The organism is Streptomyces sp. NPDC014861 (assembly GCF_043081625.1).
GTDB lineage: Bacteria > Actinomycetota > Actinomycetes > Streptomycetales > Streptomycetaceae > Streptomyces.
Genome location: NZ_JBIBWV010000022.1, coordinates 1 through 57,671, shown reverse-complemented (window position 1 = coordinate 57,671; position 57,671 = coordinate 1). Strand labels below are relative to the sequence as shown.

The 57,671-nt window shown below is 72.1% G+C and carries 53 protein-coding genes (1 of these 53 running past the window's edge); 47 read left to right on the top strand and 6 right to left on the bottom strand.

What is annotated here, in order from left to right:
- Both ACF1BN_RS30315 and ACF1BN_RS30310 read right to left on the bottom strand, forming a co-directional pair.
- Window positions 1–1,266: the 5' portion of a hypothetical protein gene (locus ACF1BN_RS30315; RefSeq protein WP_392334791.1), read on the bottom strand. Its footprint begins 393 nt before the window's first position; 1,266 of the gene's 1,659 nt are visible here — the first part of the coding sequence; it begins with the start codon at window positions 1,264–1,266; its stop codon lies beyond the left edge, outside the window.
- Between the two features lie 197 nt (window positions 1,267–1,463).
- Window positions 1,464–3,671, bottom strand: coding sequence for an elongation factor G-like protein EF-G2 (locus tag ACF1BN_RS30310; protein WP_392334790.1), 2,208 nt, complete (start codon window positions 3,669–3,671; stop codon window positions 1,464–1,466).
- 265 nt (window positions 3,672–3,936) lie between these two features.
- Between ACF1BN_RS30310 and pgsA the strand changes: the two genes are divergently transcribed.
- The 15 genes from pgsA (at window position 3,937) to ACF1BN_RS30235 (ending at window position 19,332) form a co-directional block, all read left to right on the top strand.
- Complete coding sequence (pgsA, locus tag ACF1BN_RS30305; RefSeq protein ID WP_392334789.1) at window positions 3,937–4,602, top strand: phosphatidylinositol phosphate synthase; 666 nt, start codon at window positions 3,937–3,939, stop codon at window positions 4,600–4,602.
- Entirely contained in the window at window positions 4,599–5,504 is a 906-nt protein-coding gene (locus ACF1BN_RS30300; RefSeq protein WP_392334788.1) for a phosphatidylinositol mannoside acyltransferase, read from the top strand. The genes pgsA and ACF1BN_RS30300 overlap by 4 nt, the downstream gene beginning before the upstream one ends.
- Window positions 5,501–6,655: a glycosyltransferase family 4 protein gene (locus ACF1BN_RS30295; protein WP_392334787.1), complete on the top strand. Its 1,155-nt coding sequence runs from the start codon at window positions 5,501–5,503 to the stop codon at window positions 6,653–6,655. Before ACF1BN_RS30300 ends, ACF1BN_RS30295 begins: the two co-directional genes overlap by 4 nt.
- Window positions 6,656–6,951: 296 nt before the next feature.
- Entirely contained in the window at window positions 6,952–7,494 is a 543-nt protein-coding gene (locus tag ACF1BN_RS30290) for a hypothetical protein (RefSeq protein ID WP_392334786.1), read from the top strand.
- Between the two features lie 135 nt (window positions 7,495–7,629).
- Entirely contained in the window at window positions 7,630–8,538 is a 909-nt protein-coding gene (gene pdxS / locus ACF1BN_RS30285; protein WP_389169506.1) for a pyridoxal 5'-phosphate synthase lyase subunit PdxS, read from the top strand.
- Window positions 8,539–8,544: 6 nt separating this feature from the next.
- The gene (pdxT, locus tag ACF1BN_RS30280; protein WP_392334785.1) at window positions 8,545–9,135 is read left to right on the top strand and encodes a pyridoxal 5'-phosphate synthase glutaminase subunit PdxT; all 591 of its coding nucleotides are present in this window, start codon (window positions 8,545–8,547) and stop codon (window positions 9,133–9,135) included.
- Between the two features lie 63 nt (window positions 9,136–9,198).
- The gene (locus ACF1BN_RS30275; protein WP_200428255.1) at window positions 9,199–9,951 is read left to right on the top strand and encodes a YebC/PmpR family DNA-binding transcriptional regulator; all 753 of its coding nucleotides are present in this window, start codon (window positions 9,199–9,201) and stop codon (window positions 9,949–9,951) included.
- Window positions 9,952–10,130: 179 nt separating this feature from the next.
- On the top strand, window positions 10,131–10,661 hold the full coding sequence (gene ruvC, locus ACF1BN_RS30270; protein ID WP_392334784.1) for a crossover junction endodeoxyribonuclease RuvC: 531 nt from the start codon (window positions 10,131–10,133) through the stop codon (window positions 10,659–10,661).
- Complete coding sequence (ruvA, locus tag ACF1BN_RS30265) at window positions 10,658–11,290, top strand: Holliday junction branch migration protein RuvA (protein WP_392334783.1); 633 nt, start codon at window positions 10,658–10,660, stop codon at window positions 11,288–11,290. The genes ruvC and ruvA overlap by 4 nt, the downstream gene beginning before the upstream one ends.
- Before the next feature lie 38 nt (window positions 11,291–11,328).
- Window positions 11,329–12,420 (top strand): Holliday junction branch migration DNA helicase RuvB, encoded by a 1,092-nt coding sequence (gene ruvB, locus ACF1BN_RS30260; RefSeq protein WP_392334782.1) that lies wholly within the window; start codon window positions 11,329–11,331, stop codon window positions 12,418–12,420.
- A gap of 201 nt (window positions 12,421–12,621) precedes the next feature.
- On the top strand, window positions 12,622–13,071 hold the full coding sequence (yajC, locus tag ACF1BN_RS30255) for a preprotein translocase subunit YajC (protein WP_392334848.1): 450 nt from the start codon (window positions 12,622–12,624) through the stop codon (window positions 13,069–13,071).
- A 147-nt stretch (window positions 13,072–13,218) separates the two neighbouring features.
- Entirely contained in the window at window positions 13,219–15,000 is a 1,782-nt protein-coding gene (secD, locus tag ACF1BN_RS30250) for a protein translocase subunit SecD (RefSeq protein WP_392334781.1), read from the top strand.
- 1 nt (window position 15,001) lies between these two features.
- Window positions 15,002–16,081, top strand: a complete 1,080-nt coding sequence (gene secF / locus ACF1BN_RS30245) for a protein translocase subunit SecF (RefSeq protein WP_392334780.1) — start codon at window positions 15,002–15,004, stop codon at window positions 16,079–16,081.
- The gene (locus ACF1BN_RS30240; protein ID WP_392334779.1) at window positions 16,078–16,629 is read left to right on the top strand and encodes an adenine phosphoribosyltransferase; all 552 of its coding nucleotides are present in this window, start codon (window positions 16,078–16,080) and stop codon (window positions 16,627–16,629) included. The genes secF and ACF1BN_RS30240 overlap by 4 nt, the downstream gene beginning before the upstream one ends.
- A 252-nt stretch (window positions 16,630–16,881) precedes the next feature.
- Window positions 16,882–19,332, top strand: coding sequence for a RelA/SpoT family protein (locus ACF1BN_RS30235; protein ID WP_392334778.1), 2,451 nt, complete (start codon window positions 16,882–16,884; stop codon window positions 19,330–19,332).
- Window positions 19,333–19,429: 97 nt separating this feature from the next.
- Here the strand turns inward: ACF1BN_RS30235 and ACF1BN_RS30230 are convergent, their stop codons facing one another.
- Window positions 19,430–20,659: a DUF349 domain-containing protein gene (locus ACF1BN_RS30230; RefSeq protein ID WP_392334777.1), complete on the bottom strand. Its 1,230-nt coding sequence runs from the start codon at window positions 20,657–20,659 to the stop codon at window positions 19,430–19,432.
- Between the two features lie 227 nt (window positions 20,660–20,886).
- Window positions 20,887–21,648 carry a peptidylprolyl isomerase gene (locus tag ACF1BN_RS30225; RefSeq protein WP_392334776.1) on the bottom strand — a complete coding sequence of 254 codons (762 nt, stop codon included), beginning with the start codon at window positions 21,646–21,648 and terminating at the stop codon, window positions 20,887–20,889.
- 154 nt (window positions 21,649–21,802) lie between these two features.
- Between ACF1BN_RS30225 and ACF1BN_RS30220 the strand changes: the two genes are divergently transcribed.
- From ACF1BN_RS30220 to rpsD, 5 genes are all read left to right on the top strand, one after another.
- Complete coding sequence (locus ACF1BN_RS30220) at window positions 21,803–22,513, top strand: MBL fold metallo-hydrolase (protein ID WP_392334775.1); 711 nt, start codon at window positions 21,803–21,805, stop codon at window positions 22,511–22,513.
- 10 nt (window positions 22,514–22,523) lie between these two features.
- Window positions 22,524–23,786 carry a histidine--tRNA ligase gene (hisS, locus tag ACF1BN_RS30215; RefSeq protein ID WP_392334774.1) on the top strand — a complete coding sequence of 421 codons (1,263 nt, stop codon included), beginning with the start codon at window positions 22,524–22,526 and terminating at the stop codon, window positions 23,784–23,786.
- A 137-nt stretch (window positions 23,787–23,923) separates the two neighbouring features.
- Complete coding sequence (locus tag ACF1BN_RS30210) at window positions 23,924–24,538, top strand: vitamin K epoxide reductase family protein (RefSeq protein WP_392334773.1); 615 nt, start codon at window positions 23,924–23,926, stop codon at window positions 24,536–24,538.
- Between the two features lie 46 nt (window positions 24,539–24,584).
- Window positions 24,585–25,937, top strand: a complete 1,353-nt coding sequence (locus ACF1BN_RS30205) for a replication-associated recombination protein A (RefSeq protein WP_392334772.1) — start codon at window positions 24,585–24,587, stop codon at window positions 25,935–25,937.
- A 409-nt stretch (window positions 25,938–26,346) separates the two neighbouring features.
- Complete coding sequence (rpsD, locus tag ACF1BN_RS30200) at window positions 26,347–26,961, top strand: 30S ribosomal protein S4 (RefSeq protein ID WP_043228069.1); 615 nt, start codon at window positions 26,347–26,349, stop codon at window positions 26,959–26,961.
- A 63-nt stretch (window positions 26,962–27,024) separates the two neighbouring features.
- Here the strand turns inward: rpsD and ACF1BN_RS30195 are convergent, their stop codons facing one another.
- Window positions 27,025–29,184 (bottom strand): ATP-binding protein, encoded by a 2,160-nt coding sequence (locus ACF1BN_RS30195; protein ID WP_392334771.1) that lies wholly within the window; start codon window positions 29,182–29,184, stop codon window positions 27,025–27,027.
- Between the two features lie 166 nt (window positions 29,185–29,350).
- On the opposite strand from ACF1BN_RS30195, the gene ACF1BN_RS30190 reads away from it, so the two are divergent.
- The 14 genes from ACF1BN_RS30190 (at window position 29,351) to nusB (ending at window position 43,022) form a co-directional block, all read left to right on the top strand.
- Window positions 29,351–29,788, top strand: a complete 438-nt coding sequence (locus ACF1BN_RS30190) for a DUF948 domain-containing protein (protein WP_392334770.1) — start codon at window positions 29,351–29,353, stop codon at window positions 29,786–29,788.
- An 8-nt stretch (window positions 29,789–29,796) separates the two neighbouring features.
- Complete coding sequence (locus ACF1BN_RS30185; RefSeq protein ID WP_392334769.1) at window positions 29,797–30,147, top strand: DUF6167 family protein; 351 nt, start codon at window positions 29,797–29,799, stop codon at window positions 30,145–30,147.
- Window positions 30,147–32,816 (top strand): alanine--tRNA ligase, encoded by a 2,670-nt coding sequence (gene alaS / locus ACF1BN_RS30180; protein WP_392334768.1) that lies wholly within the window; start codon window positions 30,147–30,149, stop codon window positions 32,814–32,816. The genes ACF1BN_RS30185 and alaS overlap by 1 nt, the downstream gene beginning before the upstream one ends.
- A 2-nt stretch (window positions 32,817–32,818) precedes the next feature.
- Complete coding sequence (gene ruvX / locus ACF1BN_RS30175) at window positions 32,819–33,283, top strand: Holliday junction resolvase RuvX (protein ID WP_392334847.1); 465 nt, start codon at window positions 32,819–32,821, stop codon at window positions 33,281–33,283.
- 101 nt (window positions 33,284–33,384) lie between these two features.
- Entirely contained in the window at window positions 33,385–35,151 is a 1,767-nt protein-coding gene (gene mltG / locus ACF1BN_RS30170) for an endolytic transglycosylase MltG (protein ID WP_392334767.1), read from the top strand.
- Window positions 35,135–35,977, top strand: coding sequence for a shikimate dehydrogenase (locus ACF1BN_RS30165; protein WP_392334766.1), 843 nt, complete (start codon window positions 35,135–35,137; stop codon window positions 35,975–35,977). Before mltG ends, ACF1BN_RS30165 begins: the two co-directional genes overlap by 17 nt.
- 179 nt (window positions 35,978–36,156) lie before the next feature.
- The gene (gene aroC, locus ACF1BN_RS30160) at window positions 36,157–37,341 is read left to right on the top strand and encodes a chorismate synthase (protein ID WP_392334765.1); all 1,185 of its coding nucleotides are present in this window, start codon (window positions 36,157–36,159) and stop codon (window positions 37,339–37,341) included.
- Window positions 37,338–37,856, top strand: coding sequence for a shikimate kinase (locus tag ACF1BN_RS30155; protein WP_392334764.1), 519 nt, complete (start codon window positions 37,338–37,340; stop codon window positions 37,854–37,856). The genes aroC and ACF1BN_RS30155 overlap by 4 nt, the downstream gene beginning before the upstream one ends.
- Window positions 37,853–38,950, top strand: coding sequence for a 3-dehydroquinate synthase (gene aroB, locus ACF1BN_RS30150; protein WP_392334763.1), 1,098 nt, complete (start codon window positions 37,853–37,855; stop codon window positions 38,948–38,950). Before ACF1BN_RS30155 ends, aroB begins: the two co-directional genes overlap by 4 nt.
- On the top strand, window positions 38,947–39,399 hold the full coding sequence (aroQ, locus tag ACF1BN_RS30145; protein ID WP_392334762.1) for a type II 3-dehydroquinate dehydratase: 453 nt from the start codon (window positions 38,947–38,949) through the stop codon (window positions 39,397–39,399). Before aroB ends, aroQ begins: the two co-directional genes overlap by 4 nt.
- Window positions 39,400–39,870: 471 nt before the next feature.
- On the top strand, window positions 39,871–40,785 hold the full coding sequence (locus tag ACF1BN_RS30140; RefSeq protein ID WP_392334761.1) for an AAA family ATPase: 915 nt from the start codon (window positions 39,871–39,873) through the stop codon (window positions 40,783–40,785).
- Between the two features lie 69 nt (window positions 40,786–40,854).
- Entirely contained in the window at window positions 40,855–41,967 is a 1,113-nt protein-coding gene (locus ACF1BN_RS30135; protein WP_392334760.1) for a M24 family metallopeptidase, read from the top strand.
- Between the two features lie 48 nt (window positions 41,968–42,015).
- Window positions 42,016–42,582, top strand: coding sequence for an elongation factor P (gene efp, locus ACF1BN_RS30130; protein ID WP_189849825.1), 567 nt, complete (start codon window positions 42,016–42,018; stop codon window positions 42,580–42,582).
- Window positions 42,583–42,584: 2 nt separating this feature from the next.
- Window positions 42,585–43,022 carry a transcription antitermination factor NusB gene (nusB, locus tag ACF1BN_RS30125; protein WP_376597570.1) on the top strand — a complete coding sequence of 146 codons (438 nt, stop codon included), beginning with the start codon at window positions 42,585–42,587 and terminating at the stop codon, window positions 43,020–43,022.
- A 243-nt stretch (window positions 43,023–43,265) separates the two neighbouring features.
- Here the strand turns inward: nusB and bldD are convergent, their stop codons facing one another.
- Entirely contained in the window at window positions 43,266–43,766 is a 501-nt protein-coding gene (gene bldD, locus ACF1BN_RS30120) for a transcriptional regulator BldD (RefSeq protein WP_015032294.1), read from the bottom strand.
- A gap of 256 nt (window positions 43,767–44,022) precedes the next feature.
- Here bldD and pyrR point away from each other — a divergent pair, with 256 nt between their 5' ends.
- The 13 genes from pyrR to ACF1BN_RS30055 all read left to right on the top strand — a co-directional run.
- On the top strand, window positions 44,023–44,583 hold the full coding sequence (pyrR, locus tag ACF1BN_RS30115) for a bifunctional pyr operon transcriptional regulator/uracil phosphoribosyltransferase PyrR (protein ID WP_392334759.1): 561 nt from the start codon (window positions 44,023–44,025) through the stop codon (window positions 44,581–44,583).
- Window positions 44,584–44,667: 84 nt separating this feature from the next.
- On the top strand, window positions 44,668–45,657 hold the full coding sequence (locus tag ACF1BN_RS30110) for an aspartate carbamoyltransferase catalytic subunit (protein ID WP_376599886.1): 990 nt from the start codon (window positions 44,668–44,670) through the stop codon (window positions 45,655–45,657).
- A gap of 2 nt (window positions 45,658–45,659) precedes the next feature.
- A complete protein-coding gene (locus ACF1BN_RS30105) occupies window positions 45,660–46,946 on the top strand; it encodes a dihydroorotase (protein WP_392334758.1) in 1,287 nt (428 codons plus the stop codon).
- On the top strand, window positions 46,943–47,530 hold the full coding sequence (locus ACF1BN_RS30100) for a hypothetical protein (RefSeq protein ID WP_392334757.1): 588 nt from the start codon (window positions 46,943–46,945) through the stop codon (window positions 47,528–47,530). The genes ACF1BN_RS30105 and ACF1BN_RS30100 overlap by 4 nt, the downstream gene beginning before the upstream one ends.
- Window positions 47,527–48,666 carry a glutamine-hydrolyzing carbamoyl-phosphate synthase small subunit gene (gene carA / locus ACF1BN_RS30095; protein WP_392334756.1) on the top strand — a complete coding sequence of 380 codons (1,140 nt, stop codon included), beginning with the start codon at window positions 47,527–47,529 and terminating at the stop codon, window positions 48,664–48,666. The genes ACF1BN_RS30100 and carA overlap by 4 nt, the downstream gene beginning before the upstream one ends.
- Window positions 48,659–51,967: a carbamoyl-phosphate synthase large subunit gene (gene carB, locus ACF1BN_RS30090; protein WP_392334755.1), complete on the top strand. Its 3,309-nt coding sequence runs from the start codon at window positions 48,659–48,661 to the stop codon at window positions 51,965–51,967. The genes carA and carB overlap by 8 nt, the downstream gene beginning before the upstream one ends.
- A 57-nt stretch (window positions 51,968–52,024) precedes the next feature.
- Entirely contained in the window at window positions 52,025–53,137 is a 1,113-nt protein-coding gene (locus ACF1BN_RS30085) for a quinone-dependent dihydroorotate dehydrogenase (protein ID WP_392334754.1), read from the top strand.
- Window positions 53,134–53,970 carry an orotidine-5'-phosphate decarboxylase gene (gene pyrF, locus ACF1BN_RS30080; protein ID WP_392334753.1) on the top strand — a complete coding sequence of 279 codons (837 nt, stop codon included), beginning with the start codon at window positions 53,134–53,136 and terminating at the stop codon, window positions 53,968–53,970. Before ACF1BN_RS30085 ends, pyrF begins: the two co-directional genes overlap by 4 nt.
- A 308-nt stretch (window positions 53,971–54,278) precedes the next feature.
- Window positions 54,279–54,602, top strand: coding sequence for an integration host factor (locus tag ACF1BN_RS30075; protein ID WP_030493613.1), 324 nt, complete (start codon window positions 54,279–54,281; stop codon window positions 54,600–54,602).
- A gap of 84 nt (window positions 54,603–54,686) precedes the next feature.
- Complete coding sequence (gene gmk, locus ACF1BN_RS30070; RefSeq protein WP_392334752.1) at window positions 54,687–55,250, top strand: guanylate kinase; 564 nt, start codon at window positions 54,687–54,689, stop codon at window positions 55,248–55,250.
- A 28-nt stretch (window positions 55,251–55,278) separates the two neighbouring features.
- A complete protein-coding gene (rpoZ, locus tag ACF1BN_RS30065) occupies window positions 55,279–55,551 on the top strand; it encodes a DNA-directed RNA polymerase subunit omega (protein ID WP_030810584.1) in 273 nt (90 codons plus the stop codon).
- A 120-nt stretch (window positions 55,552–55,671) separates the two neighbouring features.
- Window positions 55,672–56,886, top strand: coding sequence for a bifunctional phosphopantothenoylcysteine decarboxylase/phosphopantothenate--cysteine ligase CoaBC (gene coaBC, locus ACF1BN_RS30060; protein ID WP_392334751.1), 1,215 nt, complete (start codon window positions 55,672–55,674; stop codon window positions 56,884–56,886).
- Window positions 56,887–57,206: 320 nt separating this feature from the next.
- Window positions 57,207–57,671 (top strand): S-adenosylmethionine synthetase N-terminal domain-containing protein (locus tag ACF1BN_RS30055; RefSeq protein ID WP_392334750.1); only part of this gene is annotated, 465 nt, incomplete at its 3' end.

Sequence of the window (57,671 nt, the reverse complement as noted above, 5' to 3'; positions counted from 1 at the left end):
CTTGGGCTTGGTGGTGAACAGGCCGTGGACGGGGCCGAGGGCGTGGCCGGTGACCTCGATGCGCAGGGTGTGGTGGAGCGAGGTGACGGTGACCATCATGGTGAGCACCACGTTCCCGTCCCAGAGGGTGAACTGGACGCCCAGGTAGTGGCGGTTGCCGGCGCCGAACTGCTGCTCGTTGCAGATGCGCTGTATCTCGTGCGGCTTGACCTGGTAGTGGACGATGTTGTCGCCCTCGGGGCGGGCGACCTCGTCGGCTCCCTCGCCGACCGGGGAGACGATCCAGTGCTTCACGGTCGGCTTGGGGAAGCCGGTCTTCAGGGAGCCCCGCTCCAGCAGGGTGAGCTGGTCGTGGATCTTGCGGACGAGGTCCCAGGCGCGGAAGTCGTGCATCTCGTGGCCGTCGAGGGGGATCAGCTCCTCGGCCAGGGTCCAGCTGCCCCAGCGGGTGCCGAGGCCGAGGACGCCCTTGCCGCCGGCGTAGAAGACCACGTTCGACTGCTGCTCGGCGGAGAGCTTCTCCAGATTGACGCGGAGCTCCTCCGCGGACTTCTCGCCGGGGTCCGTGGGAACCGATCCGGGGACGTGGGCGCCGACGCCGCCGCCGCTGAGCAGTCCGGTCCAGCGGTCGCGGAGGTCGACGGCCGTGCTGAGGCAGACCCGGCCGGCGAGGTACCAGCCGATGACAGGGGCGATGAGCATGGCCCGCAGGTAGTTGGGCAGCAGGCCGTCCCAGGGGAGCCGCAGGAGGATGAGGGCGGCGACGATGCCGAAGGCGACGAGCAGGACGGTGCCGACGACACTCGTGCGCTTGTTGTCGGAGCCCGCGGCGGCGCGGCGCAGGTGGATGACGACGAGCCAGAGCAGCAGACCGGGCAGGAAGAGGACCCCGCAGAAGAAGGTGATCAGGGTCAGCTTGATGTCGCGGCGGCGGCGGATGTGGGTGGCGGCGAGGCAGTGCTCGACGACCGGCTGCGGTTCGGCGCCGAAGGACTGGATGAGGGCCTTGCGGCCGCCGCCGAGCATGCGCACCTGCACGGCGCGGGAGAACGCCTCGCCGAGGTCGGGGCGGAAGAGCTTCTCCCACTTCCCCTTCTTGAGCGTGGTCTTGTAGTACTCGTTGTCGGCTTCCTGGATGGTCTCCAGGGGGCTGTCCCGGTACGCGGCCGAGGCCAGCGCGTTCGTCGCGCCGGTCAGGCCGCTGCCGCCCTGCAGCGGGATCTGTGCCCCCGGTCCGAAACCGTCGATCGCCACTTCCGCCCCCATCACCGCGAGTACCTGTGCGGGCTGTTCCCGACTGCCGTGCCCGGCACACCTTCCGGGCTGGGCACCACAGCGTAACCGGGCGCCGTGGTATGCGTCACGGGCTGTGGACAACCGCGACCGGAAGCTGTGGACGACGGCGACCGGAACCGGCCGCCCGGCGCGCACCCGGCCGGCCGGAGGCGTCGCTCCGGCCCCGACTAGGCCCGCTTTCCCGGCTGTTCGCGCAGACGTTCGGCGAGCTGAGGGGGCATCGGTTCGTGCCGGACGTAGCTGCGCTCGAAGCGGCCGGTGCCGTGCGAGACGGACCGCAGGTCGATGGCGTACCGCCCGATCTCGATCTCCGGCACCTCGGCCCGGACGACGGTGCGGCCCGGATCGGCCTGGTCGGTGCCGACGACCCGGCCGCGCCGGCCGGACAGGTCGCCCATCACGGCGCCGACGTACTCGTCGGGGACGAGCACCCGCACCTCGGCGACCGGCTCCAGGAGGCGCACCGGGACCTCGGCGGCCGCCTCCCGCAGGGCGAGCGCCCCTGCGGTCTGGAAGGCTGCGTCGGAGGAGTCCACCGAGTGGGCCTTGCCGTCCCTGAGGGTGATCCGGACGTCCACCAGCGGGTGGCCCGCGGCGACCCCGCGCGCGGCCTGGGCCCGTACGCCCTTCTCCACGGAGCCGATGAACGGCCGGGGGACGGCGCCGCCCACCACCTTGTCGACGAACTCGATGCCGCTGCCCGGCGGGAGCGGTTCGACGTCGATCTCGCAGATGGCGAACTGGCCGTGCCCGCCGGACTGTTTGACGTGCCGTCCGCGGCCGGAGGCGGGGGCGCCGAAGGTCTCCCGCAGCGGCACACGGTACGGGACGGCGTCGACGCGGACCCCGTAGCGGCCCCGCAGCCGCTCCAGGACGACGTCCTGATGGGCCTCGCCCAGGCACCAGAGGACGACCTGGCCGGTGTCCTGGTTCTGTTCGAGGCGGAGCGTCGGGTCCTCGGCGACCACCTTGGCCAGGCCCTGCGAGAGCCGGTCCTCGTCGGCCTTGCCGTGCGCCTCGACGGCGAGCGGCAGCAGGGGCTCGGGCATCGGCCACGGCTCGATCAGCAGCGGGTCGTCCTTGGCGGAGAGGGTGTCGCCGGTCTCGGCCCGGCCGAGCCGGGACACGCACGCGAGGTCCCCGGCCACGCAGTGCGCCATGGGCCGCTGCTGCTTGCCGAAGGGCGAGGTGAGGGCGCCGACCCGTTCGTCGACGTCGTGGTCCTCGTGGCCGCGGTCGGCCAGGCCGTGCCCGGAGACGTGCAGCGTCTCGTCGGGTCGGAGGGTCCCGGAGAAGACCCGGACGAGGGAGATCCGGCCCTGATAGGGGTCGGCGGCGGTCTTCACGACCTCGGCGACCAGCGGGCCCTCGGGATCGCAGGCGAGCGGCGGCCGCGGTTCGCCGGCCGGGGTGGTGACGGCGGGCGGCTCGTGCTCCAGGGGGGAAGGGAAGCCGCGGGTGATCAGCTCCAGGAGCTCGACGGTGCCGAGGCCCTGGCCGCCGCCGTCGGCGGCGGGCGCGGCGGCGAGCACGGGGTGGAAGCCGCCCCGTGCGACCGCCTTCTCCAGGTCGCCGACGAGCGTCCCGTGGTCGATCTCCTCACCGCCGAGGTAGCGGTCCATCAGGGACTCGTCCTCGCTCTCGGCGATGATCCCCTCGATGAGCCGGGCCCGCGCCCCGGCGATCAGGTCGCGGTCGGCCTCGCCGGGCGGGAGCTCGCGCCGCTCGCCCGTGGAGTAGTCGAAGACCCGCTCCGAGAGGAGCCCGATCAGTCCGGTCGCGGGCGCGTGGCCGTCCGGGCCCTCGGGGCCGAGCACCGGAAGGTACAGGGGGAGGACGGCGTCGGGGTCGTCGTGGCCGAAGAGTCCGGCGCAGACCCCGGTCAGCTCGTCGAAGCCGGTGCGGGCGGTGTCGAGGTGGGTGACGACGATCGCGCGGGGCATGCCGACGGCCGCGCACTCCTCCCAGACCATCCGGGTGGAGGCGGCGACCGCGTCGGCCTCCTGGGCGGCGGAGACGACGAAGAGGGCCGCGTCCGCCGCGCGCAGACCGGCCCTCAGCTCCCCGACGAAGTCGGCGTAGCCGGGAGTGTCGAGCAGATTGATCTTGAAGCCCTCCCAGCCGACCGGGACGAGGGAGAGCTGGACGGAGCGGTGCTGCCGGTGCTCGATCTCGTCGTGGTCGGAGACGGTCGCCCCGTCCTCGACCCGCCCGGGCCGCGCCAGCGCCCCCGCGGTCTGGGCGAGCGCCTCGACCAGGGTCGTCTTCCCCGATCCGCTGTGGCCGACCAGCACCACGTTCCGTACCTCCGAGGGCCGGTCGGCCGTCGGTGCCCTGCCGGCGGCTCCGGCGGGGGTGTGCGCCTTGTCGCCCATGGTGGTCCTCCCGGCTGCGAGGCGGTGAGGTGAGAGCGGGCGCGGGGGAGCGGCGCCGCGGCGCTGCTCCGGCGGACCCGCGGGGTGCTTCCTTCGAGCTTTGCACCGACACCGGGACGCGTCCATACGTCGTACACCGAGGGGTCCTCAGGGGGGTCCTGACGCGGCGGGGCGGGTGCGCTCCCGTGCGGCGTGGCGCGCGTGGCTACGATGGGTGAGCCGGTGGTCATAGGACCGCGCGGCCCGCCGAAACCTCGGGAAGGCCATGCTGAACAAGTACGCGCGTGCGTTTTTTACGCGTGTCCTCACACCGTTCGCCGCGTTTCTGCTCCGCCGGGGGGTCAGCCCCGACGCCGTCACGCTGATCGGCACGGCGGGAGTGGTCGCCGGGGCACTGGTCTTCTTCCCCAGGGGCGAGTTCTTCTGGGGCACGATCGTGATCACGCTCTTCGTCTTCTCCGACCTCGTCGACGGCAACATGGCGCGGCAGGCGGGGGTCTCCAGCCGATGGGGCGCCTTCCTCGACTCGACCCTCGACCGGGTCGCCGATGGGGCGATCTTCGGCGGCTTCGCGCTCTGGTACGCGGGTCAGGGCGACGACAACGTGCTGTGCGCGGTGTCGATCTTCTGCCTGGCGAGCGGCCAGGTCGTCTCGTACACCAAGGCGCGCGGGGAGTCGATCGGCCTGCCGGTCGCGGTGAACGGCCTGATCGAACGGGCCGAGCGCCTGGTGATCTCGCTGGTCGCCGCCGGACTCGCCGGCCTGCACGCCTTCGGCGTGCCCGGGGTGGACGTCCTGCTCCCGATCGCGCTCTGGATCGTGGCCGCGGGCTCGGCCGTGACCCTGGGACAGCGGGTCGTGACGGTACGCAGGGAGGCCGCGGAGGCGGACGCCGCCACGGCGGCCGGGGGAAGCGGGGCGGCATCGTGAGCACGTTGAAGGACAAGGTCGCCGACGGGCTGTACGGGCTCGGCTGGGCGACCGTGAAGAAGCTCCCCGAGCCGGTCGCCAGGTCCCTCGGCCGGAAGATCGCGGACACCGTGTGGAAGCGGCGCGGCAAGGGCGTCCTGCGCCTGGAGGCCAACCTCGCGCGCGTGGTCCCGGACGCCACGCCCGAGCGGCTCGCCGAGCTGTCGAAGGCCGGCATGCGCTCGTACATGCGCTACTGGATGGAGTCCTTCCGGCTGCCGACCTGGAGCCGAGAGCGGGCCGAGAACAGCTTCGAGATCAAGGGCGAGGACGTCCTGAAGGACGCCATAGCGTCCGACCGCGGCGTGATCCTCGCCCTGCCGCACATGGGCAACTGGGACCTGGCCGGCGTGTGGGTGACCCGCGCCCTCGGCACGCCCTTCACCACCGTCGCCGAGCGGCTCAGGCCCGAGTCGCTCTACGACCGCTTCGTCGCCTACCGCGAGTCCCTCGGCATGGAGGTGCTGCCGCACACCGGCGGCGCCGCCTTCGGCACCCTGGCCCGGCGGCTGCGCGCCGGCGGCCTGGTCTGTCTCGTCGCCGACCGCGACCTGTCCGCCTCCGGCGTCGAGGTCTCCTTCTTCGGCGAGGCCACCCGCATGCCCGCGGGACCGGCCATGCTCGCCCTCCAGACCGACGCGGTCCTGCTGCCGGTGACCCTCTGGTACGACGACACCGACGTCATGAAGGGCCGGGTGCACGCGCCCGTGGAGGTACCCGAGTCAGGTACCCGGGCCGAGAAGGCATCCCTCATGACACAGGCCCTCGCGGACGAGTTCGCCGGGGCCATCGCGGACCACCCGGAGGACTGGCACATGCTCCAGCGCCTCTGGCTGGCCGACCTGGAGGAGCGCACACCGTGAAGATCGGGATCGTCTGCCCGTACTCCTGGGACGTACCGGGCGGCGTCCAGTTCCACATCCGCGACCTCGCCGAGCACCTGATCCGGCTCGGCCACGAGGTCTCCGTCCTGGCCCCCGCCGACGACGACACCCCGCTGCCGCCGTACGTCGTCTCCGCGGGCCGGGCCGTCCCCGTGTCGTACAACGGCTCGGTGGCCCGGCTCAGCTTCGGCTTCCTCTCCGCCGCGCGGGTCCGCCGCTGGCTGCACGACGGCACCTTCGACGTCGTCCACATCCACGAGCCGACCTCGCCCTCGCTCGGGCTGCTCACCTGCTGGGCGGCGCAGGGCCCGATCGTGGCCACCTTCCACACCTCGAACCCGCGCTCCCGGGCGATGATCGCCGCCTACCCGATCCTCCAGCCGGCGCTGGAGAAGATCAGTGCCCGGATCGCGGTCAGCGAGTACGCCCGCCGGACGCTGGTGGAGCACCTCGGCGGCGACGCGGTCGTCATCCCGAACGGCGTCGACGTCGACTTCTTCGCCGGCGCGGAGCCGAAGGAGGCCTGGCAGGGCGAGACGCTGGGCTTCATCGGGCGGATCGACGAGCCCCGCAAGGGCTTGCCGGTCCTGATGAGGGCGCTGCCCCGGATCCTCACGGAGCGGCCGGGCGCCCGGCTCCTCGTCGCCGGGCGCGGCGACGAGGAGGAGGCGGTGGCCTCGCTTCCGCCCGAGATGCGCTTCCGGGTCGAGTTCCTCGGCATGGTCAGCGACGAGGACAAGGCGCGGCTGCTGCGCAGCGTCGACGTGTACGTGGCGCCCAACACCGGCGGCGAGTCCTTCGGCATCATCCTCGTCGAGGCGCTGTCGGCCGGTGCGCCGGTGCTCGCCGCCGACCTGGACGCCTTCGCGCAGGTCCTCGACCAGGGCGCGGCGGGCGAACTCTTCGCGAACGAGGACGCGGACGCGCTCGCCGATGCGGCGATCCGGCTGCTCGGCGACCCCGCGCGCCGCGCGGAGCTGAGCCGGCGCGGCTCGGCGCACGTCCGGCGCTTCGACTGGTCCACGGTCGGCGCGGACATCCTGGCCGTCTACGAGACGGTCGCGGACGGCGCGGCGGCGGTCGACACGGACGAGCGGACGGGCGGCCTGCGGGCGCGGCTGGGGTTGTAGGGCCGGGGCTGGGGCCAGGGACGGGGCCGGTGCTGGTGCGTCGTCGGGGTTGCGGGCCCCCAAGGCCCGTACGTCGGGGTCTCGGGGCCCAGGGCCCGTACGTCGGGGTCGCGGGCCCCAGGCCCCCTGCGCCGTCGGGGGCGTGGAAGCGAGGGGCCGTAGGCCGTCGCGGTCGTGGAATGCCGGTCCGGTGCGCGGCGGGAGCTCCTCGGAGGACGGCCGGTCCGTGTCCGGTCCGTCCCTGACCACGCCCTTCGGGAAGGCGGGCCGCAGCCGCCCGGGTAGCCTGTGCGCCCGTGACCGAAACCCTGATCTGGACCGTCGCCGCGCTGATCCTCGTCGGCGTCTACCTCAGCTGGACCGCCGGCCGGCTCGACCGGCTGCACACCCGCATCGACGCGGCCCGCGCGGCGCTCGACGCCCAGCTGCTGCGGCGGGCCTCGGTCGCCCAGGAACTGGCCACCTCCGGCGTCCTCGACCCGGCCGCCTCGATCGTCCTGTACGAGGCCGCGCACGCGGCCCGGCAGGCGGAGGAGGACCACCGGGAGGTCGCCGAGAGCGAGCTGAGCCAGGCGCTGCGGGCCGTCTTCGGCGAGCCGGAGCAGGTCGAGCTCGTCCAGGAGGCGCCCGGTGGGGTGGAGGCCGCCGGCGAGCTGGCCGCCGCCGTCCGCCGGGTGCCCATGGCCCGCCGCTTCCACAACGACGCCGTCCGGGCCGCCCGCGCCCTGCGCCGCCACCGCAAGGTCCGCTGGTTCCGGCTCGCGGGCCACGCGCCCTTCCCGATGGCCTTCGAAATGGACGACGAACCGCCGGTGGCCCTGGCCGATCGTCCGTCCTGAGCCCCTGCGGCCTCGGATTCCCGCCAAAAGGATCCACAGGCTGCACATTGGCCCTTGCTGTGGACCGCTCCTGGACTGTTTCCTCGCTCTAGTCGTCAACGCCCCGTTGAACCCGTTGTCACGAGTGAGGTTTCCGTGTCCAGCTCCACCACCCCCCAGACCCCCGAGACCGGCACCGCCCGCGTGAAGCGCGGCATGGCCGAGCAGCTCAAGGGCGGCGTGATCATGGACGTGGTCAACGCCGAGCAGGCCAAGATCGCCGAGGACGCCGGCGCCGTCGCCGTCATGGCCCTGGAGCGGGTCCCCGCGGACATCCGCAAGGACGGCGGCGTGGCCCGGATGTCCGACCCGAACATGATCGAGGAGATCATCGGCGCGGTCTCCATCCCGGTGATGGCCAAGTCCCGCATCGGCCACTTCGTCGAGGCCCAGGTCCTCCAGTCCCTCGGCGTCGACTACATCGACGAGTCCGAGGTCCTCACCCCGGCCGACGAGGTCAACCACTCCGACAAGTGGGCCTTCACGACCCCCTTCGTCTGTGGCGCCACCAACCTGGGCGAGGCCCTCCGCCGCATCGCCGAGGGCGCGGCCATGATCCGCTCCAAGGGCGAGGCCGGCACCGGCAACGTCGTCGAGGCCGTCCGCCACCTGCGCCAGATCAAGAACGAGATCGCCAAGCTGCGCGGCTACGACAACAACGAGCTGTTCGCCGCCGCCAAGGACCTGCGCGCGCCGTACGAGCTCGTCAAGGAGGTCGCCGAGCTCGGCAAGCTCCCCGTGGTCCTCTTCTCCGCCGGTGGCGTCGCCACCCCCGCCGACGCCGCGCTGATGCGCCAGCTCGGCGCCGAGGGCGTCTTCGTCGGCTCCGGCATCTTCAAGTCGGGCGACCCGGCCAAGCGCGCCGCCGCCATCGTGAAGGCCACCACCTTCTACGACGACCCGAAGATCATCGCGGACGCCTCCCGCAACCTCGGCGAGGCCATGGTCGGCATCAACTGCGACACCCTCCCCGAGTCCGAGCGCTACGCCAACCGGGGCTGGTAAGCACCGATGAGCACCACCCCGGTCATCGGAGTCCTGGCCCTCCAGGGCGACGTACGGGAGCACCTGATCGCCCTGGCCTCGGCTGACGCCGTGGCCAGGCCGGTCCGGCGCCCCGAAGAGCTCGCCGAGGTCGACGGCCTGGTCCTCCCCGGCGGCGAGTCCACCACCATCTCCAAGCTGGCCGTCCTCTTCGGCCTGATGGAGCCGATCCGCGAGCGGATCGCCGCGGGCATGCCGGTCTACGGCACCTGCGCCGGCCTGATCATGCTCGCCGACAAGATCCTCGACCCGCGCTCGGGCCAGGAGACCTTCGGCGGCATCGACATGATCGTCCGCCGGAACGCCTTCGGACGGCAGAACGAGTCCTTCGAGGCCGGAGTCACCGTCGAGGGCATAGACACCCCCGTCGAGGGCGTCTTCATCCGCGCCCCGTGGGTCGAGTCGGTCGGCGCCGAGGTCGAGGTGCTCGCGGAGCACGAGGGCCACATCGTCGCCGTCCGCCAGGGCGCCGTCCTCGCGACCTCCTTCCACCCCGAGCTCACCGGCGACCACCGCATCCACGAGTTGTTCGTCGACATGGTGCGCGCCGAACGGTGAGACGATCCCGGTAGGATCTCTGGGGTTCGTTCAAGAAGTGGGTTACGCGAAGGAGACAGGCAGATGTCCGGCCACTCTAAATGGGCTACGACGAAGCACAAGAAGGCCGTGATCGATGCCAAGCGCGGCAAGCTCTTCGCGAAGCTGATCAAGAACATCGAGGTCGCGGCCCGCACCGGCGGCGCCGACCTGGACGGCAACCCGACGCTGTTCGACGCCGTCCAGAAGGCGAAGAAGCAGTCGGTCCCGAACAAGAACATCGACTCCGCGCTCAAGCGCGGCGCCGGTCTCGAGGCCGGCGGCGCCGACTACGAGACGATCATGTACGAGGGCTACGGTCCGAACGGTGTCGCGGTGCTCATCGAGTGCCTCACCGACAACCGCAACCGCGCCGCCTCGGACGTCCGCGTCGCCATGACCCGCAACGGCGGCTCGATGGCCGACCCGGGCTCCGTCTCGTACCTGTTCAACCGCAAGGGCGTCGTCGTGCTCCCCAAGGGCGAGCGCTCCGAGGACGACGTCCTGGAGGTCGTGCTCGACGCGGGTGCCGAGGAGGTCAACGACCTCGGCGAGTCCTTCGAGGTCATCAGCGAGGCCACCGACCTGGTCGCGGTCCGCACCGCGCTCCAGGAGGCGGGCTTCGACTACGACTCCGCCGAGTCCAGCTTCGTCCCGACCATGCAGGTCGAGCTCGACGAGGAGGGCGCGCGCAAGATCTTCAAGCTGATCGACGCCCTGGAGGACAGCGACGACGTGCAGAACGTCTTCGCCAACTTCGACGTCAGCGACGAGGTCATGGAGAAGGTCGACGCCTGATCCGCGTCCGCCCCGACAGGGACGGATCCACGCCGCTCCACCGCAGCGGGCCGACGGGACACACCCCGTCGGCCCGCTGCGTTGTCGGTGGCACCGGATAGCCTGCACAAACAGACTTGCGACCGGCCGGCGTCAGGGGCCGGTCGGCGACAGGCCGGTCGACGACAGGGAGGGGCGGCGTGCGCGTACTGGGGGTGGACCCGGGACTCACCCGGTGCGGTGTCGGCGTCGTCGAGGGCGTCGCGGGGCGGCAGCTCACCATGCTCGGCGTCGGAGTGGTCCGCACCCCCGCAGACGCGGACATCGGCCCCCGGCTCGTCGGCATCGAGCGCGGCATCGAGGAGTGGATCGACCGCTTCCAGCCCGAACTCGTCGCGGTGGAGCGGGTGTTCAGCCAGCACAACGTACGCACCGTGATGGGCACCGCCCAGGCCAGCGCCGTCGCCATGCTCTGCGCCTCCCGGCGCGGCATCCCCGTCGCCCTGCACACCCCCAGCGAGGTCAAGGCCGCCGTCACCGGCTCGGGCCGCGCCGACAAGGCGCAGGTGGGCGCCATGGTCACCCGGCTGCTCCGGCTCGCCGCTCCGCCCAAGCCGGCCGACGCCGCCGACGCCCTCGCCCTCGCCATCTGCCACATCTGGCGGGCCCCCGCCCAGAACCGCCTCCAGCAGGCCGTCGCCCTGCACGCCTCGAAAGGCCGCACGTCATGATCGCCTTCGTCAGCGGCCCGGTGGCCGCCCTCGCCCCCACCACCGCCGTCGTCGAGGTCGGCGGCGTCGGCATGGCCGTCCAGTGCACCCCGAACACCCTCGCGGGGCTCCGCGTCGGCGAGCAGGCCCGGCTCGCCACCTCCCTCGTGGTGCGCGAGGACTCGCTCACGCTGTACGGCTTCGCCGACGACGACGAGCGCCAGGTCTTCGAGCTGCTCCAGACCGCCAGCGGCGTCGGACCCCGCCTCGCCCAGGCCATGCTCGGCGTGCACAGCCCCGACGCGCTCCGCCTCGCCGTCTCCACCGGCGACGAGAAGGCGCTCACCGCCGTCCCCGGCATCGGCAAGAAGGGCGCTCAGAAGCTCCTCCTGGAGCTGAAGGACAAGCTCGGCCAGCCCCTCGGCAGCAGCGGCCTCGTCGGCCAGCAGCGCGCCGTCGCCACCGGCCCCGCCCCCTGGACCGAGCAGCTGGCCGCCGCCCTCGTCGGCCTCGGCTACGCGAGCCGCGAGGCCGAGGAGGCCGTCGCCGCCGTCACCCCGCAGGCCGAGGCGGCGCTCGCCGAGACCGGCTCCGCGCCCGTGCCCCAGCTGCTGCGCGCCGCCCTGCAGACGCTCAACCGCGCCCGCTGACCGCCCGCAGCCCCTCCCGTACGAAGGAAGACACCACCGTGAACTGCGACGACGAGACGGCATCCGCCCCCGAGGAGCGGATCGTCGGCGCCGCCGCCGAAGGCGACGACCAGGCCGTCGAGGCCGCCCTGCGCCCCAAGGACCTCGGCGAGTTCATCGGCCAGGAGAAGGTCCGCCAGCAGCTCGACCTCGTCCTCAAGGCCGCCCGTCAGCGCGGAGCCACCGCCGACCACGTGCTGCTCTCCGGCGCCCCCGGCCTCGGCAAGACCACCCTGTCGATGATCATCGCCGCGGAGATGAACGCGCCGATCAGGATCACCTCCGGCCCCGCCATCCAGCACGCCGGAGACCTGGCCGCGATCCTCTCCTCCCTCCAGGAGGGCGAGATCCTCTTCCTCGACGAGATCCACCGCATGTCCCGGCCCGCCGAGGAGATGCTCTACATGGCGATGGAGGACTTCCGCGTCGACGTCATCGTCGGCAAGGGCCCCGGCGCCACCGCCATCCCGCTGGACCTCCCGCCCTTCACCCTGGTCGGCGCCACCACCCGGGCCGGACTCCTGCCGCCCCCGCTCCGCGACCGCTTCGGCTTCACCGCCCACATGGAGTTCTACGAGCCGCACGAGCTGGAGCGGGTCGTGACCCGCTCGGCCGGACTGCTCGACGTCACGATCGACCCGGCCGGAGCCGCCGAGATCGCCGGCCGCTCCCGAGGCACCCCCCGGATCGCCAACCGGCTGCTGCGCCGGGTCCGCGACTACGCCCAGGTGAGGGCCGACGGAGTGATCACCCGCGACATCGCCGGCGCCGCCCTCGGTGTCTACGAGGTGGACACCCGCGGCCTCGACCGCCTCGACCGGGCCGTCCTGGAGGCCCTGCTCAAGCTCTTCGGCGGCGGCCCCGTCGGCCTCTCCACCCTCGCGGTCGCCGTGGGGGAGGAGCGCGAGACGGTCGAGGAGGTCGCCGAGCCCTTCCTCGTACGGGAGGGGCTCCTGGCCCGCACTCCCCGTGGCCGCGTCGCCACGCCCGCCGCGTGGAACCACCTCGGACTCGTCCCGCCGCAGGCGACGGGGGCGCCCGGGGCCGGAAACGGAGGCGGACCGGGACAACAGGGGCTGTTCGGCACCTGAGGCCGCTGTGACGGGTGGGTGACGGCGCGGAGTCTCGCCCGAGCAGGAACCACGGTGCCATGCTGGGCGTTGTTCCATCGATGCGGACTCGCCTAGACTCCGCCGATGCCGCCCTTTCTGGTCGGCGTACCCACCCCGAAGATCAGGCCGCGGGTTCTCCGTGACCGTGCGAAGGATTTCCGTCCCGTGAATAACATCGGCATGCTCCTCCCGTTCATCGTGCTCATCGGGGCGATGTTCCTGATGACCCGTTCTGCCAAGAAGAAGCAGCAGCAGGCAGCGGAGATGCGCAACCAGATGCAGCCCGGCACCGGCGTACGCACGATCGGGGGAATGTACGCCACCGTCAAGGAGATCCAGGACGAGACCGTCCTGCTCGAGGTCGCGCCCGGCGTCCACGCCGTGTACGCGAAGAACTCGATCGGCGCCGTCCTCGACGACGCCGAGTACAACCGGATCGTCCACGGCGACACCGAGGAGGACGCCCCGGCCGACTCCGACACGGTCGTCCCGGACGACGCCTCCTCCCTGACCGACGAGGCCGACAAGGCCGACGAGGCCCCCAAGGCCGATCTGACGAAGAAGTCGGACGCGGCCGAGGCCGGCGTCGAGAAGGACGGCAAGGCCGACGGCGAGACCGGGGCGAAGTAGGTCGCACCCGGCACCGCGGCCCTCGCGAACCGGCGGGGCCGCGGCCGGGAACGGTTCGACGTCTGCGGGGGAAGGTCCCCACACACACTTGGTGGCCTCCGTGCGCCCACCCGGCGCCCGGACGGTTTGGACAGGGAGAAACGACAGGTGGCAGCACCGAAGAAGGGCCGTGGGCCGGCGGGGGGACAGAGCCGCCCCGGGCGCGCCCTGGCTTTCATTCTGATCGCCATGGTCGCGCTCACCGGCGGCATGTTCTGGTCGGGGCACACCACCCCGCGCCTCGGCATCGACCTCGCCGGCGGCACGTCGATCACGCTCAAGGCCAAGGCGGAGCCCGGCCAGGAGTCCGCGGTCAACGAGACCAACATGAACACGGCGGTCGGCATCATCGAGCGCCGTGTCAACGGTCTCGGCGTCTCCGAGGCCGAGGTCCAGACGCAGGGCCGCGAGAACATCATCGTGAACATCCCCAAGGGGACGAACGAGAAGCAGGCCCGCGAGCAGGTCGGCACCACCGCCCAGCTCTACTTCCGGCCCGTGATCACCGTCGCGCCCGCCGCCCCCGAGGCCGCGCCGTCCGCGAACCCCTCGGGCACGGCCACGCCGAAGCCCTCCGCGTCCTCCTCCGTCGGCGAGAAGAAGTCGGCCACGCCGAGCGCCTCCGCCTCGACCCAGGGCCGCGCGCTCTCCGAGGCCCTCAAGGCCCCCAACGCCACCGGGACGCCCACCCCCACCGGCAGCGCCTCCGGCACGCCGAAGGCCACCGGCACCCCGAAGCCGACGCCGACGCCCTCCGCCGACGCCGCCACCGCCGCGCTCCAGCAGAAGTTCACCACCCTGAACTGCCTGGACCCGAAGCAGCGCACCGCCGCCGCCGCGGGCACCAAGCCGGGCGACACCATCGTCGCCTGCGGCAAGAACGCGATCGGCCAGTGGGAGAAGTACCTCCTCGGCCCCGCCGAGGTCGAGGGCCGTGACGTCGACGACGCCAAGGCCGCCATCGACCAGCAGTCCGGCCAGTGGATCGTCGACATGGCGTTCACCGACGCCGGCTCCAAGAAGTTCCAGTCGATCACCAGCAAGCTCTCGCAGCAGACCGAGCCGCAGAACCAGTTCGCGATCGTGCTCGACGGCGAGGTCGTCTCGGCGCCCCGCGTCCAGACCACGCTGAGCGCCAACGCGCAGATCTCCGGCAGCTTCAACCAGCAGTCCGCCCAGGACCTCGGCAACATCCTCGCCTACGGTGCCCTGCCGCTCTCCTTCGACACCCAGAGCGTCGACACCGTCACCGCCGCCCTCGGCGGCGAGCAGCTGGAGGCCGGCCTCATCGCCGGCGCCATCGGCCTCGCGCTGGTCATCCTCTACCTGGTGGTCTACTACCGCGGCCTGTCGTTCATCGCGATCCTCAGCCTCGGCGTCTCCGCCCTGCTCACCTACGTGATCATGGCCCTGCTCGGCCCGGCCATCGGCTTCGCGCTGAACCTGCCGGCCGTCTGCGGCGCCATCGTCGCCATCGGCATCACCGCCGACTCCTTCATCGTCTACTTCGAGCGCATCCGCGACGAGCTCCGCGAGGGCCGCACCCTGCGCCCGGCCGTCGAGCGCGCCTGGCCGCGTGCCCGCCGCACCATCATGGTCTCCGACTTCGTGTCGTTCCTGGCCGCGGCCGTGCTCTTCATCGTCACCGTCGGCAAGGTCCAGGGCTTCGCGTTCACGCTCGGCCTGACCACCCTGCTCGACATCGTCGTGGTCTTCCTCTTCACCAAGCCGCTGATGACGCTGCTCGCCCGCACCAAGTTCTTCGGCGACGGCCACCCGCTCTCCGGCCTGGACCCGAAGCGCCTGGGCGCCAAGCCGCCGCTGCGCCGCGCCCGCCGTACCGCCACCGCTCCCGGCTCCGCCGGCACCGTCGAACCGAAGGAGGCGTGAGATGTCGAAGCTCGGCGATCTCGGCGCCCGGCTCCACCGCGGTGAGGTCGGCTACGACTTCATCAAGAACCGCAAGATCTGGTACGGCCTCTCCGTCCTGATCACCATCACCGCCATCGTCGCCCTGGCCGTCCGCGGCCTCAACATGGGCATCGAGTTCCAGGGCGGCGCCGTCTTCACCACCCCGAAGACGGACGTCACCGTCAGCCAGGCGCAGGAGTACGCCGAGGAGGCCTCCGGCCACGACGCGATCGTCCAGCAGCTCGGCAACGGCTCCCTGCGCATCCAGGTCGGCGGTCTCGACACCGAGCAGTCCGACCAGGTCCGCACCGAGCTGGCCAAGGACCTGAACGTCGCCGAGGACAAGATCGCCGCCGAGCTGGTCGGCCCCAGCTGGGGCGAGCAGATCGCCACCAAGGCGTGGACCGGTCTCGGGGTCTTCATGATCCTGGTGGTGATCTACCTGGCGATCGCCTTCGAATGGAGAATGGCCGTCGCGGCGCTGATCGCGCTGATCCACGACCTCACCATCACCGTCGGCATCTACTCGCTCGTCGGCTTCGAGGTCACGGTCGGCACGGTGATCGGTCTGCTGACCATCCTCGGATACTCCTTGTACGACACAGTCGTCGTCTTCGACTCCCTCAAGGAACAGACGAAGGACATCACGAAGCAGTCCCGCTTCACCTACAGCGAGATGGCCAACCGCTCGATCAACGGCACCCTGGTCCGCTCCATCAACACCACCGTCGTGGCGCTGCTGCCCGTCGCGGGCCTGCTCTTCATCGGCGGCGGCGTCCTCGGCGCCGGCATGCTCAACGACATCTCGCTGTCGCTCTTCGTGGGTCTGGCCGCCGGTGCCTACTCCTCGATCTTCATCGCCACCCCGCTCGTCGCCGACCTCAAGGAGCGCGAGCCGGCCATCAAGGCGCTGAAGAAGCGGATCCTGGCCAAGCGCGCCTCCGCCGCCGCCCGCGGCGAGGACGGCCCGGACGACGACGGCACCGATGCGGGCGAGGCCGCGGTCGTCGGCCCGCGCGCCGCGGCCCGCCGGGGCCGCGCCCAGGAGCGGCGCGGATGACCGCCGAGGCCCAGGGCGTGACCGACCTGCTGCTCAGCCGGATCCGCGACGTCCCCGACTACCCGAAGCCCGGGGTGCTGTTCAAGGACATCACCCCGCTGCTCGCGGACCCGGAGGCGTTCACGGCCCTCACCGACGAGCTCGCCGCCCTCTGCTCCGCGCAGGGCGCGACGAAGATCGTCGGCCTGGAGGCCCGCGGCTTCATCCTCGCCGCGCCGGTCGCCGTCCGCGCGGGCCTCGGCTTCGTCCCGGTCCGCAAGGCCGGCAAGCTGCCCGGCGCCACGCTCCGGCAGGCGTACGAGCTGGAGTACGGCACCGCCGAGATCGAGGTGCACGCCGAGGACCTCGCCGCGGGCGACCGCGTCATGGTCATCGACGACGTCCTCGCCACCGGCGGCACCGCCGAGGCCTCGCTGGAGCTGATCCGACGCGCGGGCGCCGAGGTCGCGGGCGTCGCGGTCCTCATGGAGCTCGGCTTCCTCCCGGGCCGCGCCCGGCTGGAGCCCGCCCTCGGCGACGCTCCGCTCACCGCGCTGATCACCGTCTGAGGCGGCCGGAGGGCATCCGGTGGATGCGGACCAGGGGCGCCCCGGGAATTCCCGGGGCGCCCCTGGCGTTTGCCCCGGTACGTCCCCACCGGGACCGCGTCGCCCCCTCGGCGGCGGCCCCTCGGTCCCCGTCCGTCCCCCGGGCGCGTGAGCACGTGGGGTCGTGGCTCGATACGATGGCCTTTCCGGGCCTGACCGGGGGACCCGGACCTCCCCCAGACTCCGTCCGGGGGGACCCCAGAGGAGCGCTCTTTGCCAGACGAGGCCCAGTCACTCTCCGCCGCGCAGCCCGACCCCAAGGCCGACAAGGCCGCGCAGGGAACCGGCACGCCCCAGAACAAGCCCGCGGAGAACAGGCCGAAGCCTGCTGCGCCCGCTCCCGCACCGGCCCCCGCGCCCTCCCGCTCGGGAGGCTCCTCCAACCGGGTGCGCGCCCGCCTGGCCCGGCTCGGTGTGCAGCGCTCGTCGCCGTACAACCCGGTCCTCGAACCCCTGCTCCGGATCGTCCGCTCCAACGACCCCAAGATCGAAACGGCCACTTTGCGCCAGATCGAGCGGGCCTACCAGGTCGCGGAGCGCTGGCACCGCGGCCAGAAGCGCAAGAGCGGCGACCCGTACATCACGCACCCGCTCGCCGTCACCACCATCCTCGCCGAGCTCGGCATGGACCCGGCGACCCTGATGGCCGGCCTCCTCCACGACACCGTCGAGGACACCGAGTACGGCCTGGAGGACCTGCGCCGCGACTTCGGCGACCAGGTCACCCTCCTCGTCGACGGCGTCACCAAGCTCGACAAGGTGCGGTTCGGCGAGGCCGCGCAGGCCGAGACCGTCCGCAAGATGGTCGTCGCGATGGCCAAGGACCCCCGGGTCCTCGTCATCAAGCTCGCCGACCGCCTGCACAACATGCGCACCATGCGCTACCTCAAGCGGGAGAAGCAGGAGAAGAAGGCCCGCGAGACGCTGGAGATCTACGCCCCGCTGGCGCACCGGCTGGGCATGAACACCATCAAGTGGGAGCTGGAGGACCTCGCCTTCGCGATCCTCTACCCCAAGATGTACGACGAGATCGTCCGGCTCGTCGCGGAGCGCGCCCCCAAGCGGGACGAGTACCTCGCCATAGTGACCGACGAGGTCCAGACCGACCTGCGAGCCGCCCGCATCAAGGCGACCGTCACCGGCCGCCCCAAGCACTACTACAGCGTCTACCAGAAGATGATCGTCCGCGGCCGTGACTTCGCGGAGATCTACGACCTGGTCGGCATCCGCGTCCTCGTGGACACCGTCCGCGACTGCTACGCGGCCCTCGGCACCGTCCACGCGCGATGGAACCCGGTCCCCGGCCGGTTCAAGGACTACATCGCGATGCCGAAGTTCAACATGTACCAGTCGCTCCACACGACGGTCATCGGCCCCAACGGCAAGCCGGTCGAGCTGCAGATCCGCACCTTCGACATGCACCGCCGCGCCGAGTACGGCATCGCCGCGCACTGGAAGTACAAGCAGGAGGCCGTCGCCGGCGCCTCCAAGGTGCGCACCGACGTGCCGAAGAACGCCGGCAAGGACGACCACCTCAACGACATGGCGTGGCTCCGCCAGCTGCTCGACTGGCAGAAGGAGACCGAGGACCCGGGCGAGTTCCTGGAATCCCTCCGCTTCGACCTCTCGCGCAACGAGGTCTTCGTCTTCACGCCCAAGGGCGACGTCATCGCGCTGCCCGCCGGCGCCACCCCGGTCGACTTCTCCTACGCCGTCCACACCGAGGTCGGCCACCGCACCATAGGAGCCAGGGTGAACGGGCGGCTCGTGCCGCTCGAATCCACCCTCGACAACGGCGACCTGGTGGAGGTCTTCACCTCCAAGGCGGCCGGCGCCGGGCCGTCCCGCGACTGGCTGGGCTTCGTCAAGTCCCCGCGCGCCCGTAACAAGATCCGCGCCTGGTTCTCCAAGGAGCGCCGCGACGAGGCCATCGAGCAGGGCAAGGACGCCATCGCGCGGGCCATGCGCAAGCAGAACCTGCCGATCCAGCGGATCCTCACCGGCGACTCCCTCGTCACCCTCGCCCACGAGATGCGGTACAACGACATCTCCTCGCTGTACGCGGCGATCGGCGAGGGCCATGTCACCGCCCAGTCCATCGTGCAGAAGCTGGTGCAGGCGCTCGGTGGCGAGGACGCGGCCACCGAGGACATCGAGGAGGTCGCCCCGCCGGCCCGCGGGCGCTCCAAGCGCCGCTCCAACGCCGACCCGGGTGTCGTCGTGAAGGGCGTCGAGGACGTCTGGGTCAAGCTCGCCCGCTGCTGCACCCCGGTGCCCGGCGACCCGATCATCGGCTTCGTCACCCGCGGCAGCGGCGTCTCCGTCCACCGCAGCGACTGCGTCAACGTCGACTCGCTGTCCCGGGAGCCGGAGCGGATCCTGGAGGTCGAGTGGGCCCCGACCCAGTCCTCGGTCTTCCTGGTCGCCATCCAGGTCGAGGCGCTGGACCGCTCCCGGCTCCTCTCCGACGTCACCCGGGTCCTCTCGGACCAGCACGTCAACATCCTCTCGGCGGCCGTCCAGACCTCCCGGGACCGGGTGGCCACGTCCCGCTTCACCTTCGAGATGGGCGACCCCAAGCACCTGGGCCACGTCCTGAAGGCGGTCCGGGGCGTCGAGGGCGTGTACGACGTCTACCGCGTGACCAGCGCGCGCCGGCCGTAGCCGTACGCACGAGGAAGGGCCCCCGGCACGCGCCGGGGGCCCTTCCTCGTGCCGCGGGTCCGGCGGAGGCCGTCCGCCGGACCCGCGGCGGCGGGGATCAGCCGCCGAACTCCTGGAGACCCTTCAGTGCCTGGTCGAGCAGGGCCTGGCGGCCCTCCAGCTCCCTGGCCAGCTTGTCGGCCTTGGCGTCGTTGCCCGCCGCCCGGGCCGCGTCGACCTGCTTGCGCAGCTTCTCGACGGCGTCCTGGAGCTGACCGGTCAGACCCGCGGCACGCGCGCGTGCCTCCGGGTTGGTCCGGCGCCACTCGGCCTCCTCGGCCTCCTGGATCGCCCGCTCCACCGTCTGCATCCGGCCCTCCACCTTCGGGCGGGCGTCGCGCGGCACGTGGCCGATGGCCTCCCAGCGCTCGTTGAGGGAGCGGAAGGCGGCACGGGCGGCCTTCAGGTCCGTCACCGGGAGCAGCTTCTCGGCCTCGCCGGCGAGCTCCTCCTTGAGCTTGAGGTTCTCGGTCTGCTCCGCGTCCCGCTCGGCGAAGACCTCGGAGCGGGCGGCGAAGAAGACGTCCTGGGCGCCGCGGAAGCGGTTCCACAGGTCGTCCTCGTGCTCGCGCTGCGCCCGGCCGGCGGCCTTCCAGTCGGCCATCAGCTCGCGGTAGCGGGCCGCGGTCGCGCCCCAGTCGCTGGAGTTCTGCAGCGCCTCGGCCTCGGCGACCAGACGCTCCTTCGCCTTGCGGGCGTCCTCGCGCTGCGCGTCGAGCTGGGCGAAGTGACCCTTGCGGCGCTTGGAGAAGGCCGAGCGGGCGTGCGAGAAGCGGTGCCACAGCTCGTCGTCGGACTTGCGGTCGAGCCGGGGCAGGCCCTTCCAGGTGTCCACCAGGGCCCGCAGCCGCTCGCCGGCCGCCCTCCACTGCTCGCTCTGCGCCAGCTCCTCGGCCTCGGTGACCAGCGCCTCCTTGGCGGAGCGCGCCTCGTCGGCCTGCTTCGCCTTCTGCGCCTTGCGCTCCTCGCGGCGCGACTCCACCGACTCCGCGAGCTTGTCCAGGCGGGCCGAGAGCGCGGCCAGGTCGCCGACGACGTGGTGCTCGTCGACCTGGTGCCGGATGTGCTCGATCGCCGTCTGGGCGTCCTTCGCCGAGAGGTCGGTGGTCTTCACCCGCTTCTCGAGGAGGCCGATCTCGACAACCAGGCCCTCGTACTTGCGCTCGAAGTAGGCCAGCGCCTCCTCGGGAGTGCCCGCCTGCCAGGATCCGACGACCTTCTCACCCTCGGCCGTCCGCACGTACACGGTGCCCGTCTCGTCGACGCGGCCCCACGGGTCGCTGCTCACAGCGCCTCCTCACCATGATGCCCATGTCGGGTGGTGACCCCCGGGCATCGTCCACAGTTCCTGGGCGGGCCTCGCCCGCCTTCCGCCGCGCGGCCGACGGATCGGACCGCGCTGCACAACGCCAATCTAGGCGAACGGCGGCCCGGCTGTCCGCACTCAGCGCGACCGAAATTCCACGGTCACGTGCGTGCGGACCTCCGGGCCGCCGTCCTGCGGAGCGCCCCGCCTCACTTCGCGGAGACGGTCGCCTTCTCGATGGTCACCGGCTTCTTCGGGGCGCCGTCGCCCTGGCCGCCGTCGACCCCGGCCGCCCCGACCTTCTGCACGGCCTTGAGGCCGGCCGCGTCGATCGTGCCGAACGGCGTGTACTGCGGCGGCAGCTTCGAGTCCTTGTAGACGAGGAAGAACTGCGAGCCGCCGGTGCCCGGCTGCCCGGTGTTGGCCATGGCGACCGTGCCCGCCTTGTAGACGACCTTGCCGTCGCTGCCCGGCTTGCCCAGGGCGTCGAGGTTCTCGTCCGGGATGTTGTAGCCCGGGCCGCCCATGCCGGTGCCCTCCGGGTCGCCGCACTGGAGCACGAAGATCCCGGCGGTGGTGAGCCGGTGGCACTTCGACCCGTCGAAGTACTTCTTGTCGGCGAGGTGCTTGAAGGAGTTCACCGTCCGCGGGGTCTTCGCCGCGTCCATCTCGAGGGTGATGTCGCCCTCGTTCGTCTTCAGGGCGAAGGCGTACGTGCCCTTCGCCTCGATGCCCATCTTCGGCTCGCCGCCCGCCTCCGTGTTCTCGGCGTTCTCGGTGTTCTTGGTGTCGTCCCCGAGGAACTGCACCGAGGCGTACACCGCCCCGCCGGCGGCGAGCACCACCGCGAGGGAGGCGGCGACCACGGTGTTGCGGCGCTTGGTCTTGCGCTGCGCCTCCGCCCGTCGCTGCTGCTGGCGCGCGTACTTGTCCCTGGCGAGCTGCCGCCGCCGCTGATCGCTGGTGACCACCGGGTCCGCTCCCTCTCGTTCGTGTGTTCCTGTCCTGGCCGGATGTGCCCGTACCGTATACGGGTTGGCTGTGGAATACGCACCGCCGGTAGGCTCTGATCTGCTGCATTCCGCAAGGCCGCAGCCCACTGCCGGACGACACAGAAGGACGATCGTGCTGATTGCCGGGTTCCCCGCCGGGGCCTGGGGCACCAACTGCTACGTGGTCGCCCCCGCCGCAGGCGAGGAGTGCGTCATCATCGACCCGGGCCACCAGGCCGCCCAGGGAGTCGAGGAGACGCTGAAGAAGCATCGGCTCAAGCCCGTCGCGGTGGTCCTCACCCATGGCCACATCGACCACGTCGCCTCCGTCGTCCCGGTCTGCGGCGCCCACGACGTACCCGCGTGGATCCACCCCGCCGACCGGTACATGATGAGCGACCCGGAGAAGGCCCTCGGCCGCTCCATCGGGATGCCGCTCATGGGCGAGCTGACCGTGGGCGAACCCGACGACGTGCACGAACTCACCGACGGCGCCGCGCTGAGCCTCGCCGGCATGGAGTTCTCCGTCGCGCACGCGCCCGGGCATACCAAGGGGTCGGTGACCTTCCGGACGCCGGAGACCTCGGAGATCCCCTCCGTGTTCTTCTCCGGCGACCTGCTCTTCGCCGGCTCCATCGGACGCACCGACCTGCCCGGCGGCGACATGGCCGAGATGCTCGATTCGCTGACCCGCGTGGTCCTGCCGCTCGACAACTCGACCGTCGTCCTGTCCGGCCACGGTCCCCAGACGACCATCGGCCAGGAGCGCGCCACCAACCCGTATCTGCGGCAGGTGGCCTCCGGCTTCGGGAGCGATCCACAGGCTCCCCGACGAGGAATGTGACGAGACTCTCGTGAGCACCTTTCAGGCCCCCAAGGGCACGTACGACCTGATCCCGCCCCGCTCCGCCGTCTTCCTGGCGGTCCGGGACGCCATCTCCACCCAGGCGAGGAACGCCGGCTACGGCTACGTCGAGACCCCCGGCTTCGAGGACGTGAACCTCTTCGCCCGCGGCGTCGGCGAGTCCACCGACATCGTCACCAAGGAGATGTACACCCTCACCACGAAGGGCGGCGACCAGCTCGCCCTCCGCCCCGAGGGCACCGCCTCCGTGCTCCGCGCGGCCCTCCAGGCCAACCTGCACAAGCAGGGCAACCTGCCGGTCAAGCTCTGGTACTCCGGCTCGTACTACCGCTACGAGCGCGCCCAGGCGGGCCGCTACCGCCACTTCTCCCAGGTCGGTGCCGAGGCGATCGGCGCCGAGGACCCGGCGCTCGACGCCGAGCTGATCATCCTGGCCGACCAGGCGTACCGCTCCCTGGGCCTGCGCCAGTACCGCATCCTGCTGAACTCGCTCGGCGACAAGGAGTGCCGTCCCGTCTACCGCGAGGCGCTGCAGTCCTTCCTGCGGGGCCTCGACCTCGACGAGGAGACCCAGCGCCGCGCCGAGATCAACCCGCTGCGGGTCCTCGACGACAAGCGCGCCGACGTGCAGAAGCAGCTCGTCGACGCGCCACTGCTCCGCGACCACCTGTGCGACGCCTGCAAGGCCTACCACGAGCAGGTCCGCGAGCTGATCACCGCCGCCGGCGTGGTCTTCGAGGACGACCTCAAGCTGGTCCGCGGGCTCGACTACTACACCCGGACCACCTTCGAGTTCGTCCACGACGGCCTCGGCTCCCAGTCCGCGGTGGGCGGCGGCGGCCGCTACGACGGCCTCTCCGAGATGATCGGCGGCCCCGCGCTGCCGTCCGTCGGCTGGGCCCTCGGCGTCGACCGCACCGTCCTGGCCCTGGAGGCCGAGGGCGTGACCCTCGACCTGCCCGCCCCCACCAGCGTCTTCGCCGTGGCCATCGGCGAGGAGGCGCGCCGCCTCCTCTTCGGCAAGGTCACCGAGCTGCGCCGGGCCGGGATCGCCGCCGACTTCTCCTTCGGCGGCAAGGGCCTCAAGGGGGCCATGAAGGACGCCAACCGCTCCGGCGCCCGCCTCGCCCTGGTCGCGGGGGAGCGGGACCTCGCCGAGGGCGTCGTCCAGCTCAAGGACATGCGGTCCGGCGAGCAGCGCGCGGTCGCCCTGGACGAGGTCCTGGACGCCGTCCGCGGTCTGCTCGGCTGACACCCGGCCCCGTAAGGGCCCGGTCCGCACCGCGGCCGGGCCCTTCCTTATGCCCCGCGAACGGCCGATGGCGTACGCCTTGTTGCAGAATGGCGGAGGCCACCGGGCCCGCGGGCGAGGGAAGAGGACAGGCAGGCATGACGAACGCCGGTACGCAGACGACGGAGCGGACGGAGACCGTCGGCGCCAGCAAGGGCCTCGCCTGGCTCCTGGTGATCACCGGAGCGGCCGGGCTGCTCGCCGCCTGGGTCATCACCCTCGACAAGTTCAAGCTCCTGGAGGACCCGGACTTCGTCCCCGGGTGCAGCCTCAACCCGATCGTCTCCTGCGGCAACATCATGAAGAGCGACCAGGCGTCGGTCTTCGGCTTCCCCAACCCCATGCTCGGCCTGGTCACCTACGGCATGGTGATCGCCATCGGCGTCGGCCTCCTCGCAGGCGCCCGCCACCGCCGCTGGTACTGGCTCGGCCTCAACGCCGGCACGCTCTTCGGCGTCGGCTTCTGCACCTGGCTCATGCAGCAGTCCCTGTACGAGATCAACTCGCTCTGCCTGTGGTGCTGCCTCGCCTGGGCCGCCACCATCGTCATGTTCTGGTACGTGACCTCGCACAACGTCCGCTCCGGAGCGATCCCCGCCCCGGCCGGCCTGCGGACCTTCTTCGCCGAGTTCACCTGGGTCCTGCCCGTCCTGCACCTCGGGATCATCGGCATGCTGATCCTCACCCGCTGGTGGGACTTCTGGACGAGCTGACCGCTCCCGCCCGGCTTGTCGGTGGCGTGACCTAGGCTTCATGGACGTGGAGCCCGATCTTTTCACCGCAGCCGCCGAAGAACGCCAGGAGAAGGACCCGTCCAGCAGCCCGCTGGCGGTCCGGATGCGCCCCCGCACCCTCGACGAGGTGGTGGGCCAGAGCCATCTGCTCAAGCCCGGCTCGCCCCTGCGCCGGCTCGTCGGCGAGGGCAGCGGCCCGGCCGGCGCCTCCTCGGTGATCCTCTGGGGCCCGCCCGGCATCGGCAAGACCACCCTCGCGTACGTGGTCTCCAAGGCCACCGACAAGCGCTTCGTCGAACTGTCCGCGATCACCGCCGGCGTCAAGGAGGTCCGCGCCGTCATCGAGGGCGCCCGCCGCGCCTCCGGCGGCTACGGCAAGGAGACCGTCCTCTTCCTCGACGAGATCCACCGCTTCTCCAAGGCCCAGCAGGACTCCCTGCTGCCCGCCGTCGAGAACCGCTGGGTCACCCTCATCGCCGCCACCACCGAGAACCCCTACTTCTCGGTGATCTCCCCGCTCCTCTCCCGGTCCCTGCTCCTCACCCTGGAACCGCTCACCGACGAGGACCTCAGCGGCCTCATGGACCGGGCCGTCACCGAGGAGCGCGGCCTCGGCGGCGCCGTCGAGCTCACCGACGACGCCCGCGCCCATCTGCTCCGGATCGCCGGCGGCGACGCCCGGCGCGCCCTGACCGCCCTGGAGGCCGCCGCGGGCGGCGCCCTCGCCAAGAGCGAGCGGGAGATCACCCTCCAGACCGTCGAGGAGGCCGTCGACCGCGCCGCCGTGAAGTACGACCGGGACGGCGACCAGCACTACGACGTCGCCAGCGCGCTCATCAAGTCCATCCGCGGCTCCGACGTCGACGCGGCCCTGCACTACCTCGCCCGCATGATCGAGGCGGGCGAGGACCCCCGCTTCATCGCCCGCCGGCTGATGATCTCCGCCAGCGAGGACATCGGCCTCGCCGACCCGCAGGCCCTGCCGCTCGCCGTCGCCGCCGCCCAGGCCGTCGCCATGATCGGCTTCCCCGAGGCCGCCCTCACCCTCAGCCACGCCACCATCGCGCTCGCCCTGGCCCCCAAGTCCAACACGGCGACCCTCGCCATCTCCGCCGCCCGCGAGGACGTGCGCAACGGCCTCGCGGGCCCCGTCCCGGCCCACCTCCGCGACGGCCACTACAAGGGCGCCGCCAAACTGGGCCACGCCCAGGGGTACGTCTACCCGCACGACGTGCCCGGCGGGATCGCCGCCCAGCAGTACGCCCCCGACGCCCTCCACGGCCGGCGCTACTACGAGCCCACCCGCTACGGCGCCGAGGCCCGCTACGCGGACGTGGTGGAGCGGGTCCGCGAGCGGCTGAGGGGCGACGGCGGCTGAGGACGGGCACGGGCTCGGGCGCACCCCCGCGCCCGAGCGCCGTACGCCGGGAGACACCCTCCGGGCCCCCGGACAGCGACGCTCCGGGGAGCCGGTACACTGGTCAGGATCGCTGCGTCCCGTGTCCGGCCCAGGCCGGCGCCACCAGAGCGGGACAGTCAGCAGGAGACCCGGCCCCCGGGCAGGGTTTCCAGGAGCGTCGCGCACCTCGAAGGTGTCGCGTGCCACCCACCACCCCCCGGGTTCCCGGGATCGGCGGTGGGTCGTTCGCGTGCTGCACGTACGTGCCCAGAGCGGGAAGCGGCTGCCCGACAGGTCCCTCGCGGACCCGGAGGGTTTTCCCGGCTGCGGATGGCGACCTCCCTAACCACTGGTGAAGCCGTATTCGTTCAGACAGAGAGGTTGGTTCATGCCGAACCAGGCCCGCCCCAAGGTCAAGAAGTCCCGTGCGCTCGGTATCGCGCTGACGCCGAAGGCCGTCAAGTACTTCGAGGCCCGTCCCTACCCGCCGGGCGAGCACGGCCGCGGTCGCAAGCAGAACTCGGACTACAAGGTCCGTCTGCTCGAGAAGCAGCGTCTGCGTGCCCAGTACGACATCAGCGAGCGCCAGATGGCGCGCGCCTACGACCGCGCCAAGAAGGCCGAGGGCAAGACGGGCGAGGCGCTGGTCGTCGAGCTCGAGCGCCGTCTCGACGCCCTGGTCCTGCGTTCGGGCATCGCCCGCACCATCTACCAGGCCCGTCAGATGGTCGTCCACGGCCACATCCAGGTCAACGGTGGCAAGGTCGACAAGCCGTCCTTCCGCGTCCGTCCCGACGACGTCGTGATGGTCCGCGAGAAGTCCCGCGCGAAGACCCTGTTCCAGGTCGCCCGCGAGGGTGGCTTCGCCCCCGACGGCGAGACCCCGCGCTACCTCCAGGTCAACCTGAAGGCCCTGGCCTTCCGCCTGGACCGCGAGCCGAACCGCAAGGAGATCCCGGTCATCTGCGACGAGCAGCTGGTCGTCGAGTACTACGCCCGCTGATCCGGCGGCCGCCGGGGGCACATCCCGGCGGCAGCGCCGGGGGCGCGACTCCCCCCGCGGTGTTCAGCCCGCCGCTTCCCCGCCCGTTCCGGTGGGGGAGCCGGCGGGCTTCCGCGTTCCCGGCACCACCGGCGGACGCGCGGTACGGAACGGCCGCGGCGCCACCCCACCCGGCCACCCGGCCGGGACCGCCCCCGACCGGTCGGCCACCGCCCGCTCCACCGCCTCGTCCAGCGACAGGCCCTGCCCCAGCCGGAACGACTCCTCGTACCGCTCGGCGCCCAGCTCCTCCACGGCCCGCCCCGCGCACAGCGCCCGCGGCCCGTCGAAGGAGCCCGACCCGAAGAGCTGCACCCCCACCGTGTCCCAGACCGGCAGCGCCGCGCCCTGGAGCACCGCCGCCTCCACCGGGTCGCCCTCGCTCACCGTCACCAGCGCCAGCAGCTCCACCGCCAGCACCACCCCCACCTGGTCACGGAAGAGGTGGTTGATCGTCAGGCACTCCACCAGCAGCTCCCGCGCCTCCGGCAGCGCGCCCCGCGTCCACGCCGAGAACGCCAGCACGTACAGCGCGTACGCCCGCGACCAGCGCTCCCCGCGCTCCTCGCAGACCTCCCGCACCTCCCGACAGATCACCGCCGCGCCCTCCAGATCGCCCCGGAAGGCCCGCGCCATCGCCAGCTCCACCCGGCCCATCAGCACGTTGCTGTTCAGCTCGCCCAGCTCCGCGTACGCGTCGAGCGCACGGCCCAGCAGCACCTCGGCGCGCGGGAAGTCGTCGGAGAGCAGTGCCAGACAGCCCAGCCGGTGCGTCGCGTACGCCTCCGCCAGCCGATTCCGCGAGGCCCGCGCCCGCTCCCGGCAGGAGTGCAGCGCGGCGACCGCGGCGGTCGGATCGCCCTGGAGGACCGCCACGTAGCCGAGCACCCACAGCGCCTTCAGCCGGGCGTCCTCGTGCTCCGACTCCAGGGACAGTGCCCGGTCCAGCCAGTGCCGCCCCTCCGAGAGCCGCCCGCACCCCACCCACGCGAACCAGAGCGTGCCCGCCAGGTGCTGGGCGAGGTGGGCGTCCTCCGGCAGCTCCAGGCACACGTCGAGCGCGGCCCGCAGGTTCGGCAGCGCCGCGGCCGTCCGGGCCGCCACCTCCTCCTGCCGGGGGCTGAACCACTCCAGCTCGCACCAGGTCGCCAGGCCCATGTACCAGTCCCGGTGGCGCCGCCGCATCCGATCGGTGTCGCCCAGCGCCGCCAGCCACTCCGCCCCGTACGCCGCCACCGTGTCCAGCATCCGGTAGCCCGGGCCCGCCGCCGTGTCCTCCCGGGCCAGCAGGGACTGGGCGAGCAGACCGCCCAGCACGTCGAGGATCCCGTCCTGCGGCAGGTCCGGGCCGCCGCACACGTACTCCACGGCCTCCAGGTCGAACGGACCGGCGAAGACCGAGAGCCGCGCCCAGAGCAGCCGCTCCTCCGGCGTGCACAGCTCGTGGCTCCAGCCGATCGCGGTGCGCAGCGTCCGGTGGCGGGGGAGGACCCCGCGCCCGCCGTCGCCGAGCAGCCGGAAGCGGTCGTCCAGCCGGACGAGCAGCTGCTCCACGGAGAGCAGCGGCAGCCGGCCCGCCGCGAGTTCGAGGGCGAGCGGGATCCCGTCGAGGCGCCGGCACAGCTCGCGGGCCGCGGCCTCGTCCGGGACGGCGGGTGCGCCGGCCCGGGCCGCCCGCTCGGCGAGCAGCGCCACCGCGTCGGGCTCGTCCATCGGCGCCAGGATCAGCACCGCCTCGCCCGGCACCCGCAGCGGGCGGCGGCCGGTGGCGAGCACGGTCAGCCCGGGCGCCGCCGCGAGCAGGTCGCGGACGAGCGGGGCGCAGACCTCCACCAGGTGCTCGAAGCCGTCCACCAGGAGGAGCAGGCGGCGGTCGGCGAGGTGTTCGAGCAGCACCTCGCGCGGCCCGCGGAGGGTGTGGTCGGTCAGGCCGAGGGCCTCCACGAGGGCGTGCTCGACGAGCTCCGGGTCACGGAGCGGTGCGAGCTCGGCGAGCCGCACCTCCTCGCCGTAGCGTTTCTGCGCGGTCGCCGCGGCCCTCAGGGCCAGCCGGGTCTTGCCGACCCCGCCCACACCGAGGATCGTGACGAGGCGTGACTCGGACAGGAGCGCGGCCAGTTCGGCCTGCTCGTCGGTCCGTCCGACGAACCGGTTGAGCTCCGCCGGGAGAGTGCTGCGTCGCATGGGACACGGAGCGTACTCATCCGCGCGCACTCCGTACAATCCGATCGCGTAACTCCCGGCGCACAGGCGGTAATGCGGTACGGCGTGACAGCCACGGCGCGATAGGGTCGGGGGACGACTTTCGCATGACCGAACGACCGACGACGACAGCAGAGAGCGGTGCGCAGTGACCGGTGGAGAGGTTGCCGGGATCCTGGTGGCCGTGTTCTGGGCGATTCTCGTCTCCTTCCTCGCCGTGGTGCTGGCGAGACTGGCGCAGACGCTCCGGGCGACCACCAAACTCGTGGCGGACGTGACCGAGCAGGCCGTTCCCCTGCTCGCGGACGCGTCGGCGACCGTCCGCTCGGCGCAGACCCAGCTCGACCGGGTCGACGCCATCGCCTCCGACGTCCAGGAGGTCACCTCCAACGCCTCCGCGCTCTCGACGACCGTCGCCTCCACCTTCGGCGGCCCGCTCGTCAAGGTCGCCGCGTTCGGCTACGGGGTCCGCAGGGCGCTCGGCCGGGGCCGGGAGCGGGAGGAGGCGCCGCCCGCCACCGGGCGACGCACTGTGATCGTCGGCCGCACCGTGCCGCTCGCACGGCGCCGGAAGCAGAAGGGCTGAGTGCCGCGATGTTCCGTCGCACGTTCTGGTTCACGGCCGGCGCAGCCGCCGGCGTCTGGGCCACCACGAAGGTCAACCGAAAGATCCAGCAGCTGACCCCCGAGAGCCTCGCGGCACAGGCCGCGAACAAGGCGGTCGAGGCGGGGCACCGGCTCAAGGACTTCGCCCTCGACGTGAGGGCGGGCATGGTCCAGCGGGAGGCCGAACTGGGCGAGGTGCTCGGCCTCGACGCCCCGCCTCCCGCGGACCCGGGGCTTCCCGAGCCGCGCAGTCGCGCCGCGCTCGGCCCCACCCCGCACAAGACCACGACCACGCATTCGTCGCGCACGATCTCGTACAACCGGAATGAGGACCACTGATGGAGTCGGCTGAAATCCGCCGCCGCTGGCTGAGCTTCTTCGAGGAGCGCGGGCACACCGTCGTCCCTTCGGCGTCGCTCATCGCGGACGACCCGACTCTGCTGCTCGTCCCCGCCGGCATGGTGCCCTTCAAGCCCTACTTCCTGGGTGAGGTGAAGCCGCCCTTCACGCGCGCCTCCAGCGTGCAGAAGTGCGTGCGCACGCCGGACATCGAGGAGGTCGGCAAGACCACCCGCCACGGCACGTTCTTCCAGATGTGCGGCAACTTCTCCTTCGGCGACTACTTCAAGGAAGGCGCCATCAAGCTCGCCTGGGAGCTGCTGACCTCCCCGGTGGAGCACGGCGGCTACGGGCTGGAGCCGGAGAAGCTCTGGATCACCGTCTACCTGGAGGACGACGAGGCCGAGCGCATCTGGCGCGACGTCGTCGGCGTCCCCGCCGAGCGGATCCAGCGCCTCGGGAAGAAGGACAACTACTGGTCGATGGGCGTCCCCGGTCCGTGCGGCCCGTGCTCCGAGATCAACTACGACCGCGGCCCCGAGTTCGGCGTCGAGGGCGGCCCGGCCGTCAACGACGAGCGGTACGTGGAGATCTGGAACCTGGTCTTCATGCAGTACGAGCGCGGTGAGGGCTCCGGCAAGGAGGACTTCCCGATCCTCGGCGAGCTGCCGTCGAAGAACATCGACACGGGCCTCGGCCTGGAGCGCCTGGCGATGATCCTCCAGGGCGTCCAGAACATGTACGAGACGGACACCCTCAAGGTCGTCATCGACAAGGCCACCGAGCTCACCGGCGTCGCCTACGGCAAGGCCCACGACAGCGACGTCTCGCTGCGCGTGGTCGCCGACCACATGCGCACCTCGGTCATGCTCATCGGCGACGGCGTCACCCCGGGCAACGAGGGCCGCGGCTACGTGCTCCGCCGCATCATGCGCCGTGCCGTCCGCAACATGCGCCTGCTCGGCGCCACCGGCCCGGTCGTCGGTGCCCTCGTCGACACGGTCATCACGACCATGGGCGAGCAGTACCCGGAGCTGGAGACCGACCGCAAGCGGATCGAGACGGTCGCCCTCGCCGAGGAGGCCGCGTTCCTCAAGGCCCTCAAGGGCGGCACCAACATCCTCGACACCGCCGTCACCGAGACCAAGGCCGCCGGCGGCAAGGTCCTCGCCGGCGAGAAGGCCTTCCTGCTCCACGACACCTGGGGCTTCCCGATCGACCTCACCCTGGAGATGGCCGCCGAGCAGGGCCTCTCCGTGGACGAGGACGGCTTCCGCCGCCTGATGAAGGAGCAGCGGGACCGCGCCAAGGCCGACGCCAAGGCCAAGAAGACCGGTCACGCCGACGTCTCCGCCTACCGCGAGATCGCCGACACCTCCGGCGCCACCCAGTTCACCGGCTACACCAACACCGAGGGCGAGTCCACCGTCGTCGGCCTGCTGGTGAACGGCGTCCCGTCGCCGGCCGCCTCGGAGGGCGACCAGATCGAGGTCGTCCTCGACCGCACCCCCTTCTACGCCGAGGGCGGCGGCCAGATCGCCGACCAGGGACGCATTCGGCTGCACTCCGGTGCCGTCATCGAGGTCCGCGACGTGCAGCAGCCCGTCCCGGGCGTCACGGTGCACAAGGGCGCCGTGCAGGTCGGCGAGGTGACGGTGGGCTCCACGGCCTACTCCACCATCGACGTCCGGCGCCGCCAGGCCATCGCCCGCGCCCACTCGGCCACCCACCTGACCCACCAGGCGCTGCGGGACGCCCTCGGCCCCACGGCCGCCCAGGCCGGTTCGGAGAACCAGCCGGGCCGCTTCCGCTTCGACTTCGGTTCGCCGAACGCCGTCCCCGGCACGGTGCTCATGGACGTCGAGCAGAAGATCAACGAGGTCCTCTCGCGCGAGCTGGAGGTCCACGCCGAGGTCATGCCGATCGACGAGGCCAAGCGCCAGGGCGCCATCGCCGAGTTCGGCGAGAAGTACGGCGAGCAGGTCCGCGTCGTCACCATCGGCGACTTCTCCAAGGAGCTGTGCGGCGGCACGCACGTCAAGAACACCGCCGCCCTGGGCCTGGTGAAGCTCCTCGGCGAGTCCTCCATCGGCTCCGGCGTGCGCCGCATCGAGGCCCTGGTCGGCGTCGACGCGTACAACTTCCTCGCCAAGGAGCACACGGTCGTCGCCCAGCTCCAGGAGCTGGTCAAGGGCCGCTCGGAGGAGCTGCCGGAGAAGATCTCCGCCATGCTCGGCAAGCTGAAGGACGCCGAGAAGGAGATCGAGAAGTTCCGCGCGGAGAAGGTCCTCCAGGCCGCCGCCGGCCTGGTCGACTCCGCCCGGGACATCCGCGGCCTCGCCCTGGTCACCGGCCAGGTCCCGGACGGCACCGGCGCCGACGACCTGCGCAGGCTCGTCCTCGACGTGCGCGGCCGGATCCCCTCCGACCGTCCGGCCGTCGTGGCCCTGTTCACCACGGCCAACGGCAAGCCGCTGACGGTCATCGCCACCAACGAGGCCGCCCGCGAGCGCGGCCTCAAGGCCGGCGAGCTGGTCCGCACGGCCGCCAAGACCCTCGGCGGCGGTGGCGGCGGCAAGCCGGACGTCGCCCAGGGCGGCGGCCAGAACCCGGAGGCCGTCGGCGAGGCCATCGCCGCCGTCGAGCGGCTCGTGGTGGAGACCGCGTGACGATGCGCCGCGGCCGCCGTCTCGCGGTCGACGTCGGGGACGCCCGGATCGGGGTCGCCTCGTGCGACCCCGACGGGGTCCTCGCCACGCCGGTGGAGACCGTGCCGGGACGTGATGTCCCGGCCGCCCACCGGCGGCTCCGTCTGATCGTCGAGGAGTACGAGCCGATCGAGGTCGTCGTGGGTCTGCCCCGCTCGCTCAGCGGGCGGGAGGGCCCGGCCGCGGCCAAGGTCCGCGCCTTCGCCCGGGAGATGGCGCGCGGGATCGCCCCCGTGCCGGTCCGCCTGGTCGACGAGCGGATGACGACGGTGACGGCGACCCAGGGTCTGCGGGCCTCCGGGGTGAAGGCCAAGAAGGGCCGCTCGGTCATCGACCAGGCCGCCGCCGTGATCATCCTTCAGAACGCTCTTGAGTCCGAACGGGTATCAGGTAATCCGCCCGGTGAGGGCGTCGAAGTGGTCATCTGATCGCGATACGGTAACGTTCCGCGCGATGCGGCGGTGTTCGAACAGCTGCCGCACTACGTAGAGGCGGATCGTCCGGAAGCCTCGCGGCTGTTTGGGGATCGATGACTGAGTATGGCCGGGGCCAGGGCCCCGAACCGTGGCACCCCGCGGACCCGCTCTACGGGGACCAGGGGTGGGAAGGTCAGCAGCAGTACCACCAGCAGCCGCAGCAGCCGCAGCAGGCGATGCCCTACGACCAGGGCGGTCAGCCCTACCAGGACCCGTACGCCCAGCAGGGCTACGGGGTCGACCCGTACCAGCAGCAGGCCGCGTACCAGCAGCAGTACCAGCAGCAGGGGTACGTCGACCCGCACGCGCAGATGTACGGCGACCAGGGCCAGGCCCCCGCACAGGCGTACGGTCAGACCGGCTGGGACCAGGGGTACGACACGCCCGGCCAGCCCGGACAGACGTACGACGGCCACTGGGAGACCGGCCAGGCCGCCATGGCCTACAACACGCCGCCCGCCGATCCGTACGGCGGCGGCCGGCCCGATCTCTACGGCACCCCCGAGGCGTACCCGCCGCCCCAGCCTCCCGGCCGCAGGCAGCAGCCGCCGGAGCCGGTCGTCGACTGGCAGCCGGAACCCGAGCCCGAGCCCGAGCCGGAGCGCGAATCCGCCGCCCGGCAGGAGCCGGAGGAGTCGCACCCCTTCTTCACCGGCGACGACGAGGACGACGAGCCGGCCCCGCGCCGCGGCCGGGGCCGGGGCGACGACCGCGACCGCGAGCGCCGCGGCAAGGAGAAGAAACGCAAGGGCAAGAACGGCATGGCCTGCCTGGTCGTCGCCGCGGTCCTCGTCGGCGGCGTCGGCGGCATCGGCTACTTCGGCTACCAGTTCTGGCAGGGCCAGTTCGGCGAGGCGCCCGACTTCGCGGGCAGCGGGGCCGGCGAGGTCCAGGTCGAGATCCCCAAGGGCGCGTACGGCAACGAGATCGGCAACATCCTCAAACAGGCCGGCGTCGTGAAGAGCGTCGACGCCTTCGTCGCGGCGCAGAACCAGAACGCCAAGGGCCGGTCGATCCAGGCCGGCGCCTACACCCTGAAGAAGGAGATGTCGGCGGAGAGCGCGGTCGCGCTCATGCTCGACCCGGCGAGCCAGGCCAACCTGATCATCCCCGAGGGCAAGCGCAACGCCTGGGTGTACGAGCAGATCGACACCCGCCTCGGCCTCGAAGCGGGCACCACGAAGGAGCTCGCCTTCGACAAGGCCGACTCCCTCGGGCTCCCCGACTGGGCCAAGGGCCACGACAAGCTCAAGGATCCGCTGGAAGGCTTCCTCTTCCCGGCGAGCTACCCGCTGGCGAAGGGCTCGAAACCGGAGGCCGCCCTCAAGAAGATGGTGAGCCGCGCCAACCAGGAGTACACCAAGCTGGACCTGGAGGCGCAGGCGAAGAAGCACGGCCTGAAGAGCCCCTGGGAACTCGTCACCGTCGCCAGCCTCGTCCAGGCCGAGGGCAAGACGCACGACGACTTCCGCAAGATGGCCGAGGTCATCTACAACCGGCTCCAGCCGGACAACGTCCAGACGAACCGGCTCCTCCAGTTCGACTCGGCCCTCAACTACCTCAAGGGCCAGTCCGAGATCCAGATCTCGGAGAAGGAGGCGAACAGCAACCGGGACCCGTACAACACGTACACGCAGCCGGGGCTCCCGCCCGGGCCGATCGGCAACCCGGGCAACGAGGCGCTGGCCGCCATGCTCAACCCCACCGACGACGGCTGGATGTTCTTCGTCGCCACGGACGGCATGAACAAGACGGAGTTCGCCAAGACGCTGGAAGACCACAACAAGCTGAGGGACAAGTTCAATGCCAACACGAACTGACGGCACGCCCCGCCGTGCCGCCGTCCTCGGCTCGCCGATCGCCCACTCGCTCTCCCCGGTCCTGCACCGCGCCGCCTACGCGGAGCTCGGCCTCGACCACTGGTCCTACGACCGCTTCGAGATCGACGAGGTCGCGCTGCCGGGCTTCGTCGAGGAGCTCGACGGCTCGTGGGCCGGTCTGTCGCTGACCATGCCGCTCAAGCGGGCGATCATCCCGCTGCTCGACGAGATCAGCGGCACGGCCGCGGCGGTCGAGGCCGTCAACACCGTGGTCCTCCGCGAGGACGGCCGCCGGTTCGGCGACAACACCGACATCCCCGGCATGGTCGCCGCCCTGCGCGAGCGCGGCATCGAGAAGGTCGAGTCCGCCGCGATCCTCGGCGCCGGCGCCACCGCCTCCTCCGCGCTCGCCGCGCTGGCCCAGGTCTGCGCGGGTCCGGTCACGGCGTACGTCCGCAGCGAGGCCCGGGCGGAGGAGATGCGCGGCTGGGGCGACCGCCTCGGCGTGGACGTCCGTACCGCCGGGTGGGACGACGCGGCGGAGGCGTTCGCCGCCCCGCTGGTGATCGCCACCACCCCCGCCGGCACGACCGACACCCTGGCCGCGGCCGTCCCCGACCGCCCCGGCACCCTCTTCGACGTCCTCTACGACCCCTGGCCCACCGCCCTCGCCGCCGCCTGGTCCGACCGCGGCGGCAAGGTGGTCGGCGGCCTGGACCTCCTGGTCCACCAGGCGGTGCTCCAGGTCGAGCAGATGACGGGCGTCCCGCGGGCCCCGCTGGCCGCGATGCGCGCCGCAGGTGAGGCGGCCCTCGCCGCGCACTGACCCCGCGCCGACCGTCCCCACCGCGCGCCCCGCCGTCCGTGACGGCGGGGCGCGCGTCCCGATAGCTGGACCGGAGGCCTGGCCCGCGGCCCGGACGTGGGAGGATCAGGGGTGGCGGGTCAGGGCCGCGCGCCCGGCCCTGCCGTCGCAGTGCCCAGGCGCGAGCAGGAGGAGCATCGTTGAGCAGGTTGCGTTGGCTGACCGCTGGGGAATCCCACGGACCCGCGCTGGTCGCGACGCTGGAGGGTCTTCCCGCCGGCGTCCCGGTCACCACTGAGCTGGTGGCGGACCACCTCGCGCGGCGGCGCCTCGGCTATGGGCGCGGCGCCCGGATGAAGTTCGAGCAGGACGAGATCACCTTCCTGGGCGGTGTCCGGCACGGGCTCTCCCTCGGGTCCCCGATCGCGGTGATGGTCGGCAACACCGAGTGGCCCAAGTGGGAGAAGGTCATGTCGGCCGACCCGGTCGACCCGGCCGAGCTCAAGGAGACCGGCCGCAACGCGCCGCTGACCCGGCCCCGGCCCGGTCACGCCGACCTGGCCGGCATGCAGAAGTACGGCTTCGACGAGGCCCGGCCGATCCTGGAGCGCGCCAGCGCCCGCGAGACCGCCGCCCGCGTCGCCCTCGGCGCCGTCGCCCGCTCCTTCCTCAAGGAGGCCGCGGGCATCGAGATCGTCAGCCACGTGGTCGAGCTGGCCGCCGCCAAGGCCCCGTACGGCGTCCACCCGACCCCGGCCGACGTCGAGAAGCTCGACGCCGACCCGGTCCGCTGCCTCGACGCCGACGCGTCGAAGGCGATGGTCGCCGAGATCGACCAGGCCCACAAGGACGGCGACACCCTCGGCGGCGTCGTCGAGGTCCTCGCGTACGGCGTGCCCGTCGGCCTCGGTTCGCACGTCCACTGGGACCGCCGGCTCGACGCGCGGCTCGCCGCCGCGCTCATGGGCATCCAGGCCATCAAGGGCGTCGAGGTCGGCGACGGCTTCGACCTCGCCCGGGTGCCCGGCTCCCAGGCCCACGACGAGATCGTGAAGACCGACGACGGCATCCGCCGCAGCTCCGGCCGCTCCGGCGGCACCGAGGGCGGGCTCACCACCGGCGAGCTGCTGCGCGTCCGCGCCGCGATGAAGCCGATCGCGACCGTCCCGCGCGCGCTCGCCACCGTCGACGTCGCCACCGGCGAGGTCGCCGCGGCCCACCACCAGCGCTCCGACGTCTGCGCCGTCCCGGCCGCCGGCATCGTCGCCGAGGCCATGGTGGCCCTCGTCCTCGCCGACGCCGTCGTCGAGAAGTTCGGCGGCGACTCGGTCCCCGAGACCCGCCGCAACGTGCGCTCCTACCTCGACAACCTGCGCATCCGGTGACCGGCGGCCCCCTGGTCGTCCTCGTCGGCCCGATGGGGTCCGGCAAGTCCACGGTGGGCGCGCTCCTGGCCGCACGGCTCGGCGCGCCCTACCGGGACACCGACTCCGACATCGTCGCCGCCGAGGGCCGCGAGATCTCCGACATCTTCGTCGAGGACGGCGAGGAGCGCTTCCGCGCCCTGGAGAAGGCCGCCGTCGCCCGGGCCGTCGCCGACCACCGGGGCGTCCTCGCCCTCGGCGGCGGCGCGATCCTCGACCCCGACACCCGCGCCCTGCTGGCCGGACAGCCCGTCGCGTACCTCTCGATGGACGTCGAGGAGGCCGTACGACGGGTCGGGCTCGGCGCGGCCCGGCCGCTGCTCGCGGTCAACCCGCGGCGCCAGTGGCGCGAGCTGATGGACGCCCGCCGCACCCTGTACGAAGAAGTCGCGAGCGTCGTGGTCGCCACCGACGCCCGCACCCCCGAAGAGGTCGCCGAGGCGGTCCTCGACGCACTGGAGCTGAAGGACGCATGACCACGGACCAGGAAGTGACCCGCATCCACGTCGGCGGCAGCGCGGGCACGGATCCGTACGAGGTGCTGGTCGGCCGGCAGCTGCTCGGTGAACTGCCCTCCCTCATCGGGAACAAGGCCAAGCGGGTCGCCGTCATCCACCCCGAGGCGCTCGCCGGGACCGGCGAGGCGCTCCGCGAGGACCTCGCCGAGCAGGGGTACGAGGCCGTCGCCATCCAGGTGCCGAACGCCGAGGAGGCGAAGACCGCCGAGGTCGCCGCCTACTGCTGGAAGGCGCTCGGCCAGACCGGCTTCACCCGCACCGACGTCATCGTCGGCGTCGGCGGCGGCGCCACCACGGACCTGGCCGGCTTCGTCGCCGCGAGCTGGCTGCGGGGCGTGCGCTGGATCGCGGTGCCGACCACCGTCCTCGGCATGGTCGACGCGGCCGTCGGCGGCAAGACCGGCATCAACACCGCCGAGGGCAAGAACCTCGTCGGCGCCTTCCACCCGCCGGCCGGCGTCCTGTGCGACCTCGCCGCGCTGGACTCGCTGCCCGTCCACGACTTCGTCAGCGGACTCGCCGAGATCATCAAGGCCGGATTCATCGCCGACCCGGTGATCCTCGACCTCGTCGAGGAGGACCCGCAGGCGGCCCGTACGCCCGCCGGGCCGCACACCGCCGAGCTGATCGTCCGGTCGATCCAGGTGAAGGCCGATGTCGTCTCCGGCGACCTCAAGGAGTCCGGCCGCCGCGAGATCCTCAACTACGGGCACACCCTCGCGCACGCCATCGAGAAGAACGAGCGGTACAAGTGGCGCCACGGCGCCGCCGTCTCCGTCGGCATGGTCTTCGCCGCCGAGCTGGGCCGCCTCGCGGGCCGTCTCGACGACGCCACCGCCGACCGGCACCGCGCGATCCTGGAGTCCGTCGGTCTGCCGCTCACCTACCGCGGCGACCAGTGGCCCAAGCTCCTGGAGACGATGAAGGTGGACAAGAAGTCCCGCGGCGACCTGCTGCGCTTCATCGTCCTCGACGGGCTCGCCAAGCCGTCCGTCCTGGAGGGCCCGGACCCGTCCCTCCTCGTCGCCGCCTACGGGGAGCTCTCCGCATGAGCGGGGCCCGCCGCGTCCTGGTGCTGAACGGGCCGAACCTCGGCCGGCTGGGCTCGCGCGAGCCCGACATCTACGGCGCCACCTCCTACAAGGGGCTCGTCGAGTCCTGCCGGGACCTGGGCGCCACGCTCGGCTTCGACGTCGAGGTCCGGGAGACCAACGACGAGGGCGAGATGATCCGCTGGCTGCACGAGGCCGCCGACGGGCGCGTGCCGGTCGTCCTCAACCCGGGCGCCTTCACGCACTACTCGTACGGGATGCGGGACGCGGCCGCGCAGCGCACCGCCCCGCTGATCGAGGTGCACATCTCGAACCCGTACACCCGCGAGGAGTTCCGGCACACCTCCGTGGTGGCCGCCGTGGCGACCGGCACGGTCGCCGGTTTCGGCATCGGCTCGTACCGGCTCGCCCTGCGCGCCCTCGCCGAGGAGCTCGACCTCCAGGCCTGAGCGGCACGCGGCATCCAGGGCCGGCCGTCGTGACGCCCGAGCGTACCCGGCCCACCCTGGGCCGGGGCCGCGGGGCCGACCGCCCTCCGCCTGGCCCGGAGGAGGGGGACGGCGCGCTCTGCGCCCGGCTCCGGAGACCGGGGCCGGCCCACCCCGCGCCCGGTTCCGGGCCTGACCTACCCTGAGCCCGGCTCCGGGGAGCGGGCCTGACCTGCCCTGAGCCCGGCCCAGGGGCGCCGGGCCCGGCAGGCTGGAACCGGCCGGATCCGGATGCTCCGACCGGATCCGGACGCTGCGGTACGGGCAGGGCCGGCCGGGCACTTTCGGCGGGGGCCCGCCCGTTCCCCGAGCGGGGGGACGGGGCGGTAACGTTTTGGCATCCCCGGGCGACCGGAGCGGGCCGACGGATGTCGCGGCACCGACCGGCCGCCCCTACCGACGCACCAGGCCGACGAGACGGAGTGGCACCGGATGCAGCACGCAGTGGGGGGTCCGCTGCCATCGCCCGAGCGGCCGGGCGGGACGCCCGGCCCGATCCCGGCCGGCGGCCACGGGCCCGTACCCCCGCCCCCGCAGGCCGTCCCCTACCCGGGGCCGCCGTCCGGCACGTCCGGCGGGCGGCTCGGCGTGCACCCCGCCGTGCGGCCGGGCCCGCCTCCGCCGCCCGCCCAGGGACCGGGCGGCGCGGGCTGGAGCGCCGCCGGGGCCGTACCGCCGACCGCCGGATCCGTGCCCCCGCCCGGCCCCCCGGGCCTGTCCCCGCACGTCACCGGGGGTGTGCCCCTGGCGCCGCCGATGCCGCTGTACGAGCAGGGGCCCGGCACCGGCACCGCGACCCTCGCCGTCCTGCTCATCGGGCCGGCCGGCGCGGGCAAGACCACGGTCGCCCGCCACTGGGCCCGCCGGCGGCCCGTCCCCACCGCCCACATCAGCCTCGACGACGTCCGGGAGTGGGTGTGCTCCGGCTTCGCCGACCCCCAGTCGGGGTGGAACGACCACTCCGAGGCGCAGTACCGGCTGGCCCGCCGCACCTGCGGCTTCGCCGCCCGCAACTTCCTCGCCAACGGCATCTCCTGCATCCTCGACGACGCCGTCTTCCCCGACCGGCCCGTCGTGGGCCTCGGCGGCTGGAAGCGGCACGTCGGCCCCGGGCTGCTGCCGGTGGTCCTCCTGCCCGGCCTGGACGTCGTCCTGGAGCGCAACGCCCAGCGCTCCGGCAACCGGCGCCTCTCCGACGAGGAGGTCGCCGCGATCCACGGCCGGATGGCCGGCTGGTACGGCTCCGGGCTGCCGATCATCGACAATTCCGCGCTCGACGTGGAGGGCACCGCCCGGCTCCTGGACGAGGCGCTGGCCCGGGCGATCACCGCGCCGCCCACCGGCTGACCGGCGGGCGTTCCCCGGTCGGACGCCGCCGACAGGCCGGGTCGGGGCGGCGCTCGTAGGCTCGGATACATGTCACAGGTGTATGCGGACCGCCGGGTCAGGCTGCGCGACCGGGTCGCGGCAGCGGGCAGCGCGGCGGCCCTGGTCTCCCGTCCGGCCAACGTCCGCTATCTCGCCGGCGGCGCCCCGCCCGGAGCCGTCCTGATGGTCGGCCCCGAGCCGGGCGCCGACGTGCTCCTCCGGCCGGCCGCGAGCGAGGGCGAGCCCCTCGACGGACGGCTGGACGAGCACCTCAGGCAGCAGCAGCTCCCGCTCGGCGGCGGTGATCCGGCGGTGGCCGCCGCCGAACTCGCGCGCCGGTCCGGCGCCGACGGCCTCGCCGTCGAGGAGCACCACCTGACGGTGGCCCGCCATCGCAGCCTCGGCGCCACCGCCCCCGGACTCCGCCTCGCCGACCTCGCCTGCGTCGTCGAGCAGCTGCGGGTGGTCAAGGACGAGGACGAGATCGGCTGTCTGCGGATCGCCGCCGAGATCGCCGACCAGGCGCTCGGCGAGCTCCTGGAGTCCATCCTGGTCGGCCGCACCGAGCGGCACCTCGCCCTCGAACTGGAGCGGCGGCTCGTCGACCACGGCGCCGATGGGGCCGCCTTCCCCACCTCGGTCGCCACCGGCCCCCACTCCGGCCGGCGCGGTCACCGCCCCACCGACCGACGGGTCGAGGAAGGCGATTTCCTCTCGGTCTGCCTCGGCGCGGACTACCGCGGCTACCGCTGCGAGATCGGCCGGACCTTCGTGATCGGCACCGCCCCGGCCGACTGGCAGATCGAGCTGTACGAGCTCGTCTTCGCCGCTCAGCGGGCCGGCCGGGAGTCCCTCGTGCCGGGCGCCGAGTACCGTGACGTGGACCGCGCGGCCCGTCAGATCCTCGACGCGGGAGGGCACGCGGCGACCGCCGTACCCCTCACCGGACACGGGGTGGGGCTCGAAATCGACGAGGACCCGCAGCTGTCCCCCTCGGCCATGGGTAAACTGGACGCTTGTGTGCCGGTCACCGTCGAACCGGGGGTCCACCTCCCGGGCCGGGGCGGGGTCCGGATCGATGACACGCTCGTCGTGCGCCAGGAGGCGGACGGCGGACCCGAGCTACTCACCATCACGACCAAGGAGCTGCTCGCGCTGTAGAGCGCGTACGCCTCCTCGGTCCACGTCAGTCCAGGAGATTCCGCAACCGTGGCTTCCACGAACGACCTCAAGAACGGCATGGTGCTCAAGCTCGACGGGGGCCAGCTCTGGTCCGTCGTCGAGTTCCAGCACGTCAAGCCCGGCAAGGGCCCGGCCTTCGTGCGCACCAAGCTCAAGAACGTGCTGTCCGGCAAGGTCGTCGACAAGACCTTCAACGCCGGCGTGAAGGTGGAGACCGCGAACGTCGACAAGCGCGACATGCAGTTCTCCTACATGGACGGCGACTACTTCGTCTTCATGGACCTGGACACCTACGACCAGCTCCACATCGACCGCAAGGTCGTCGGCGACGCCGCCAACTTCCTCATCGAGGGCTTCACCGCGCTCGTCGCGCAGAACGAGGGCTCCGTGCTCTACGTCGAGCTGCCGGCCGCCGTCGAGCTGGTCATCGCCGAGACCGAGCCGGGCGTCCAGGGCGACCGCTCCACCGGTGGCACCAAGCCCGCCAAGCTGGAGACCGGCCACGAGATCCAGGTCCCGCTCTTCATCACCACCGGTGAGAAGGTCAAGGTCGACACCCGCACCAGCGACTACCTCGGCCGGGTGAACAGCTAACCGTGGCTGCCCGGAGCAAGGCCCGCAGGCGGGCCTTCCAGATCCTGTTCGAGGCCGACCAGCGCGGCACTTCGGTGCAGGAGGTCCTCGCGGACCAGATCCGGCTCCACCGTGCCGACGAGCGCCAGCCCGCGGTCGGTGACTTCACCATGCAGCTGGTCGAGGGGTACGCGCAGTACATCGCCCGGATCGACGAGCTCATCGCCACCTACGCGGTGGACTGGGACCTCGACCGGATGCCGGCCGCCGACCGCAGCATCGTGCGGCTCGGCGCGTACGAGCTGATCTGGGAGGACGGCACCCCGGACGCGGTGGCGATCGACGAGGCGGTGCAGCTCGCCAAGGAGTTCTCCACGGACGACTCCCCGTCCTTCGTCAACGGCCTCCTGGGGCGCTTCAAGGACCTCAAGCCCCGGCTGCGCCGGGACGTGGACGCCTAGTCCCGAACGGCCCGTCGAAGGGGCCCGCGGCACCTCGGTGCCGCGGGCCCCTTCGCATGCCCCCGGGTGCTCGTTCCTCGCGTCGGTCCGAAGCGTCGACCCGTGGCGTCCGTCCGAGGCGTCGGTCCGAAGCGTTGCTCCGAACGGGTGAGGGGCGGGGGTGGGAAAGCACCGGGCCCGTGGCGTCGAATGACGTCCACGGGCCCGGCGGCACGTTTCTGCAGTGAGGTCCTCGGAGGGAGGTCAGTTCTCCTCGTGGGCGACCGCGCGGCGCGCGTCCGCGTCCAGCACGCCCCAGCTGATCAGCTGCTCGGTCAGGACCGAGGGGGACTGGTCGTAGATCACGGCCAGGGTGCGCAGGTCGTCCTGGCGGATCGACAGCACCTTGCCGTTGTAGTCGCCGCGCTGCGACTGGATCGTCGCGGCGTAGCGCTGGAGCGGGCCGGCCTTCTCCTGCGGGACGTGGGCGAGGCGCTCCAGGTCCAGGACCAGCTTCGGCGGCGGCTCGGCGGCGCCGCCGGGGGTGGTGCCGGGCAGCAGCTCCTGCACCGGCACGCCGTAGAAGTCCGCCAGCTCGGCGAGGCGCTGCACGGTCACGGCGCGGTCGCCGCGCTCGTACGAGCCGACCACGACGGCCTTCCAGCGGCCCTGGGACTTCTCCTCCACGCCGTGGAGGGACAGGCCCTGCTGGGTGCGGATGGCGCGGAGTTTGGCCCCGAGCTGCTTTGCGTATTCGCTGGACATAACGCTCCCGGACGCTGTGACGACATGCGGCTGCGCCGCGCGGCTGGTAACTCACTGTGAGGTTACGCAGCGTTACTCTTTCCCGTCAAGCCGAAAGGGCCCCGCCACCCCCTCCCGGGGGACGGTCCGCCGCAGGTCGGAGCGGGGGAGGGGGGTGCGGGGAAAGCCCGTACGAGCCGCCCTGCTAAAGTGGACGCCGTACATCCGACGTCCTTTAAGAGCCGTCCCGTGAGGCGGAGAAGGAGGTCCGTTTTCCATGGACACGCAAGCGCACACCGATGAGGCGCGGCCCGTTCTCGAGGCCCCCGACATCGCCCGGGTCCTGACCCGGATCGCCCACGAGATCGTCGAGCGCGCCAAGGGCGCCGACGACGTGGTCCTCCTCGGCATTCCCACCCGCGGCGTCTTCCTCGCCCGCCGGCTCGCCGAGAAGCTCGAATCGATCACCGGCACCCCGGTCCCCGTCGGTTCCCTCGACATCACCATGTACCGCGACGACCTGCGGATGAAGCCGGCGCGCGCCATCGGCCGCACGGACATCCCCGCGGAAGGCGTCGACGGCCGCCTCGTCGTCCTCGTCGACGACGTCCTCTTCTCCGGCCGCACCATCCGCGCCGCCCTCGACGCCCTCGGCGACATCGGGCGCCCCCGCGCGGTCCAGCTCGCCGTCCTCGTCGACCGCGGCCACCGCGAGCTGCCGATCCGCGCCGACTACGTCGGCAAGAACCTCCCCACGTCGCTGCGGGAGACCGTCAAGGTCCAGCTCGCCGAGGAGGACGGTCGCGACACCGTGCTGCTCGGCGGCAAGTCCGCCTAGCCGGACCGGCCACCCCGCGGGACCACGGCACCTCCGTGTGCCCCCGCATGCCCTCACGCCTCCCCACCCCGGAGAGAAACCCCGATGATGCGTCACCTCATCTCGGCCGCCGACCTCACCCGCGACGACGCCGTCCTGATCCTCGACACCGCCGAGGAGATGGCCCGGGTGGCCGACCGGCCCATCAAGAAGCTCCCGACCCTCCGCGGCCGGACCATCTGCAACCTCTTCTTCGAGGACTCCACCCGGACCCGGATCTCCTTCGAGGCCGCCGAGAAGCGCCTCTCCGCCGACGTCATCAACTTCGCGGCCAAGGGCTCCAGCGTCTCCAAGGGCGAGTCGCTGAAGGACACCGCGCAGACCCTGGAGGCGATGGGCGTCGACGCCGTCGTCATCCGGCACGGCGCGTCCGGCGCCCCCTTCCGCCTGGCCACCTCCGGCTGGATCGACGCCCCCGTCATCAACGCGGGCGACGGCACCCACCAGCACCCCACCCAGGCCCTCCTGGACGCCTTCACCATGCGCCGCCGCCTCGTCGGCCGCGACGCCGGTCTCGGCAGGGACCTGGACGGCAAGCGGATCACGCTCGTCGGCGACGTCCTGCACAGCCGGGTCGCCCGCTCCAACGTCGACCTGCTGCACACCCTCGGCGCCGAGGTCACCCTGGTGGCCCCGCCCACCCTCGTCCCGGTCGGCGTCGAGACCTGGCCCTGCGAGGTCTCGTACGACCTCGACAGGGTGCTGCCGAAGTCCGACGCGGTCATGATGCTGCGTGTGCAGCGCGAGCGGATGAACGCCGCCTTCTTCCCGACCGAGCGCGAGTACTCGCGCCGCTACGGGCTCGACGGCGAGCGGATGGCGAAGATGCCCGAGCACGCCATCGTCATGCACCCCGGCCCCATGGTCCGCGGCATGGAGATCACCGCCGAGGTCGCCGACTCCGACCGCTGCACGGTCGTCGAGCAGGTCGCCAACGGCGTCTCCGTCCGGATGGCCGTCCTCTACCTGCTGCTGGGTGGCTCCGAGCCGGCCGCAGCCCCCGTCACCACCGCCCGTACCGAGGAGAGCAAGTAAAGATGAGCAAGATCCTTATCCGTGGTGCGAAGGTGCTGGGCGGCGAGCCGCAGGACGTCCTGATCGAGGGCGAGACCATCGAGGAGGTCGGTACCGGCCTCTCCGCCGAGGGCGCGACCGTGATCGAGGCCGACGGCCGGATCCTCCTCCCGGGCCTCGTCGACCTCCACACCCACCTGCGCGAGCCCGGCCGCGAGGACTCCGAGACCGTCCTCACCGGCACCCGCGCCGCTGCCTCCGGCGGCTACACCGCCGTCTTCGCCATGGCCAACACCCACCCCGTCGCCGACACCGCCGGCGTCGTCGAGCAGGTCTACCGGCTCGGCAAGGAGGCCGGCTACTGCGACGTGCAGCCCATCGGCGCCGTCACCGTCGGTCTGGAGGGCAGGAAGCTCGCCGAACTCGGCGCCATGCACGACTCCGCCGCCGGCGTCACCGTCTTCTCCGACGACGGCAAGTGCGTCGACGACGCCGTGATCATGCGCCGCGCCCTGGAGTACGTGAAGGCCTTCGGCGGCGTCGTCGCCCAGCACGCCCAGGAGCCCCGCCTCACCGAGGGCGCCCAGATGAACGAGGGCATCGTCTCCGCCGAGCTTGGCCTGGGCGGCTGGCCGGCCGTCGCCGAGGAGTCGATCATCGCCCGCGACGTCCTCCTCGCCGAGCACGTCGGCTCCCGCGTCCACATCTGCCACCTCTCCACCGCCGGCTCCGTCGAGATCGTCCGCTGGGCCAAGTCCCGCGGCATCGACGTCACCGCCGAGGTCACCCCCCACCACCTCCTCCTCACGGACGAGCTGGTCCGCACGTACAACCCGGTCTACAAGGTCAACCCGCCGCTGCGCACCGAGCGCGACGTGCTGGCGCTGCGCGAGGCTCTGGCCGACGGCACGATCGACATCGTCGCCACCGACCACGCCCCGCACCCGCACGAGGACAAGGACTGCGAGTGGGCCGCCGCCGCCATGGGCATGGTCGGCCTGGAGACCGCGCTCTCCGTCGTCCAGCAGACGATGGTGGAGACCGGCCTCCTCGACTGGGCCGGCGTCGCCGACCGGATGTCCGCCGCCCCGGCCCGCATCGGCCGCGCCACCGGCCATGGACGACCCGTCTCGGCTGGTGAGCCCGCCAACCTGGTCCTGGTCGATCCGGCTTACCGTGGGACCGTGGACCCCGCGGACTTCGCCTCCCGCAGCCGCAACACCCCCTACGAGGGCCGCGAGCTGCCGGGTCGCGTCACCCACACCTTCCTGCGGGGCCGGGCAACGGTCATGGACGGGAAGTTGGCGTGACACACCACATCGCAAGCGCGGCCCTCGCCGCGGAGCAGAAGTCGGCAGAGGTGACCGACTGGGCCGGCCGGATCGGCTGGGTCGTCGGACTCCTGCTCTTCGTCGCCTTCGTCTACTGGCTCATGCGCCAGGGCTGGAAGTGGCGCGGCAGCCTCCAGTCGGACCTGCCGCCGCTCCCCGAGGTGCCGGCGGCACCCGGTGAGGCGAAGCTGACGACGGCCGGCCGCTACCACGGCTCCACCACCGCCGGGCAGTGGCTCGACCGGATCGTCGCCCACGGCCTCGGCACCCGCAGCCGCGCCGAGCTCACGCTCACCGACGCCGGGATCTCCGTCGTCCGCCCCGGGGCGAACGACTTCCTGATCCCCGCCGCCGCCCTGCGCGAGGCCCGCCTCGACAAGGGCATCGCCGGCAAGGTCCTCGCCGAGGGCGGGCTCCTGATCGTCACCTGGGAGCACGGCTCCACCCTCCTCGACTCCGGCTTCCGCTCCGACCGCGCCGCCGGACACACCGCCTGGGTCGAGGCCATCAACTCCATGATCGACACCCCGATGATCGACACGACGGAAGGCATCGCACGATGACGACCTCCACAAGGGGAGCCCAGGCTCCCGCCGTACTCGTCCTGGAGGACGGCCGCACCTTCCGCGGCCGCGCCTACGGGGCCGTGGGGGAGACCTTCGGCGAGGCCGTGTTCTCCACCGGCATGACCGGCTACCAGGAGACCCTCACCGACCCGTCGTACGACCGCCAGATCGTCGTCGCGACCGCCCCCCAGATCGGCAACACCGGCTGGAACGACGAGGACGACGAGTCCGGCCGCATCTGGGTCTCCGGCTACGTGGTCCGCGACCCCGCCCGCATCCCGTCGAACTGGCGCGCCAGGCGCAGCCTCGACGACGAGCTGGTCGCCCAGGGCGTCGTCGGCATCTCCGGCATCGACACCCGCGCCCTCACCCGCCACCTGCGCGAGCGCGGCTCCATGCGCGCCGGCGTCTTCTCCGGCGCGTCCCTGGCCCCCGAGGCCGAGCTGCTCGCCCGGGTGCAGGCCCAGCCGCAGATGAAGGGCGCCAGCCTCTACGAGGAGGTCGCCACCAAGGAGCCGTACGTCGTCCCCGCGATCGGCGAGAAGAAGTTCACCGTCGCCGCGATCGACCTCGGCATCAAGGGCATGACCCCGCACCGGATGGCCCAGCGCGGCATCGAGGTCCACGTGCTGCCCGCCACCGCCACCGTCGAGGACGTGTACGCGGTGGCCCCGGACGGCGTCTTCTTCTCCAACGGCCCGGGCGACCCGGCCACCGCCGACGGCCCGGTCGCGCTCATGACCGCCGTCCTGGAGCGGAAGACCCCGCTCTTCGGCATCTGCTTCGGCAACCAGATCCTCGGCCGCGCACTCGGCTTCGGCACCTACAAGCTGAAGTACGGCCACCGGGGTATCAACCAGCCCGTCCAGGACCGGACGACCGGCAAGGTCGAGGTCACCGCGCACAACCACGGCTTCGCCGTCGACGCGCCCCTCGACAAGGTCTCCGAGACCCCCTTCGGCCGCGCCGAGGTCTCCCACGTCTGCCTCAACGACAACGTCGTGGAGGGCCTCCAGCTGCTCGACCAGCCCGGCTTCTCCGTCCAGTACCACCCCGAGGCGGCCGCGGGCCCGCACGACGCCGCGTACCTCTTCGACCGCTTCGTGACCCTCATGGAGGCCGAGCGTGCCTAAGCGCACCGACATCCAGTCCGTCCTGGTCATCGGCTCCGGCCCGATCGTCATCGGCCAGGCCGCCGAGTTCGACTACTCCGGCACCCAGGCCTGCCGGGTCCTCAAGGCCGAGGGCCTGCGGGTCATCCTGGTCAACTCCAACCCGGCCACGATCATGACCGACCCGGAGATCGCCGACGCCACCTACGTCGAGCCGATCACCCCCGAGTTCGTCGAGAAGATCATCGCCAAGGAGCGCCCCGACGCCCTCCTGCCCACCCTCGGCGGCCAGACCGCGCTCAACACCGCGATCTCCATGCACGAGCAGGGCGTCCTGGAGAAGTACGGCGTGGAGCTCATCGGCGCCAACGTCGAGGCCATCCACAAGGGCGAGGACCGCGACCTCTTCAAGGGCGTCGTCGAGGCCGTCAAGGCCAAGATCGGGCACGGCGAGTCCGCCCGCTCGGTCATCTGCCACACCATGGAGGACGTCCTCGCGGGCGTCGAGACGCTCGGCGGCTACCCCGTCGTCGTCCGCCCCTCCTTCACCATGGGCGGCGCCGGCTCCGGCTTCGCCCACGACGAGGAGGAGCTGCGCCGCATCGCCGGCCAGGGCCTCACGCTCTCCCCGACCACCGAGGTGCTCCTGGAGGAGTCCATCCTCGGCTGGAAGGAGTACGAGCTGGAGCTGATGCGCGACAAGCACGACAACGTCGTGGTCGTCTGCTCCATCGAGAACTTCGACCCGATGGGCGTCCACACCGGCGACTCCATCACCGTCGCCCCGGCGATGACGCTCACCGACCGCGAGTACCAGATCCTCCGCGACGTCGGCATCGCGATCATCCGCGAGGTCGGCGTCGACACCGGCGGCTGCAACATCCAGTTCGCCGTCAACCCCGACGACGGCCGCGTCATCGTCATCGAGATGAACCCGCGCGTCTCCCGCTCCTCGGCGCTCGCCTCCAAGGCCACCGGCTTCCCGATCGCCAAGATCGCCGCCCGGCTCGCCGTCGGCTACACGCTCGACGAGATCCCGAACGACATCACGGAGAAGACCCCGGCGTCCTTCGAGCCCACGCTCGACTACGTCGTCGTCAAGGCCCCCCGCTTCGCCTTCGAGAAGTTCCCCTCCGCCGACTCCACGCTGACCACGACCATGAAGTCGGTCGGCGAGGCCATGGCCATCGGCCGGAACTTCCCCGAGGCCCTCCAGAAGGCCCTGCGCTCCCTGGAGAAGAAGGGCAGCCAGTTCGCCTTCACCGGCGAGCCCGGCGACAAGGCCGAACTGCTCCGCGAGGCGGTCCGCCCCACCGACGGCCGGATCAACACCGTCATGCAGGCGATCCGCGCCGGCGCCACCCCGGAGGAGGTCTTCGAGTACACGAAGATCGACCCGTGGTTCGTCGACCAGCTCTTCCTGATCAAGGAGATCGCCGACGAGCTCGCCGCCGTCGAGAAGCTGGAGCCCGAGCTCCTCGCCGAGGCCAAGCGCCACGGCTTCTCCGACGCCCAGATCGCCGAGATCCGCGGCCTGCGCGAGGACGTCGTCCGCGAGGTCCGGCACGCCCTCGGCGTCCGCCCGGTCTACAAGACGGTCGACACCTGCGCCGCCGAGTTCGCCGCCAGGACCCCGTACTTCTACTCGTCCTACGACGAGGAGTCCGAGGTCGCGCCGCGCGACAAGCCCGCCGTGATCATCCTCGGCTCCGGCCCGAACCGCATCGGCCAGGGCATCGAGTTCGACTACTCCTGCGTCCACGCCTCCTTCGCCCTGAGCGACGCCGGCTTCGAGACCGTGATGGTCAACTGCAACCCGGAGACCGTCTCCACCGACTACGACACCTCCGACCGGCTCTACTTCGAGCCGCTCACCCTGGAGGACGTCCTGGAGATCGTCCACGCCGAGTCCCTCGCGGGCCCGATCGCCGGTGTGGTCGTCCAGCTCGGCGGCCAGACCCCGCTCGGCCTCTCCCAGGCCCTCAAGGACAACGGCGTGCCGGTCGTCGGCACCTCCCCGGAGGCCATCCACGCCGCCGAGGACCGCGGCGCCTTCGGCCGAGTCCTGGAGGAGGCCGGCCTGCCGGCCCCCAAGCACGGCACCGCCACCACCTTCGCCGGCGCCAAGAAGATCGCCGACGAGATCGGCTACCCGGTCCTGGTCCGCCCCTCGTACGTGCTCGGCGGCCGCGGCATGGAGATCGTCTACGACGAGGCGCGCCTGGAGGCGTACATCGCCGAGTCCACCGAGATCAGCCCCACCCGGCCGGTCCTGGTCGACCGCTTCCTCGACGACGCCATCGAGATCGACGTCGACGCCCTCTACGACGGCGAGGAGCTCTACCTCGGCGGCGTGATGGAGCACATCGAGGAGGCCGGCATCCACTCCGGCGACTCGGCCTGCGCCCTGCCCCCGATCACCCTCGGCGGCTTCGACATCAAGCGGCTGCGCGCCTCCACCGAGGCCATCGCCAAGGGCGTCGGCGTCCGCGGCCTGATCAACATCCAGTTCGCCATGGCCGGTGACATCCTCTACGTCCTGGAGGCCAACCCGCGCGCCTCCCGGACCGTCCCCTTCACCTCGAAGGCCACCGCCGTCCCGCTCGCCAAGGCCGCCGCCCGCATCTCGCTGGGCGCGACCGTCGCCGAGCTGCGCGCCGAGGGCCTGCTGCCGAAGACCGGCGACGGCGGCACCCTGCCGCTCGACGCGCCGATCTCCGTCAAGGAGGCCGTGATGCCGTGGTCGCGCTTCCGCGACGTGCACGGCCGCGGCGTGGACACCGTCCTCGGCCCGGAGATGCGCTCCACCGGCGAGGTCATGGGCATCGACGCCGTCTTCGGCACCGCCTACGCCAAGTCGCAGGCCGGCGCCTACGGCCCGCTGCCCACCAAGGGCCGCGCCTTCATCTCCGTCGCCAACCGCGACAAGCGCTCGATGATCTTCCCGGCCCGCGAGCTGGTCGCCCACGGCTTCGAGCTCATGGCCACCTCCGGCACCGCCGAGGTCCTCAAGCGCAACGGCATCAACGCCACCGTCGTGCGCAAGCTCAGCGAGGGCGAGGGCCCGGACGGCGAGAAGACGATCGTCCAGCTCATCCACGACGGCCAGGTCGACCTGATCGTCAACACCCCGTACGGCACCGGGGGCCGCCTCGACGGCTACGAGATCCGTACGGCGGCGGTGGCCCGCGGCGTCCCGTGCCTCACCACGGTCCAGGCGCTCGCCGCGGCCGTGCAGGGCATCGACGCCCTCAACCACGGCGGCGTCGGCGTCCGTTCCCTCCAGGAACACGCCGAACACCTGACCGCGGCCCGCGACTAGCAGCCACCGAGGGGGACACCGGAAACGGTGTCCCCCTCTTCATGAGGACACACCACCATGTACAAGCTCTTCTTCCAGCTCGTCTTCAAGCGCATGGACCCGGAGAAGGCCCACCACCTCGCCTTCCGCTGGATCCGGCTGGCCGCCCGCACCCCGGTCCTGCGCACCTTCGCCGCCGCCGTCCTCGCCCCCCGGTACAAGGAGCTGCGCACCGAGGCCCTGGGCCTCCGCATGCACGGCCCCTTCGGCCTCGCCGCGGGCTTCGACAAGAACGCCGTCGCCGTCGACGGCATGGCCATGCTCGGCTTCGACCACGTCGAGATCGGCACGGTCACCGGCGAGGCCCAGCCCGGCAACCCCAGGAAGCGGCTCTTCCGCCTCGTCCCCGACCGGGCCCTGATCAACCGGATGGGCTTCAACAACGAGGGCTCCGCCGCCGTCGCCGCCCGCCTCCACGCGCGCGTGCCGGTCTTCCGGACCGTCGTCGGCGTCAACATCGGCAAGACCAAGGTGGTCGAGGAGGCCGACGCGGCCGCCGACTACGTGAAGTCCACCGAGCGGCTCGCCGCCCACGCCGACTACCTCGTCGTCAACGTCTCCTCGCCGAACACCCCCGGCCTGCGCAACCTCCAGGCCACCGCGTCGCTGCGCCCGCTGCTCACCGCCGTCCGCGAGGCCGCCGACCGCACGGTCACCGACCGCCGGGTCCCGCTCCTGGTGAAGATCGCTCCCGACCTCGCCGACGAGGACGTGGACGCCGTCGCCGACCTCGCCGTCGAGCTCGGCCTGGAGGGCATCATCGCCACCAACACCACCATCGCCCGCGAAGGCCTCGGCCTCTCCTCCGCCCCGGCCCTCGTCCAGGAGACCGGCGGTCTCTCGGGCGCCCCGCTCAAGGAGCGCTCCCTGGCGGTCCTGCGCCGCCTGTACGCGCGCGTGGGCGACCGGATCGTCCTGGTCGGCGTCGGCGGCATCGAGGACGCCGAGGACGCCTGGCAGCGCATCCTGGCCGGTGCCACCCTGATCCAGGGGTACAGCGCCTTCATCTACGAGGGGCCGTTCTACGCCCGGGCGATCCACAAGGGCCTCGCCGCCCGCCTGGCCGCCTCCCCCTACGCCACCCTCGCCGAAGCCGTCGGCGCCGACCACCGAAAGGCCACCACCTCGTGACCCTCCCCTTCGGCACCCGTCTGCGCGCCGCCATGGACGAGCGCGGCCCCCTCTGCGTCGGCGTCGACCCGCACGCCTCGCTGCTGGACTCCTGGGGCCTCGCCGACGACATCGCGGGCCTGGAGCGCTTCACGTACACCGTGGTCGAGGCGCTGGCGGACACCGTCGCCGTCTTCAAGCCGCAGGCCGCCTTCTTCGAGCGCTTCGGCTCGCGCGGCGTCGCCGTCCTGGAGCGCGCCACCGCCGATCTGCGCGCGGCGGGCGGCCTGGTCGTCATGGACGCCAAGCGCGGCGACATCGGCTCCACGATGGGCGCCTACGCGGAGGCCTTCCTGCGGAAGGACTCCCCGCTCTTCTCCGACGCGCTCACGGTCTCCCCGTACCTCGGCTACGGCTCGCTGAAGCCGGCCGTCGACCTGGCGCGCGAGTCCGGCGCCGGGCTCTTCGTGCTCGCCCTCACCTCCAACCCGGAGGGCGGCGAGGTCCAGCGGGCCGTCCGCGAGGACGGGCGCACCGTCGGCGCGACGATGCTCGCCCACCTCGCCGAGGAGAACGCGGGGGAGACCCCGATGGGCTCCTTCGGCGCGGTCGTCGGCGCCACTCTCGGTGACCTCTCCTCCTTCGACCTCGACATCAACGGCCCGCTCCTCGCTCCCGGCATCGGCGCCCAGGGCGCGACCCCGGCCGACCTCCCGGTGGTCTTCGGGGACGCGGTCCGCAACGTCGTCCCGAACGTGAGCAGGGGAGTGCTCCGCGCCGGACCCGACGCGTCCGCCCTGCGGGACGCGGCGGCGCGCTACGCGGACGAGATCCGGGCGGCCGTCGCCGGCTGACCGGGTCCCGCCGCCGTCCCGACATCCCCGCAGGTGGGAGAGGACGGCGACCTCGGACGGCCCAGCGTCGTGGCACTTGACGAAATCTTGGCAGAAATCCGGGTCGTTATGCCGGAAAAGTCCTGGTCGGCAGAGGCTGACCAGGACTTTTCCGCTGTTCTCGCTGACTGGAGCGGTGATGGCCGCTAGTCTCCGGGGCAGGGCAGACGTCCAACGGTCACGTCGTTGGACGTTGCTCCACTGGTGTGGGTCGACCAGGTCCCTCACCGGTCCGTATCCGACAGATCGACATCCGAGGTGACGTAGGCGTGGCTCTTCCGCCCCTTACCCCTGAACAGCGCGCAGCCGCGCTCGAAAAGGCCGCCGCGGCTCGCCGGGAGCGGGCCGAGGTCAAGAATCGACTCAAGCACTCCGGCGCCTCCCTCCACGAGGTCATCAAGCAGGGCCAGGAGAACGACGTCATCGGCAAGATGAAGGTCTCCGCCCTCCTTGAGTCCCTTCCCGGCGTCGGCAAGGTCCGCGCCAAGCAGATCATGGAGCGGCTCGGCATCTCCGAGAGCCGTCGTGTCCGTGGTCTCGGCTCCAACCAGATCGCCTCCCTGGAGCGCGAGTTCGGCGGCGCCGGCGCCTGATCGGCGTCCGGACCGTCGTCCGGCCCGGTGCCCGATCCGGGACACCCGTCCCGGGCACCCCGGCGATGCTGGAATAATCGCTGCATGGCAGCAGAGGTACGTCCGCGGCTGACCGTGCTCTCCGGCCCCTCAGGGGTCGGCAAGAGCACGGTCGTCGCTCATATGCGCAAGGTCCACCCCGAGGTCTGGCTCTCGGTGTCGGCCACGACACGAAAGCCCCGCCCCGGCGAGAAGCACGGCGTCCAGTACTTCTTCGTCTCGGACGACGAGTTCGACAAGCTGGTCGCCAACGGTGAGCTCCTCGAATGGGCCGAGTTCGCGGGCAACCGCTACGGCACCCCCCGCAGCGCGGTCGTCGACCGCCTGGAGAAGGGCGAGCCCGTCCTCCTGGAGATCGAACTCCAGGGCGCGCGTCAGGTGAAGGAGTCCATGGCCGACTCCCGGCTCGTCTTCCTGGCCCCGCCGAGCTGGGAGGAGCTGGTCCGGCGGCTCACCGGCCGCGGCACCGAGTCCCCCGAGGTCATCGAGCGGCGCCTCGCCGCCGCCAAGGTCGAGCTCGCCGCCGAGTCGGAGTTCGACACCACGCTCGTCAACACCTCCGTCGAGGACGTCGCGCGCGAGCTGCTAACGTTGATGCACGTAGTCTGATCTTTTATCCATCTTCGGAAGGTAGAGCGTGTCCTCTTCCATCACCGCGCCCGAGGGCATCATCAACCCGCCGATCGACGAGCTGCTCGAGGCCACTGACTCGAAGTACAGCCTCGTGATCTACGCGGCCAAGCGCGCGCGTCAGATCAACGCGTACTACTCGCAGCTCGGTGAGGGCCTGCTGGAGTACGTCGGTCCCCTCGTCGACACCCACGTCCACGAGAAGCCGCTCTCGATCGCCCTGCGCGAGATCAACGCGGGTCTGCTGACCTCCGAGGCCATCGAGGGCCCCGTTCAGTAAGCGTTGCGTTCGTCACTCCAGGCCCGGCGGTTCGTCCGCCGGGCCTGTGGTGTCTCATGGACTCGGATACTGGAGTCGTAACGCAGCCGAGTACGCGTACGAGCGCGGGGAGTGACAGCCGTGACCAAGCCGAAGGTCGTTCTGGGCGTGAGCGGCGGCATCGCCGCCTACAAGGCGTGCGAGCTGCTGCGCCGGCTCACCGAGTCGGGCCACGACGTCCGCGTCGTCCCCACCGACTCCGCGCTCCACTTCGTCGGCGCCGCCACCTGGTCCGCGCTCTCCGGCAACCCGGTCTCCACCGAGGTCTGGGACTCCGTCCACGAGGTGCCGCACGTCCGCATCGGCCAGGCCGCCGACCTCGTCGTCGTCGCCCCCGCCACCGCCGACATGCTGGCCAAGGCCGCCCACGGCCTCGCCGACGACCTCCTCACCAACACGCTGCTCACCGCGCGCTGTCCGGTCGTCTTCGCCCCCGCCATGCACACCGAGATGTGGGAGCACCCGGCCACCCAGGAGAACGTGGCCACCCTCCGCCGCCGCGGCGCCGTCGTCATCGAACCCGCCGTCGGCCGCCTCACCGGCGTCGACACCGGCAAGGGCCGGCTCCCCGACCCCGGCGAGATCTTCGAGGTCTGCCGGAGGATCCTGGCCCGCGGAGTCACCGCCCCCGACCTCGCCGGACGCCATGTCGTGGTGAGCGCCGGCGGCACCCGCGAGCCCCTCGACCCGGTCCGCTACCTGGGCAACCGCTCCTCCGGCAAGCAGGGGTACGCCCTCGCCAAGGCAGCCGCCGCGCGCGGCGCCCGGGTCACCCTCGTCGAGGCCAACACGGGCATGCCCGACCCGGCCGGCGTCGACGTCGTCCACGCGGGCACCGCCCACCAGCTGCGCGAGGCCGTCCTCAAGGCCGCCGCCGACGCCGACGCGGTCGTGATGGCCGCCGCCGTCGCCGACTTCCGCCCGGCCTCGTACGCCACCGGCAAGATCAAGAAGACCGACGACGGGGGCGCCCCGACCATCGAGCTGGTCCGCAACCCCGACATCCTCGCCGAGCTCTCCGCCGACCGCGCCCTGCCCGGCCAGGTCGTCGTCGGCTTCGCCGCCGAGACCGACGACGTCCTGGCCAACGGCCGGGCCAAGCTCGCCCGCAAGGGCTGCGACCTCCTCGTCGTCAACGAGGTCGGCGAGCGCAAGACCTTCGGCTCGGAGGAGAACGAGGCCGTGGTCCTCGCCGCGGACGGCACGGAGACCCCGGTCCCGTACGGCCCGAAGGAAGCCCTCGCCGAGACCGTCTGGGACCTCGTCCTGCCCCGCCTGCGCGAGCGCCCCGCCTGACCCGCCCTCCCGTCCTTCCCGTACACCCGTACACCCGTATGACCCAAGCCGTGCCGGACGCCCCGGTGCGGCACCGGAAGGCCCGGCGGGTCCGGCGCGGCGCGCGAAACGCCGTGCCGGGAGTGATCTGCGCCCCATCCCGCGCCCCCCTCGGGGCCCGCCGGCGGCCGATTCCGGCCCCCGTGGACCATTCGCCAGGCGAGACACCTGGTCCAAGGTCCGACCTCGCCCGATAGACTGTCCGTGGAACGTCGCGGGGCGCAGCCCCCTGCCGGTCCGCGAAGAGACAGCCAGCAGCCGCTGCAACCCCAGGGAGCGTTGTGTCCCGTCGTCTGTTCACCTCGGAATCCGTCACCGAGGGACACCCCGACAAGATCGCTGACCAGATCAGCGACACCATCCTCGACGCGCTGCTCCGGGAGGACCCCACCTCCCGCGTCGCCGTCGAGACGCTGATCACCACCGGCCTCGTGCACGTCGCCGGCGAGGTGACCACGAAGGCGTGGGCGGACATCCCCACCCTCGTCCGCAACAAGATCCTCGAGATCGGGTACGACTCCTCGAAGAAGGGCTTCGACGGCGCCTCGTGCGGCGTCTCGGTCTCCATCGGGTCGCAGTCCCCGGACATCGCGCAGGGCGTGGACACCGCGTACGAGAAGCGCGTCGAGGGCGACGAGGACGAGCTGGACAAGCAGGGTGCCGGTGACCAGGGCCTGATGTTCGGCTACGCGTCGGACGAGACGCCCGAGCTGATGCCGCTGCCGATCCACCTGGCGCACCGGCTC

Excerpts from the sequence above, each read along its gene's own strand:
- ACF1BN_RS30275 (WP_200428255.1), top strand. The coding sequence starts at position 9,199 with ATGTCCGGCCACTCTAAATGGGCTACGACGAAGCACAAGAAGGCCGTG.
- gmk (WP_392334752.1), top strand. The coding sequence starts at position 54,687 with ATGGCAGCAGAGGTACGTCCGCGGCTGACCGTGCTCTCCGGCCCCTCA.
- alaS (WP_392334768.1), top strand. The coding sequence starts at position 30,147 with ATGGAGTCGGCTGAAATCCGCCGCCGCTGGCTGAGCTTCTTCGAGGAG.
- pdxT (WP_392334785.1), top strand. The coding sequence starts at position 8,545 with ATGAGCACCACCCCGGTCATCGGAGTCCTGGCCCTCCAGGGCGACGTA.
- ruvX (WP_392334847.1), top strand. The coding sequence starts at position 32,819 with ATGCGCCGCGGCCGCCGTCTCGCGGTCGACGTCGGGGACGCCCGGATC.
- ACF1BN_RS30240 (WP_392334779.1), top strand. The coding sequence starts at position 16,078 with ATGACCGCCGAGGCCCAGGGCGTGACCGACCTGCTGCTCAGCCGGATC.
- yajC (WP_392334848.1), top strand. The coding sequence starts at position 12,622 with ATGCTCCTCCCGTTCATCGTGCTCATCGGGGCGATGTTCCTGATGACC.
- mltG (WP_392334767.1), top strand. The coding sequence starts at position 33,385 with ATGACTGAGTATGGCCGGGGCCAGGGCCCCGAACCGTGGCACCCCGCG.
- ACF1BN_RS30165 (WP_392334766.1), top strand. The coding sequence starts at position 35,135 with ATGCCAACACGAACTGACGGCACGCCCCGCCGTGCCGCCGTCCTCGGC.
- carA (WP_392334756.1), top strand. The coding sequence starts at position 47,527 with ATGACGACCTCCACAAGGGGAGCCCAGGCTCCCGCCGTACTCGTCCTG.
- ACF1BN_RS30105 (WP_392334758.1), top strand. The coding sequence starts at position 45,660 with ATGAGCAAGATCCTTATCCGTGGTGCGAAGGTGCTGGGCGGCGAGCCG.
- pyrR (WP_392334759.1), top strand. The coding sequence starts at position 44,023 with ATGGACACGCAAGCGCACACCGATGAGGCGCGGCCCGTTCTCGAGGCC.
- ACF1BN_RS30185 (WP_392334769.1), top strand. The coding sequence starts at position 29,797 with ATGTTCCGTCGCACGTTCTGGTTCACGGCCGGCGCAGCCGCCGGCGTC.
- aroB (WP_392334763.1), top strand. The coding sequence starts at position 37,853 with ATGACCACGGACCAGGAAGTGACCCGCATCCACGTCGGCGGCAGCGCG.
- ACF1BN_RS30135 (WP_392334760.1), top strand. The coding sequence starts at position 40,855 with ATGTCACAGGTGTATGCGGACCGCCGGGTCAGGCTGCGCGACCGGGTC.
- rpsD (WP_043228069.1), top strand. The coding sequence starts at position 26,347 with ATGCCGAACCAGGCCCGCCCCAAGGTCAAGAAGTCCCGTGCGCTCGGT.
- ACF1BN_RS30195 (WP_392334771.1), bottom strand. The coding sequence starts at position 29,184 with ATGCGACGCAGCACTCTCCCGGCGGAGCTCAACCGGTTCGTCGGACGG.
- ACF1BN_RS30310 (WP_392334790.1), bottom strand. The coding sequence starts at position 3,671 with ATGGGCGACAAGGCGCACACCCCCGCCGGAGCCGCCGGCAGGGCACCG.
- ACF1BN_RS30085 (WP_392334754.1), top strand. The coding sequence starts at position 52,025 with ATGTACAAGCTCTTCTTCCAGCTCGTCTTCAAGCGCATGGACCCGGAG.
- secF (WP_392334780.1), top strand. The coding sequence starts at position 15,002 with ATGTCGAAGCTCGGCGATCTCGGCGCCCGGCTCCACCGCGGTGAGGTC.
- ACF1BN_RS30140 (WP_392334761.1), top strand. The coding sequence starts at position 39,871 with ATGCAGCACGCAGTGGGGGGTCCGCTGCCATCGCCCGAGCGGCCGGGC.
- ACF1BN_RS30210 (WP_392334773.1), top strand. The coding sequence starts at position 23,924 with ATGACGAACGCCGGTACGCAGACGACGGAGCGGACGGAGACCGTCGGC.
- ACF1BN_RS30110 (WP_376599886.1), top strand. The coding sequence starts at position 44,668 with ATGATGCGTCACCTCATCTCGGCCGCCGACCTCACCCGCGACGACGCC.
- pgsA (WP_392334789.1), top strand. The coding sequence starts at position 3,937 with ATGCTGAACAAGTACGCGCGTGCGTTTTTTACGCGTGTCCTCACACCG.
- bldD (WP_015032294.1), bottom strand. The coding sequence starts at position 43,766 with ATGTCCAGCGAATACGCAAAGCAGCTCGGGGCCAAACTCCGCGCCATC.
- ruvA (WP_392334783.1), top strand. The coding sequence starts at position 10,658 with ATGATCGCCTTCGTCAGCGGCCCGGTGGCCGCCCTCGCCCCCACCACC.
- aroQ (WP_392334762.1), top strand. The coding sequence starts at position 38,947 with ATGAGCGGGGCCCGCCGCGTCCTGGTGCTGAACGGGCCGAACCTCGGC.